This is a genomic window from Ensifer sp. Root142, from assembly GCF_001426785.1.
In the GTDB taxonomy this organism is placed as follows: domain Bacteria; phylum Pseudomonadota; class Alphaproteobacteria; order Rhizobiales; family Rhizobiaceae; genus Ensifer; species Ensifer canadensis.
The window spans coordinates 1-43,813 of the sequence record NZ_LMFK01000021.1; the positions used below are offsets into that span (position 1 = coordinate 1).

At 61.0% G+C, this 43,813-nt stretch carries 41 protein-coding genes and 5 pseudogenes; 25 read left to right on the forward strand and 21 right to left on the reverse strand.

Going from position 1 to position 43,813, the window contains the following annotated elements:
* The first annotated feature begins 244 nt into the window (after positions 1-244).
* Positions 245-1,672, forward strand: coding sequence for an ISNCY family transposase (locus tag ASD52_RS20360; RefSeq protein WP_057225343.1), 1,428 nt, complete (start codon positions 245-247; stop codon positions 1,670-1,672).
* A 6-nt stretch (positions 1,673-1,678) separates the two neighbouring features.
* Here ASD52_RS20360 and ASD52_RS20365 read toward each other — a convergent pair whose 3' ends face one another.
* Entirely contained in the window at positions 1,679-2,416 is a 738-nt protein-coding gene (locus ASD52_RS20365) for a hypothetical protein (RefSeq protein WP_057207742.1), read from the reverse strand.
* A 302-nt stretch (positions 2,417-2,718) separates the two neighbouring features.
* Between ASD52_RS20365 and ASD52_RS20370 the strand changes: the two are divergent.
* A pseudogene (locus ASD52_RS20370) lies at positions 2,719-3,105 on the forward strand (helix-turn-helix domain-containing protein); the annotation flags it as partial.
* 170 nt (positions 3,106-3,275) lie between these two features.
* Here ASD52_RS20370 and ASD52_RS20375 read toward each other — a convergent pair.
* Positions 3,276-3,578: an alkylphosphonate utilization protein gene (locus ASD52_RS20375; protein WP_057225345.1), complete on the reverse strand. Its 303-nt coding sequence runs from the start codon at positions 3,576-3,578 to the stop codon at positions 3,276-3,278.
* Between the two features lie 252 nt (positions 3,579-3,830).
* On the opposite strand from ASD52_RS20375, the gene ASD52_RS20380 reads away from it, so the two are divergent.
* Positions 3,831-4,103, forward strand: a complete 273-nt coding sequence (locus ASD52_RS20380) for a helix-turn-helix transcriptional regulator (protein ID WP_025430787.1) — start codon at positions 3,831-3,833, stop codon at positions 4,101-4,103.
* Between the two features lie 83 nt (positions 4,104-4,186).
* Positions 4,187-5,944, forward strand: a complete 1,758-nt coding sequence (locus ASD52_RS20385; protein WP_057225347.1) for a SulP family inorganic anion transporter — start codon at positions 4,187-4,189, stop codon at positions 5,942-5,944.
* Between the two features lie 200 nt (positions 5,945-6,144).
* On the opposite strand, the pseudogene ASD52_RS37605 reads toward ASD52_RS20385, so the two are convergent.
* A pseudogene (locus ASD52_RS37605) lies at positions 6,145-6,600 on the reverse strand (benzoate/H(+) symporter BenE family transporter); the annotation flags it as partial.
* A 592-nt stretch (positions 6,601-7,192) separates the two neighbouring features.
* Here ASD52_RS37605 and ASD52_RS20395 point away from each other — a divergent pair.
* On the forward strand, positions 7,193-8,959 hold the full coding sequence (locus tag ASD52_RS20395) for a hybrid sensor histidine kinase/response regulator (protein ID WP_057225349.1): 1,767 nt from the start codon (positions 7,193-7,195) through the stop codon (positions 8,957-8,959).
* 362 nt (positions 8,960-9,321) lie between these two features.
* Here the strand turns inward: ASD52_RS20395 and ASD52_RS20400 are convergent, their stop codons facing one another.
* Positions 9,322-10,830: a winged helix-turn-helix domain-containing tetratricopeptide repeat protein gene (locus ASD52_RS20400; RefSeq protein WP_057225417.1), complete on the reverse strand. Its 1,509-nt coding sequence runs from the start codon at positions 10,828-10,830 to the stop codon at positions 9,322-9,324.
* Between the two features lie 191 nt (positions 10,831-11,021).
* Here ASD52_RS20400 and ASD52_RS20405 point away from each other — a divergent pair, with 191 nt between their 5' ends.
* The 7 genes from ASD52_RS20405 (at position 11,022) to ASD52_RS20435 (ending at position 14,434) form a co-directional block, all read left to right on the forward strand.
* The gene (locus tag ASD52_RS20405; RefSeq protein ID WP_057207788.1) at positions 11,022-11,237 is read left to right on the forward strand and encodes a DUF1127 domain-containing protein; all 216 of its coding nucleotides are present in this window, start codon (positions 11,022-11,024) and stop codon (positions 11,235-11,237) included.
* A gap of 12 nt (positions 11,238-11,249) precedes the next feature.
* Complete coding sequence (locus ASD52_RS20410) at positions 11,250-12,416, forward strand: MFS transporter (RefSeq protein ID WP_057225350.1); 1,167 nt, start codon at positions 11,250-11,252, stop codon at positions 12,414-12,416.
* Positions 12,417-12,569: 153 nt separating this feature from the next.
* Positions 12,570-12,800, forward strand: a complete 231-nt coding sequence (gene vapB / locus ASD52_RS20415) for a type II toxin-antitoxin system VapB family antitoxin (protein ID WP_025431366.1) — start codon at positions 12,570-12,572, stop codon at positions 12,798-12,800.
* Positions 12,800-13,204 carry a tRNA(fMet)-specific endonuclease VapC gene (gene vapC / locus ASD52_RS20420; RefSeq protein WP_057225351.1) on the forward strand — a complete coding sequence of 135 codons (405 nt, stop codon included), beginning with the start codon at positions 12,800-12,802 and terminating at the stop codon, positions 13,202-13,204. The genes vapB and vapC overlap by 1 nt, the downstream gene beginning before the upstream one ends.
* Before the next feature lie 101 nt (positions 13,205-13,305).
* Positions 13,306-13,554 carry a DUF982 domain-containing protein gene (locus tag ASD52_RS20425; RefSeq protein WP_025431368.1) on the forward strand — a complete coding sequence of 83 codons (249 nt, stop codon included), beginning with the start codon at positions 13,306-13,308 and terminating at the stop codon, positions 13,552-13,554.
* Between the two features lie 180 nt (positions 13,555-13,734).
* The gene (locus tag ASD52_RS20430; RefSeq protein WP_244494300.1) at positions 13,735-14,100 is read left to right on the forward strand and encodes a WGR domain-containing protein; all 366 of its coding nucleotides are present in this window, start codon (positions 13,735-13,737) and stop codon (positions 14,098-14,100) included.
* Positions 14,101-14,155: 55 nt separating this feature from the next.
* Complete coding sequence (locus ASD52_RS20435) at positions 14,156-14,434, forward strand: HU family DNA-binding protein (RefSeq protein WP_025431370.1); 279 nt, start codon at positions 14,156-14,158, stop codon at positions 14,432-14,434.
* 170 nt (positions 14,435-14,604) lie between these two features.
* On the opposite strand, the gene ASD52_RS20440 is transcribed toward ASD52_RS20435, so the two are convergent.
* The 3 genes from ASD52_RS20440 to ASD52_RS40200 all read right to left on the reverse strand — a co-directional run bounded on the left by ASD52_RS20440 (position 14,605) and on the right by ASD52_RS40200 (position 17,466).
* Positions 14,605-14,823: a hypothetical protein gene (locus tag ASD52_RS20440; RefSeq protein ID WP_057225353.1), complete on the reverse strand. Its 219-nt coding sequence runs from the start codon at positions 14,821-14,823 to the stop codon at positions 14,605-14,607.
* A gap of 27 nt (positions 14,824-14,850) precedes the next feature.
* Positions 14,851-16,797, reverse strand: a complete 1,947-nt coding sequence (locus ASD52_RS20445) for a hypothetical protein (protein ID WP_244497496.1) — start codon at positions 16,795-16,797, stop codon at positions 14,851-14,853.
* Positions 16,798-17,199: 402 nt separating this feature from the next.
* Positions 17,200-17,466 carry a hypothetical protein gene (locus ASD52_RS40200; protein WP_244494303.1) on the reverse strand — a complete coding sequence of 89 codons (267 nt, stop codon included), beginning with the start codon at positions 17,464-17,466 and terminating at the stop codon, positions 17,200-17,202.
* Here ASD52_RS40200 and ASD52_RS20450 point away from each other — a divergent pair.
* Positions 17,348-18,631 (forward strand): MATE family efflux transporter, encoded by a 1,284-nt coding sequence (locus ASD52_RS20450; RefSeq protein ID WP_244497499.1) that lies wholly within the window; start codon positions 17,348-17,350, stop codon positions 18,629-18,631. The genes ASD52_RS40200 and ASD52_RS20450 overlap by 119 nt on opposite strands.
* Positions 18,632-18,767: 136 nt before the next feature.
* On the opposite strand, the gene ASD52_RS20455 is transcribed toward ASD52_RS20450, so the two are convergent.
* Entirely contained in the window at positions 18,768-19,361 is a 594-nt protein-coding gene (locus ASD52_RS20455; protein ID WP_025431374.1) for a TetR/AcrR family transcriptional regulator, read from the reverse strand.
* A 165-nt stretch (positions 19,362-19,526) separates the two neighbouring features.
* On the opposite strand from ASD52_RS20455, the gene ASD52_RS20460 reads away from it, so the two are divergent.
* Entirely contained in the window at positions 19,527-19,916 is a 390-nt protein-coding gene (locus ASD52_RS20460; RefSeq protein ID WP_057225421.1) for a RidA family protein, read from the forward strand.
* A 179-nt stretch (positions 19,917-20,095) separates the two neighbouring features.
* Here the strand turns inward: ASD52_RS20460 and ASD52_RS20465 are convergent, their stop codons facing one another.
* The 4 genes from ASD52_RS20465 to ASD52_RS20480 form a co-directional block, all read right to left on the reverse strand.
* Positions 20,096-21,166: an alcohol dehydrogenase family protein gene (locus ASD52_RS20465; protein ID WP_057225357.1), complete on the reverse strand. Its 1,071-nt coding sequence runs from the start codon at positions 21,164-21,166 to the stop codon at positions 20,096-20,098.
* Positions 21,167-21,177: 11 nt separating this feature from the next.
* Positions 21,178-22,554: an aspartate aminotransferase family protein gene (locus tag ASD52_RS20470; RefSeq protein ID WP_057217377.1), complete on the reverse strand. Its 1,377-nt coding sequence runs from the start codon at positions 22,552-22,554 to the stop codon at positions 21,178-21,180.
* Between the two features lie 48 nt (positions 22,555-22,602).
* The gene (locus tag ASD52_RS20475; protein ID WP_057225359.1) at positions 22,603-24,099 is read right to left on the reverse strand and encodes an NAD-dependent succinate-semialdehyde dehydrogenase; all 1,497 of its coding nucleotides are present in this window, start codon (positions 24,097-24,099) and stop codon (positions 22,603-22,605) included.
* A 119-nt stretch (positions 24,100-24,218) separates the two neighbouring features.
* Entirely contained in the window at positions 24,219-24,701 is a 483-nt protein-coding gene (locus ASD52_RS20480; protein WP_057225362.1) for an Lrp/AsnC family transcriptional regulator, read from the reverse strand.
* Positions 24,702-24,803: 102 nt separating this feature from the next.
* On the opposite strand from ASD52_RS20480, the gene ASD52_RS20485 reads away from it, so the two are divergent.
* The 10 genes from ASD52_RS20485 to doeB all read left to right on the forward strand — a co-directional run bounded on the left by ASD52_RS20485 (position 24,804) and on the right by doeB (position 34,426).
* A complete protein-coding gene (locus ASD52_RS20485; protein WP_057225368.1) occupies positions 24,804-26,189 on the forward strand; it encodes a PLP-dependent aminotransferase family protein in 1,386 nt (461 codons plus the stop codon).
* A gap of 123 nt (positions 26,190-26,312) precedes the next feature.
* Positions 26,313-27,098 carry an ectoine/hydroxyectoine ABC transporter ATP-binding protein EhuA gene (ehuA, locus tag ASD52_RS20490; protein ID WP_057221396.1) on the forward strand — a complete coding sequence of 262 codons (786 nt, stop codon included), beginning with the start codon at positions 26,313-26,315 and terminating at the stop codon, positions 27,096-27,098.
* A 62-nt stretch (positions 27,099-27,160) separates the two neighbouring features.
* The gene (gene ehuB / locus ASD52_RS20495) at positions 27,161-28,012 is read left to right on the forward strand and encodes an ectoine/hydroxyectoine ABC transporter substrate-binding protein EhuB (protein WP_057221397.1); all 852 of its coding nucleotides are present in this window, start codon (positions 27,161-27,163) and stop codon (positions 28,010-28,012) included.
* An 83-nt stretch (positions 28,013-28,095) separates the two neighbouring features.
* Entirely contained in the window at positions 28,096-28,755 is a 660-nt protein-coding gene (ehuC, locus tag ASD52_RS20500) for an ectoine/hydroxyectoine ABC transporter permease subunit EhuC (RefSeq protein WP_057207768.1), read from the forward strand.
* Between the two features lie 4 nt (positions 28,756-28,759).
* Positions 28,760-29,422 (forward strand): ectoine/hydroxyectoine ABC transporter permease subunit EhuD, encoded by a 663-nt coding sequence (ehuD, locus tag ASD52_RS20505; protein ID WP_057207769.1) that lies wholly within the window; start codon positions 28,760-28,762, stop codon positions 29,420-29,422.
* Complete coding sequence (eutA, locus tag ASD52_RS20510; RefSeq protein ID WP_057221398.1) at positions 29,422-30,201, forward strand: ectoine utilization protein EutA; 780 nt, start codon at positions 29,422-29,424, stop codon at positions 30,199-30,201. The genes ehuD and eutA overlap by 1 nt, the downstream gene beginning before the upstream one ends.
* 2 nt (positions 30,202-30,203) lie before the next feature.
* Positions 30,204-31,211: a hydroxyectoine utilization dehydratase EutB gene (gene eutB, locus ASD52_RS20515; RefSeq protein WP_057225370.1), complete on the forward strand. Its 1,008-nt coding sequence runs from the start codon at positions 30,204-30,206 to the stop codon at positions 31,209-31,211.
* A complete protein-coding gene (eutC, locus tag ASD52_RS20520; protein WP_057225375.1) occupies positions 31,208-32,200 on the forward strand; it encodes an ectoine utilization protein EutC in 993 nt (330 codons plus the stop codon). The genes eutB and eutC overlap by 4 nt, the downstream gene beginning before the upstream one ends.
* Before the next feature lie 31 nt (positions 32,201-32,231).
* Positions 32,232-33,413, forward strand: coding sequence for an ectoine hydrolase DoeA (gene doeA / locus ASD52_RS20525; protein ID WP_057225376.1), 1,182 nt, complete (start codon positions 32,232-32,234; stop codon positions 33,411-33,413).
* A gap of 2 nt (positions 33,414-33,415) precedes the next feature.
* The gene (doeB, locus tag ASD52_RS20530; protein WP_057225378.1) at positions 33,416-34,426 is read left to right on the forward strand and encodes a N(2)-acetyl-L-2,4-diaminobutanoate deacetylase DoeB; all 1,011 of its coding nucleotides are present in this window, start codon (positions 33,416-33,418) and stop codon (positions 34,424-34,426) included.
* A 190-nt stretch (positions 34,427-34,616) separates the two neighbouring features.
* Here the strand turns inward: doeB and ASD52_RS20535 are convergent, their stop codons facing one another.
* The 4 genes from ASD52_RS20535 to ASD52_RS20550 all read right to left on the reverse strand — a co-directional run bounded on the left by ASD52_RS20535 (position 34,617) and on the right by ASD52_RS20550 (position 38,654).
* Complete coding sequence (locus tag ASD52_RS20535; protein ID WP_057225380.1) at positions 34,617-36,227, reverse strand: DHA2 family efflux MFS transporter permease subunit; 1,611 nt, start codon at positions 36,225-36,227, stop codon at positions 34,617-34,619.
* A complete protein-coding gene (locus ASD52_RS20540; RefSeq protein ID WP_057207776.1) occupies positions 36,224-37,321 on the reverse strand; it encodes an HlyD family secretion protein in 1,098 nt (365 codons plus the stop codon). The genes ASD52_RS20535 and ASD52_RS20540 overlap by 4 nt, the downstream gene beginning before the upstream one ends.
* A gap of 90 nt (positions 37,322-37,411) precedes the next feature.
* The gene (locus tag ASD52_RS20545; protein ID WP_057221405.1) at positions 37,412-37,825 is read right to left on the reverse strand and encodes a cupin domain-containing protein; all 414 of its coding nucleotides are present in this window, start codon (positions 37,823-37,825) and stop codon (positions 37,412-37,414) included.
* A gap of 76 nt (positions 37,826-37,901) precedes the next feature.
* Positions 37,902-38,654, reverse strand: a complete 753-nt coding sequence (locus ASD52_RS20550; RefSeq protein WP_057221406.1) for an SDR family oxidoreductase — start codon at positions 38,652-38,654, stop codon at positions 37,902-37,904.
* 251 nt (positions 38,655-38,905) lie between these two features.
* Between ASD52_RS20550 and ASD52_RS20555 the strand changes: the two genes are divergently transcribed.
* Positions 38,906-40,501, forward strand: coding sequence for a winged helix-turn-helix domain-containing protein (locus ASD52_RS20555; RefSeq protein ID WP_057225423.1), 1,596 nt, complete (start codon positions 38,906-38,908; stop codon positions 40,499-40,501).
* 211 nt (positions 40,502-40,712) lie between these two features.
* On the opposite strand, the gene ASD52_RS20560 is transcribed toward ASD52_RS20555, so the two are convergent.
* From ASD52_RS20560 to ASD52_RS40210, 5 genes and pseudogenes are all read right to left on the reverse strand, one after another.
* The gene (locus ASD52_RS20560) at positions 40,713-42,035 is read right to left on the reverse strand and encodes an MATE family efflux transporter (protein WP_057225382.1); all 1,323 of its coding nucleotides are present in this window, start codon (positions 42,033-42,035) and stop codon (positions 40,713-40,715) included.
* Between the two features lie 117 nt (positions 42,036-42,152).
* A pseudogene (gene tdh, locus ASD52_RS20565) lies at positions 42,153-42,346 on the reverse strand (L-threonine 3-dehydrogenase); the annotation flags it as partial.
* Positions 42,347-42,354: 8 nt separating this feature from the next.
* A partial coding sequence (tdh, locus tag ASD52_RS20570; RefSeq protein ID WP_244497497.1) for an L-threonine 3-dehydrogenase occupies positions 42,355-43,326 on the reverse strand: 972 nt, incomplete at its 5' end.
* Between the two features lies 1 nt (position 43,327).
* Positions 43,328-43,489, reverse strand: a pseudogene (locus ASD52_RS40205) (alcohol dehydrogenase catalytic domain-containing protein); the annotation flags it as partial.
* A gap of 179 nt (positions 43,490-43,668) precedes the next feature.
* Positions 43,669-43,813, reverse strand: a pseudogene (locus ASD52_RS40210) (glycine C-acetyltransferase); the annotation flags it as partial.

Here is a 43,813-nt window from a genome sequence, read left to right on the forward strand (position 1 = left end):
GATGTCGAGTGTCGCATGTCTAAATGGCTGACGACGCGCCGCCCAAAGTGACATTTCTACTTTGCGCCAACGTGGACAGTTCAACCTTGCTGCCACATCTCGTGTAGCGGCTATTTAGTAATGCGACAGTTGGGCCAGTTAGAGATGCGACAGTCTCGCCTCTCCACGCACTGGTCAAAGCCAACGTTGGGAGCAAGGATGACGACCTTCAGCCTGGTCGAGACCATGAGCGGTCGGAGTCGTCATGTCCTGTTTGATCACCATGTCGCAGAAAGAGTTGCACCGCCTCGAAGTCATTCAGAAGATCCGTGACGAGCGCCTGAGCGTTGTCCAGGCTGCCGAACTGCTCGACCTCAGTCGAAGTCAGGTCCACAGGCTCCTGCAGGCCTATGATCAGGATGGTCCGGCCGGGCTTATTTCGAAGAAGCGATCACGGCCGAGCAATCGGCGCCACAGCGAGGATTTCCGCAATGCAGCGCTGGATCTGATCCGCGAACGCTATCTGGATTTCGGTCCGACGCTGGCGCGCGAGAAGCTGATCGAGCTGCACCGGATTTCTGTTGCCAAGGAGACGCTGCGGCAATGGATGACCGAGGTCGGCATCTGGATCTCGCGTCGGGAACGTAAGAAACGGGTTTTCCAGCCACGCGGCCGGCGCGACTGCTTTGGCGAACTGGTGCAGATCGATGGGTCGCATCACTGGTGGTTTGAGAACCGCGGCCCCAAATGCGCCCTGCTCGTCTATATTGATGACGCCACCGGCAAGCTTCTGCATCTTCGCTTTGCTGGATCGGAGAATACATTCGACTATCTGCACGCGACGAAGGCCTATCTGCAGCAATGGGGCAAGCCGCTGGCCTTCTACAGCGACAAGCACGGCGTTTTCCGCTCGCTCCATGGGTCGAAGAAAGACCGGACAAGCGGCCTGACGCAGTTCGGACGGGCGCTCTATGAACTCAATATCGACATCATCTGTGCCAACACCCCGCAGGCCAAGGGTCGGGTGGAGCGTGCCAACCAGACATTGCAGGATCGGCTGGTCAAGGAGATGCGACTTCGCGGCATCGATACGATCGAAGCTGCCAATGTCTATGCACCTGAGTTCATTGCGGATTTCAACTTTCGTTTCGGCAAGCAACCACGCAATCCAAAGGACATGCACCGGCCGCTGGCCGACCATGAGAACCTCGAGGGTGCCATGTGCCGCAAGGAAGTGCGCACGCTGTCGCAATCCCTGACGCTGCGTTACGACAAGGTGCTGTTCATTCTCGATCCGACCGAGATTTCCAGGCCATTGGCGGGCCAGAAGGTGATTGTCTGCGATTATCCGGACGGTCGGCTTGAGATCATGCACGAGAGCTTTGCCCTGCCCTACAGGACCTTCGATACGTTGCGCTCGGTGCATCGCGCCGAGGTCGTCGACAACAAGCGGCTGGACGACATGCTGTCAATTGTCGCCGAGATGCAGGCCGGACGCCAACAGCAGCGCAGCAAGAGTGGTCCGAGCCGAACGGGCCAAACGGATCATATGTTTGGCATTCGAGACGGTAGCACAGCCAACGGTTACCAGAAGCGCGGCCGCAAGCCCGGCCCGAGAACGGATTTCATGAACGATCCGGCGGTGATTGCGCGACGAGAGAAAGCGTTGATGAGGCAGCCAGCGGCGGAATAAAGAGCGTCAATGCACGCCGATGTCGCTCTGCGTATCCGATTCCAACTGCAGGCAAGCTGGCCAAAGTGGCGTCTTGTGGAAGGCTCCATTCTGGAGGAGCGTGAGTCCCTCTCGTGCCTCATAGAGCACACCGAGCCAGCACAAGCGTCGAAAGACGCCATATTGGAGGTCGGATTTCAACTTCCAGGCTTCTATAGTCATTTCGGTGTCCGACAGGGGCGCCAAGTCTGGATAGAGGATCTTCACAACGTCTATTGGCGTGCACCCTTCCCTGGCCTTGATATTGAGAAGATTGAGGAACATGCGCCACCAGCGTAACCGCGCTCGGACCTCCTCTTCCCGCTCGGTGGTATGGACATACGAATAGAGATAATCCGTGGCGACCAGATCGAAGAAGGCTTGCGGGTTCACCAGGAACTCCCGGCCGCGTCTGGTTGGCAGCAGCACATCTTTTTTCCGGCGAAGAAGCTTCAGATGACGGGTCATGTCGCGCACGACCCAAAGCGGCGGCATGTCGCTTTCATTGAGCACTTTGTTCATGCTGTAGAGGTCTTCGGCTGTGAATCCTGGCCAGAGGAAGTGCACACAGGCCCAATGCACGAACTTGCGGTTCATGGCGCCGGTCGCCGTCAATCCTATGCCGCCCTCGCCGTCAGCATAGGCAACCGAAAGAAGCATACCGCGAAGAAGTGGGGACAGTGCGGCGACATCGACGTCACCATGCAGCTTGATTTCCGGAAGCATCGTGCGGCTGTGATCCCTACCTCGCCCTATTCAGGTGCAAGCGAGTATCAACCGGCGACAAAACAATTGCTACTAAGAAAGCTAAAGCCGAAGGGGAGCGTCATCACCCGCCCCCGCTCCTTCCTTGCAACCCGGCCCAGCCGGTCGGATCGGGGGCTGACCGGCGGAGCCAGTGTCGCATTTCTAAATGGCTGAGCATGTCGCAGCCCTATTCAGCTTTGACATATCGTGTAGCCGGGTACATTCTATTTTCAAGTGCGACATGCCAATGATTTCAATGGTTTCCCCTTGGAGATTTTGGGATGTCACGAAGCTATTCGCAGCTGAATCTGGCGGATCGCCGCCGCCGCCATCACTTTGTCGAACGCAAGGTGCCGATCAATGAAATGGCGCGCCAACTCGGTCGTCACCGTTCCACCATCTATCGCGAGATCAGGCGCAATACATTCCACGATCGAGAGCGGCGGCAGCGTTTGAGGAAGCTTGTACGGCACCCGCAATTGCGTGAACTGGTGATCGAGCAGCTGAAGGCGCTTTGGTCCCCGCAACAGATCGCCGGTGGTCTGCTCGCCGATGGCGTTAGCGCCGTGCGGGTCTGCACCGAGACGATCTATCGCTTCATCTACGGCAAGGAAGATCAGGCGCGGGAGCTCTATCAGCATCTGCCGGAAGGCCGCCGCAAACGCCGCCCCCGTGGCTCAGCCACGGGTAGCTCTTGAAGAGCGTTCTGAGCTGCTTCTAGTGGGAAGTCGTCCATCTAGAAGACGGCCCATCAGCGTGCCCGCGCGACCGACGCCGGAGGCTGAGGTAATTCGGACACTGCGCAAGGACTGCAAGTGCGGCCAACTGATGTTGTCGGTCACCGCTTGCGGACGAACTCGGTGCGCAGGACCAGACCCTTGATCGCGTCGTGCCGGCAGTCGATCTCGTCCGGGTTGTCGGTGAGCCGGATCGACCTGATGACTGTGCCCTGTTTGAGGGTCTGGCCGGCACCCTTCACCTTGAGGTCTTTGATCAGGACCACAGAGTCTCCGTCGGTAAGAGGATTACCCGACGCATCGCGAACCTCCGCAGCTTGCGCGGCCTCCGCGGCGATTTCCGAAACCGGCCGCCATTCGCCGGTCGCCTCGTCATAAACGTAGTCATCGCTCTGGTCGCTCATGTTCGCTCCGCTGTAGTAGCCTGCTTGTCTTTATCGGATGGCCGCGATGCTCTCGGCATCGGCTGCTAACCCATAAGTGCCTCTATCCCTATCACCTCGCGAAATCAAATCGCGGTTTAGCGCCGGAGGCGAACCCAGCGAACGAGCAGTCGAGATCGATCTTCGGCGCATCGTCGGTGACTCAAGATTTAGGCTTGAAACATGAACTTCAATGCGTCACTAGTTTAGATTAACAGCTATGGAATAAATCTGATGATCACAGCTGCACAGATGCGTGCCGCTCGTGCCCTTGCCGGCATCGACCAGAAGATGCTTGCAGAGAAGGCCGGCGTGTCAGTACCGACGATCCAGCGCATGGAGGCCAGCGAAGGTATTGTGCGTGGCGTGGTCGAAACGTTGACGCGAGTGATCGAAGCGCTCAATGCCTGCGGCGTAGAGCTGATCGGCGACAACCAGCCGAGCGAGCGCGGTGGGCGCGGTGTCCGTCTAGTCCAGCCGGGTCCATCCGTCGATGCGAAGAGGTGAAACGCGGAGTTCTCTCCAACGGCGGCAATCGCCGACCGTGACGTCGACGTCCCGTCGCCTATAACGAAGGGCCGGAATAACAAATGGGGATATCGCGGCATACGCAGACGGTATTAACGGCCCGCAGGCCGGACTCAGCACAGTTTTCTACCCCAACGTTCTGGAATTTGTTCACACCCAAACTCGTCACCGTGCTTCGCGAGGGGTATGGCTGGTCGCAATTTCGCAGCGACGCGGTCGCCGGGCTTACGGTGGCGATCGTGGCCTTGCCGCTTTCCATGGCGATTGCCATTGCTTCGGGCGTCTCCCCCGAACGCGGCCTCTTCACCGCGATTGTCGGCGGCTTCCTGATATCCGCTCTCGGCGGCAGCCGTTTCCAAATCGGTGGACCAGCAGGCGCCTTCATCGTGCTCGTAGCGGCGACTGTGCACAGCCACGGGCTGGATGGCCTGCTTCTGGCGACGACGCTGTCGGGTGTCTTCATGCTGACCGCCGGCTATATGCGGCTCGGCACCTATATCAAATTTATCCCCTATCCGGTGACCATCGGGTTTACCGCCGGTATCGCCGTCATCATCTTCGCCAGCCAGATCAAAGAACTGTTCGGGCTGAGATTGTCGGGCGCGGAACCCGGTGAACTTTTGGCGAAGCTGGCCGCACTGACCGCCGCAGCGCCCACGTTCAATTTTTCAACGCTTGCCGTGGCAATACTGACGATCAGCACCATCCTCGCCCTGAAACGTTTACGGCCGGGCTGGCCAGGCATGCTGCTCGCCGTCGCCGCCGCTTCGCTCGTCGCGGCAGTCTTCTCCTTGCCCGTGGACACTATTGGAACTCGCTTCGGTGGCATTCCGCGCGGCCTACCGCTGCCGTCAATTCCCGCGATGAGCAACGAACTTTTACTTGCCGTTTTGCCGAATGCTGTTGCCTTCGCCTTGCTCGGTTCAATCGAGTCGCTGCTTTCGGCCGTCGTTGCCGATGGCATGACAGGACGACGTCACCGTTCCAATTGCGAACTTGTAGCGCAGGGTTTGGCCAATATAGCCTCAGCGCTGTTTGGCGGCATCTGTGCGACCGGCACAATCGCGCGCACAGCGACCAATGTCCGAGCCGGCGCACATGGCCCCATCTCTGGGATGCTACATGCCTTGTTCCTCCTCGGCTTTATGCTAATTGCCGCGCCGCTCGCGAGCTACATCCCGCTCTCTGCACTTGCCGGTTTGCTCACCGTCGTCGCCTGGAACATGATCGAGACGCAATCAGTGGTCGCGCTGATCCGCTCCTCGCGGGGTGATGCACTGGTGCTGCTCGTCACTTTCCTGCTTGTGGTCTTCCGCGACCTGACAGAGGGCATCGTCGTGGGTTTCGCGCTCGGAGCAGTACTCTTCATCGACCGTATGTCGAAGACGATCGCCGTCGAAGCTCACACTCTTCCACTGCTAGACGACACCGCCGACGAGGCAAATGGCAGGCGCGAGGCTTATCACGCGGAAGTCGCCAGCGATCCGGACACGGTTATTTACCGCATTTCCGGCGCATTCTTCTTCGCCGCTGCCACGACGGTCGGCGCAATCCTCGACCGCATCGCCGACCAGCGGCGAAACTTCATCCTCGATTGCTCGGCAGTTTCCTTTCTCGATTCTACTGCTGCCAGTGTCATTGAAGGCGCGGTGCACAAAGCTGGGCGTGCCAGAGTGCGCTTCTTCATCACGGGCGCCTCTCCGCAGGCTCGCCGCATGCTGTTTGCGCACAATGTGCGTCCCCCTCGCGTGCGGTACAAAGCCACGATTGAAGGGGCGCTAAGGCAAATCGAGAAGGAAGATAAACCCGGCGGAACATAACAACTGTACGATTGTCGGGCTCGACACGTTCATTGCCGGTGAGACGAGTTTCAGCCTCGTCGGCTATCATGCCGGCATGCGCGCCGCCCACCGGCTGGCTTGGCCAGCGGTTCAAGTTCACTGCAAATGCACCGGATTGATCTGCCTTGCCCGTTGGACGAAGGCCGCAACAACGTCTTCGTTGGCGCGGGAATCGAGATAGCCGCAATGCCCGCGATCCAGCGCTTCGACGGTCTTCATGAGCTTCCTTGCCGAGGGCGATCGCCGCGATATTGAAGGCATTGGAGCCGAACGGAGCCAAGATGAGCGAGCCGAAGCCCGTCACGGCCACAATGGGATTGGCGCTCGTCTTGAACCCATCGTTCCGCGAGACCAGCATTCCAGGCATATGTTGGCCGGTCAGCGTAATCAGGAACAGCGGCAGCGCGACCGAGATCAGCGCATTCAGCGAGAACTCCGGCAAGGTGAAGACGGGAGCGGCGAATTCCAGCTTCAGGCCGGATAGATCGACGCGACCTTGCGTGAGCAGGCAGGCAAGCCCGAGTACCCAGAATGCCGACCACCGCATAACGGGCGGAGAAGCGCTTCAATGCGACGTAGGCGACGGTCAGAAGCCCGACGAGCAGCGGATTGACGCTTGCGCCGCCGAATGCGCCGTGCCGGTGGCAGGACTGCCCTGCATGCTACGGACCTTCGACGACCATCTCAAACGACCATCGAAATCCTGACGCCTCAGGGGCGCAAACCTGGCTGGAAGATGGATTTCATGAATGATCCTGTGGTCCTTGCGCGACGAGAGAAAGCTTTGTCTCGCTCGACGCGGCGGAATGACCGGATGAATTCACACTCTCAAAGCCAAAGGAGATGGGTGCAGATCACCCGCCAGTTCCCTTCTCTTCCCTTCCCTTGCAACCCGCCCCAGCCGCTCCGGGCGGGGGCTTGCGAGCTGAAGCGTCGCATTTCTAAATGGCTGAAGACGCCGGATGGGACACTTCTACTTTGCCCAACGGCGGACAGCTGGCCGCCACATATCGTGTAGCGGCATTTTAGAGATGCGACATATAGGCCAGTTAGAGATGCGACAGTCCCGCCTCTTGGGACGTGAGCGGGTGGTTCATCTGGCCACCCTCGATGAAAGCTTCGGCGCAAATTCGTTGGCCGCCAACGTATGGGAAACAGTTTTCCGATAAATCAATCGTCCTAGGACGGGCCGCTGGATGATGTCCCTCCGGCATCTGGAGAGGACGAATGCACGAAGACAAGATCCGCCAGGCCCTCATCGAGCTTCTGTATCGCAACTCCTATGGCGTGGTGATCTCCAACATCGTCATTTCTGGCGCTGCCGTGTACGTCCTTCGCAATGCCGTATCGGGGAGTTGGCTCGCCGGATGGGTTGGCGCTCTCTATCTGCTCATTATCTTGCGTGTGCTCGCCTCCCGCCGTTTTTTCAGCCGCCCAAGGGATTCCCGGTCCATCATGCGATGGGCCTGGCTCGCTGCAGCATTTACCTGGGCGTCCGGTCTGCTGTGGGGCACGCTCGGCTGGGTCGGCTTCCTTCCGGATGCGCCCATCGTCCTTTCGTTCACGGTTATCGTTCTGACCGGCCTCGTCTGCGGCACGGTGCCGTCTCTTTCAGCCTTTCCGCCCGCGCTCATCGGCTCAATTCTTGTGACGGTCCTGCCGATCGCCGTCCGCTGCATTCTGACGGACAGCGATATTTCCGGCGCTTTCCTGTTCCTGCTCGCCTCCCTTGTGGCAATCAACTTCTACTACTGTCGCATCACCTACCGGATGTTGCGTGAAACCGTCAGCCTGCGACTGGAAAACGAAAGCCTCGTCGGTCACCTGCAAGAGGAACGTGATCGGGCACAGGCAGCAGACCGCGCCAAGACTCGATTTCTGGCAGCCGCCAGCCACGACCTGCGCCAGCCGATCCATGCGTTGAGCCTGCTTGTTTCCACACTGGCAATATTGGGGCAGCGCGGAAACGTCGCCTCAGCCGATGCTCGCGATCTGGCAACGAGGGCGAAATCCGCCGTCAGCAATCTCGGCGGACTGCTGAATGCGCTGCTCGATATCTCCCGACTTGACGCCGGCATCGTGACGATCGCAAACGAGACAGTGTCGTTGCGCGACCTCTTTCGCGATCTTCGCGACGAGTTCGCCGCAGAAGCAAACCAGCGCGGCCTTGACTGGCGGATCGTCAACAGCGACTTGCTGATCGACAGCGACCCGATGATGCTCCGACGGATCCTCAACAACCTGTTGTCGAACGCGTTCCGCTATACCAAAGCGGGCGGCGTCCTCCTTGGCTGCCGCAGGCGCGGCAATTCGGTCGAAATCCAGGTCCTGGATACGGGCTCCGGCATTCCTGCCGATCAGCAAGCGATGGTCTTCGAGGAATTCATGCAGTTGCAGAATCCGGCAAGGGACCGCACACAGGGTCTGGGCTTGGGCCTTGCCATCGTTCGGCGCACGGCCGAGCTGCTGCAACATCCCTTAAGATTGGTGTCCGTGCCCGGGCGCGGCTCGATGTTCTCGATCACAGTTCCGAGGGCTCGCTCGGTAGGATCTCCCCTGCAACCCGGCCGGCCATCTCCCGCGGCCGGCATCACGGCCGGTATCATACTGGTGGAGGACGAAAAGGAGGTGGCCGACGCCATGGTTCGGCTTCTGACCCTGGAGGGGCATCGCATCTATGCCGGCCGGTCTGCCGAGGAAGTGCTGAGAGTCCATTCCGAAGCCCTGGTGGCCGGCAGCGCGCCGGTCGATCTTATCGTTGCCGATTACCGCCTGGAGCATGGCGCCACAGGTCTGGACGCGATCCAGACCCTTTGCGACCACATCGGCCGCCGCGTTCCGGCCATCATCGTTACCGGTGATACCTCGCCATCGCGCCTCAAGGAGGTTAGCGCCAGTCGCGCGCGCATTCTGCACAAGCCCATCACCGGAGAGGAGCTGCGCGCTGCGCTCCATGCCGCCTTGGAGGACTTCGAGCCGGAACCCCGCGGATAACCAGGGTATTGAGCGCACCAGGCGTCGGCAGCAATGTTGCCAGAGTCTCGTTGGCGCGGCTGGGCCCGCTCGCCACAGCGGGTTCAAAATAGCGACGGCGGGGGACCGGGAATACTAGCGCCGGCAAGTCTTCCCGCTTGATCGAGGGGTCGGGCCAACCTCGCGGCACCCGGCACCCTCACCCACCCGGTCTGACCAGCGACCGCGCGTAATCGCCAAGAACCGCACCGCGCCGATGTTTTCGACCGTGCGGATGGAGGCTGTCTGACGGCCACAAGCAAGCGGCAAAAAGACCGGCAAGGCTCTCGCCGCTTTTTCCACGCTCAGGGTAAATGGCGGGTTTGGGAGATCACGCCCGCGTGTCACTCCGGGAGCCCCGCCTTGCGGTAGCCATCGACGAAATGCGCAAGCGTCGCAGCGTCGCGGAATGGCTCGGTCGTCGCCCAGTGGTGGATTGTGAAACTCGGATTGCCAACCAGGAAGAGTTCGACCTCTGTGCGTGCCTCGTCGAGCCGGCCCAGCTGAGCAAGGCTTGCCGCCAGGAAACGGCGCGAGCTTGTACGGTACGTCTCGTCCCTGCGCAGCGTCTCGACAGCGGCTTCGTACTCGCCGGCCGCGTATTGGGCCTGGCCGAGCGTCAGATAGTACCAACTCGCCGGAAACGGGTTCAGCCGGAACGCCTTGCGAATGTGCTCAAGACCCTCCTCCACCCGTCCGGCCAGGACCGCGACATCGGAGAGTGCCGCCCAACTGTCGGCCTCGTTCGGGTCGAGCTCGATCGCCTTGGCGAATTCCCGATCGGCTTCGTCGAAGCTGCGCTCATAGGCAAGCAGATACGCCAGAACCCAGCGGCTGCCGGCATCGTTGGGATCGAGCGCGACGGCCTTGCGCGCCAGTTCCAACGCAATGCCACGGCTAGCTTCGGTGGGTCCGCCCGAATGCACCCACCCCATCCAGTGGTTCATGGCAAGCCAGCGATAGGCCTCGGCATAATCAGGATCGAGCGAAACTGCGCGCGTGAGCATCAGATGCGCTTCCTGCGCCGACTGCGGCGTGTCATCCATCAGCTTACGCGCCCGCACGCAGAGATCGTAAGCCTCGATATTGTTGGGTCGGTTGCGCGACGGCGGTGCGCGCAGCCGGCCGAGCAAGGCTTCCACGATCTTGCCGGTGACCTCGTCCTGAACGGCAAAGATATCTTCCAGGCTGCGATCGAAGCGTTCCGCCCATAGGTGTTCGCCACTCACCGCATCGACCAGCTGGGCGTTGATGCGCACATGCTCGCCGGCGCGACGAGCGCTGCCCTCCAGCAGGTAACGCACGCCAAGATCCTCAGCGATCCCGCGCACGTCCATCGCCCTCCCCTTGTAGGCAAAGGCCGAATTGCGTGCGATGACAAAAAGGCCGGAGATCCTGGACAGGTCAGTGATCAGATCTTCGGTCAACCCTTCCGCGAAGGATTCCTGTTCGGGGTCGTTGCTGATATTCACGAAGGGCAGCACGGCTATCGATGGTTTGCCGGGCAGCGGCAAAGGTTTTCGCATCGCGCCGCTCAGCTGCTCGATGGCCCTGGTGAAGCGGTAGCCGACGCGCGGAACCGTCGAGATCCATTCACCGCCGTCGGCGGCGGGACCAAGCAGCTTGCGCAGCTGCGCGATCTGGACGGTGAGATTGCCTTCCTCGACAGCCGTGCCTGGCCACGCCGCATCCATCAACTCGGTTTTTCCAAGAATTTCGCCGGGTCGTCCGACGAGTGCTGCAAGCAGCTTTAGCCCGCGGTGGCCAACGGCAACGGGATCACCGTTCCGAAGGAGCGTTCCAGCATCCGGATCAAGCACGAATGGACCAAAGGCGAAGCGCGATCCCTGCATGCGGCGCATCTATAGTCCGTTTGGAAATTTTTGAGAACTATTTGGGAGGCCTTAATTACGACGCCGTTCGTATCCGGCAGACTCCATTCTCTTTCAGGTCGAGGGCCGCTGGCCGCTCAAACCATATGGAGGTTGCCATGAACGATATTCCCACCTCTGCGTCGACCCCGCTTCAGGCAGCGTGGCCGGCAATGCCCGTGGAACCGGCGGAAGTGTCGCGCCGACACTACAGCCTGGCGACCTTGCGAAGCATCATCGCTACCTGGGGTGAGCGGATACGCTTTCGCTGGGAACTCGAGCAAAAGTTGAAGGACGATCCTCATTTGATCGATGACATCGGTCTGACGAGACAGCAGTTCGAGGCAGAGATCGCCAAGTCCTTCTGGCAAGTATCAAATCCCTTATAAGGCGAATGCTTCATGATTACCGAATGCACGACAATATCGCGCGAGGATCGGATCCCATGGGCCGCGATGGCGGGCATCATCGCGACCGTCACGGTGTTCGCCGTGGCACAGGGGCTAACCTATCCGCTGCTCAGCTTCATCCTGGAGCGGCAGGGAATGACATCAGGCGTGATCGGCCTGTCGGCGGCGATGACGCCGCTCGGTTTCATTGTATCCGCGCCTTTCATTCCCGCGTTTGCCCGGCGGGTGGGCGCGCCGCGGCTTGCGATCCTGTGTTCGATGCTGGCCGCGCTCACCCTGATCGCGATTGGCTTGACGCAAGAAGTATGGACTTGGATGCCACTGCGCTTCCTGCTCGGCTTTTTCGCCAATCCGCTCTACGTGATCAGCGAAACCTGGCTGCTCTCGATCACGCCCGCGCCACGCAGGGGCCGCATCATGGGCCTCTATTCATCGATCGTTTCGGCTGGCTTCGCCATCGGCCCTCTGTCGCTCGGGCTGGTTGGCACGCAGGGCTGGCCGCCCTTCATGATCGGCATCGTCGCCTTCCTTCTCTGCGGTCTGATTGTGCTTGCGGTCGTGCCGCGCCTGCCGGACATGCCGCATGAGGGTGAGGCAACATCGGTCGGCGGCTTCTTCGCTCTGGCACCGCTCCTATTGTTCGCGGTTTTCACTGCCGCTGCTTTCGAGCAGACCCTGCTTTCCTTGTTTGCTGTCTACGGAGCAGCGCTCGGCAGCGCCGAACAGCGCATTGCTTCGCTCATTACCTGCTTCATCGCAGGCAATGCCGTGTTGCAGATTTTGCTCGGGCGCGTCGCAGAGCAATTTGGCTCGAGACGGACGATGCTGGTCTGTGCTGTGGTATCGCTGGCCGGCTGCCTGTTGCTGCCGTGGTTCTTCAACTCGTGGCTCATCTGGCCGCTCGTTTTCGTCTGCGGCGGGGTCTCGTTCGGGATCTACACCATGTCGCTGATCCAGCTCGGCGAGCGTTTCGCCGGTCAAGCCTTGATCGCCGGCAATGCTGCCTTCGCGATCCTATGGGGTACCGGCGGCATCGTGGGCTCGCCCGTCACAGGACTGGCGATGCAACTGATCGGACATCAGGGATTGCCATTGTCCCTTGGCCTGCTGTGCTGTGTCCTGGCTTTTCTCCTGATGGCGGAGAGACGACGGGGTTGATCCGGGCACTTGCCTCATGCCGCGTCGATAATGATAAGCCGGGTTCCACCAATAGGGAGTCAGCATGATCGCCGCCTGGCATATCCCATTGACATATCCACGGCCAACAACCTATATGGGGATATACTTAAGCCATATCCCAAGAGGTGATCGATGGACCAGGGCTCCGTATTTCAAAGCAATCGCAGCCAGGCGATCCGTCTACCGAAGGCCGTGGCGCTACCCGACGATGTCAAGAGAGTCGATGTCGTGGCGGTCGGAAGGACTCGAATAATAACCCCGGCCGGGGAAGCTTGGGACAGTTGGTTCAACGGCGAACGGGCGAGCGCCGACTTCATGGCGGATCGTGACCAGCCCGAGCAGCAAGAGCGCGAGACGTTCTGATGCTCAAATACATGCTCGATACCAACATCTGCATCTTCACGATCAAGAATCGTCCAGAGCCTGTTCGCGAGGCTTTCAACCGCCACCAGGGGCAGCTCTGCATCAGTTCGATCACTCTTATGGAACTGATTTTCGGCGCTGAAAAATCGGCAATGCCGGAGCGAAATCTCAACGTCGTTGAAGGATTTGCGGCAAGGCTCGACGTTCTGAACTTTGATCGCTTGGCGGCAGCACACACCGGCCAACTCCGAGCCGAGCTGGCCAGGGCCGGCAAGCCAATCGGACCTTACGATCAATTGATTGCTGGCCATGCCCGCTCACAGGGACTGATCCTGGTCACCAACAATGGACGGGAATTCGAAAGAGTGCCTGGCTTGCGCCTTGATGACTGGGCGACCACCTGACAATGGAAGGCATGCCCGATTGCCAGGGGCGCGAAAGCCTGGCCGGAGGAAGGAACAAACTTGCAAGATAAGCGTTCTGCGGCGAAACGGAGGCAACGCAGATGCAAGGTATCAATTGGGATCACCCCGTCAGGGTCGGCCCAGAAGGTGAGCGGTGTATCAACGGGCCAGAGGATGCGCTGCAGTATCTAAGTGAATGGCCGCAAGGCGGATGGTTCTACGAACGGGCCAGAAATCGCTGCCACGCCGCGCTGGAGCGCGGGGAGAGCCTTGGGCTGTCGCGCAAGGCCTTCATTGGCGCGGCCATCGAATGTTCATTCCCGATTGCGGAGGACGAGATTTCCTCGTGAGTTGCCGGCCAGCCATGAAATCCCTCCAGAGTGCACAAGCTCCGGCGTTCCGGGGCGGTTAGTATAGCAACTATCAAAGCCGCGGCCTGCTGCCGCAGGCGCGGCCTTGACGCTTTTCAGGTCGACATTTGCGGAACTGTCGAGGTTTGACTCGGCGACGCCAACTTTCACATCAACGACGTGAATCGGTTCGCCCCAACCGATTCAAAACTCTCATTGGACGCGGATTCTCCGACGCGCGATGCTGCGTTCATGACCCAGCAGTGCTCCAACCTCTACTTTCAACGGATAGATCCCAGCCGAAACATGGCGCGCTACTATGCGCTTTCGATACAGCCGACGCTCTTTGGCGAAATCTCCCTTATCCGCGCCTGGGGGCGCATCGGTACGCGCGGCCAGGAGATGAGCCATCACTTCGCATCCGAGGCCGATGCCATTGCGATCCTTCTCCAAATCGCCCGCAGAAAGAGGGCGAAAGGCTATGTTGCCAAGGCAATCTGTGGAAAATCACCTGAGGAGGCGGGAGTTGTTGCGCAAGACCGATGACATTGGCGCCATTCGGGCAAAGTATCCTTTCGTCAAAAACGAGGAGGAACAACCTTTGACCACCACAACTGAAATCGCAGAAAAGATCGCCGGCGAGCATGGCCTGACGAAGGCTCAAAGCAAAGCCGTCGTTGAATCCGTGCTTGCAGCCATCTCCGCCGCTTCGGTCTCCGGCAACGAAACCTCCCTGCCCGGCTTCGGCAAGTTCAAGGTTAAGGCCACGCCTGAGCGTGAAGCCCGCAATCCGGCAACCGGAGCGACCATCAAGGTAGCGGCAGCAAGGAAGGTGTCCTTCGTACCGGCAAAGGCTCTGAAGGACGCACTCAACAAGTAACGTCGCAGCTTTTGGCCCCGCCTGCTGGCGGGGCCACTGAACTCGCTTAGGCTCTGCGTCCAGGCAGCAGCAGAACCCTATGCCATGGGGCTTCTCAGCCGCACGCGTTTAAGCGCCACCGCCGCTGGGCACCATCGTCAAACGCAGTGAAGACGTCTGGCCGGACCGCCTTACCCGTCGAACCGGCCGTTCGAGATGTCCTCGGCCGACGTCACGGAAACCGCGACGCTGACGCCCTTGATCACCGTGCCTCCAGCCCTTTGGAGATCAACGACGGTCTGAAGGGCGCCTTTGACCGGCACCGTCATCGGCGCGACGGTCGCTGCCTCCAGGTCAACAATGTAAAGTCCCTCTTCGCCAGCGAAACCTAAGATCGCAAGTTTTGCCATGCACATTCCCCCCGCTCGGTTTAATCTCTAGAAGCCTGCCTTCTTGAGACCTTCACGATAGATGTCTTTGTGCCATTTTTCCTTAATCGGCACGATCGACAACCAGTTTTCGACATCAAAGTCGGGATGGGTTTCTCGGACTCTGGTAACGAATACATGTGCTTTGTCGCGGTGGCCGAGCATGGCCCAGCTCGCGGCCGCCAACCGGTCGGCGAGGCTGCCATCTGCCATTCTATCGATGTAGCCAATCGCCGCCTCGAAACGGCCGAGACCGTAGCAGGCGCCCGCCGCCGTCCACAGGTAGGAATCTGGGCTTATGGGATTGAGTTCGATGGCGCGCTCGATGGTCCGACACGCGGTATCCAGACGCGAACAGTGGGCCAAGGCGTCGGCGTGGTCGGCAATGATATCCGCGTAATGTGGGCTTAGCGTCTCGGCCAGTTGCAAAGTCTCGACACTTTCGTCGAGAGCACCCTGCAGCAGCTTTGCCACCCCAAGCTCGCGGTAGCCATCCGCCATGTCGCTGCTTGTCTCAATGGCCTGCAAGGCATAGGCCTCAGCCGACTTCAGCAAAACCGCCTCGCCTCGCGCCGTCAGAAGCCACTCCTCCGAATAGGTTCGTGCAAGCGAGCTGAGCGCCGGCGCGAAGTTGGCGCTTTCCTGCAAAACCGCTTTCATCTCCTTTCGGGCACGACGCAGGTTTGGCAGCGTCAAGCGGTCGAAAAACCGCCGTCCAAGCAGATAGCGGTGATACGCGGCCGGGTTCCGATCGAAATTGGAGCGCGTGATCCTGTGGCGCTCGATTTCGCTCGCGACCGAAAGTGCCAGGCGCCCGGATATGTCACGCCTGTTTTGCGCGAAACGCGCGCCATCAAGGCTGAGGCGCTCCGCCCAGACAATCTCGCTCGTGGGAAGAAACACGAGCTGTGTGAACAAGGAAAGCGCCTCGTCCACACCGCTCAACCGTGTCTCGAGCACATAGGTCAGGCCATGATGCTCAAGCATCGCGAGCTGGTCTTCAGTTTTGCGGCTTATCTGCAGGGCGGAGTAAGGTGCCAGCACCTGAACGCTATTCAGCACACAGAAGCCAATGGTGATGTCCTCCAGAAGCGAGGCCACAATCATCGCTGCGGCGGGTTCGCGGCTGTAGTTGTTGGGCGGGAGCAACGCCAGGCGCGGCAGGCTAGGCCTTGAATGTTCCGTCAGTTCAGCGGGATTGATGATCTCGACATTTGCCGCCCGCGCCGCGATCTTGGCTGGCGGGAACGATTGTTTCTCCTTCATCCAGGATGCGAGCATCTCGTTTCGCCGTTCAAACGTGCGCTTGAGATGCTCAACCTCTCCCTGCACTTCGTAGGCCTGCAGCAGAAATTTGGGTGCGATCTGGTCGTTTGAGCCCGTGAGAAAGACGAGAAGCGCGGCCTGTTGGACGACGGCACGCTGGTCAGCTGTGTTGGCCAGAGATGCCATCAGCCGCATGGCATGATCGAGAGCTATCAGCTGACGCTCTCGCTGCTGCGCTAGCCAGTGGTCAAACAAAGAATTTTGAAGGTCGATTTTATCCAGAAAAGCCGATCGAAGCCGATCAACAAGCACCTTGAGTTCATCGAACGAGCCTTCAGGCTCGGCCATCCCAAACAACGAAACATCGCAGGTGATCGAGGATGACTTGAGCTCGATCCCATGGTTCGAAAAAACAAGAAAATGCACATTGAGCTCGGATTGACGACCTCTGATCCGCGAGATCAACCTGCGAAGATTGGTGAAAGCGACCGATGGCGTTCCCCTGCCCCAAAGCAGCTCCGCAACCTCCATTCTCGTGGCGGTCCGACGGCCTGTGGAAAAAAGGTAGGCGAGGATCACAAGCGCCTTTGCGGGGAACGGGATGGCGTGCCCATGCTCATCGAGCAACTCCAGACCGCCAAATGTCCGCAGGCGGAAGATCGTCGACTGTGGTTCGCCGCCTGAATCCAATCGCTCGACCTCTATCAGATTTCCACACGATCCTAAGTTGAAGTAGGCGGAAAATCATGCCGAAGTCAACTTACAGTATCAGAGTGCAACGGCGAACTCTCAAAGTCTAAAAGCTTCGCACATTTGTCCCAATCAATAGTGCAGCACCACGTCACAATCAGCGCAATGGGGAGCGGGTCTGATGCGTCAACACAGCGAACAAGTTCAAAGCAGCGTGGCTGAGAAGCGCCGGACCGGCCGCCTTGATAGATCTAAGAATTTGACATGGGGACCGGCAGGCGGATAAAGCTCGGCTAAGGTATCGGGCACCTGCCGCCTGCGGACGCAAGTCACGGTGAAGCCCGACGATACTCATCTTCTCACCCTCGAAGCATTTCGTCGGTAGGCAAAGCAGGCTCCCTGTCAAATGCGAAATGCCTCATTTGAGGAGTGAGCGATGTCGTCCGGACACGCACAGCAAAATCCGTTCCTGACCGCTCCGATCGGGCGGCTCTTTATTACCAATGCTTTGCCGATGATGCTTGTCATGATGATGAGCGGACTATTGACCGTGGTTGATGCCGCCATCCTCGGGCATTTCATTGGTGCCGATGCCCTGGCTGCGGTCAGCATCGTCTTTCCAGCGGCGATGGTCACCATCGCATTGTCGACGCTTGTCAGCGGCGGCATGTCCAGCCTGCTTGCCCGGCATCTAGGCGCAGGTGCGCGAGACATGGCGGCGGCAGTATTTGCACGGGCCCACGGTCTCGCGCTCGCGATGGCGCTGGTGCTGATCTTTGCCTTCCTTGTGGGCGGGCGCACCGCCACCGGCCACATAGCAGGCACCGAAGGCAACATCGCCGAAATGTCGTATCGCTACCTCCTGATCATGATCTGCGCGACGCCTGTGCAGTTTCTGCTGGGGCTGCACGCGGATGCTTGCCGCAACGAAGGCCGCGTGGGCCTGATGGCATTGATGTCGGTCGGGGTAACCTTCGCCAATATCGCGTTAAACTACGTGTTGATCGTCGAGCTCGATCTTGGCATTGCCGGATCGGCGTTGGGCACGGCGCTGGCCCAGGCCCTTGGATTGGCACTCCTGGTCGGGATGCGGCTACACGGCGTTTGGATGATACCGCTCGCTTCGCTTGGGGCGCATAGTTGGGCCGGTGGCTGGCGGCCCATTGTGCTCCTCGGCATGCCGCTGAGCCTGAGCTTCATCGGCATCGCACTGGTTGCGGCCGCGGTGATCGCGACATTGCGGCTGACCGCCGGCGCCAGCTACGCCGACACTGCTGCTGCTTATGGCATCGTCATGCGCATTTTCAGCTTTACCTTCCTGCCACTCATGGCGATCGCGCTCTCCACGCAAAGCATCGTCGGCAACAATGTCGGAGCCGGTTTTTATCAGCGTTCGGACAGAATGTTGCGCCTCGCAGTAAGCGTTGCGTTTTTCTATTGCGTCGCGGTCGAACTCATCTTGCTGAGCGCAAGCAGCAGGATCGGCGCGGGCTTTGCGCAGGATGCGTCTGTCGTCGCAGAAGTCGGCGCAATCCTGCGGCCGATGGTTTCTCTTTATCTCTTTACCGGGCCCATTCTGGTGTTCGCGCTTTATTTCCAGGCCGCGGGCCAGCCTGGGAGAGCGGCGGTGCTGACGCTCGTCAAGCCGTTTGCGCTTAGCCCGCTGCTGATTGTCTGCTTTGGGGTCTTCGGCGACAGCACGGCGATCTGGTTTGCCTTTCCGGTCACAGACTGCCTTGTGGCCACCCTCGCGACAGCGATCCTTATCCCAATCCTGAAGACCCCCGCACCTGCAGGCGGCTTTGGGCTCAGGGTCCAAAGGATAACTGTATGACAAACCAAGCGGGACCACATGAGGCCGGCAGCGTTGCCGGTTGGTGATGACGCAAGGGAGCGATGTGGTGCGGTGCCACGCGAAGTTTCGTGGCACCAAAATCACAAATTTCGCGCCATTGAATTGGCCCGGGACCCTACGCGGGTTTCATGAGAAAGCCCGTGGCCAGTGCGTGGAAAGCGGCTACAGCCTTCGGCAATACGCCCTGCGGATCGTCGCTGGCGGCAATCCAGAGGGCGGCATTGAGCGCAGCGCCACTGAGAAGCCGGGCGGCGGCTTCCGCGTCCACCGGCTTGAGTATCCCCTGCGCGGTCAGCCGCTCAACTGTGCGCTTTGTCGCCTGAAGACAGCTGCTCTGGCTCGGCCATTGCGATGGATCGCCCAAGACAGCAGGTCCGTCGAGCAGAACAATGCGTTGCACTTCTGGGACAAGTGCCATCTCGATATAGGCGGCACCCTCGGCCAGCAAGCCTTGCCAAGGGTCTGTCGCACGGGCGCCGATCTCCTGCGCGCGCAAAGCCATGTCGGAGTCGATCTGGTTGACGACAGCGGCCAAGAGGCCGCGCTTGTCGCCAAAATTGTGGTAAAGCGCCCCTCGCGTGAGCCCGACTTCGGCTGTCAATTCGTCCATTGAAGCAGCGGAATATCCCTTTTCGGCAAAGGCTTTTCGCGCCGCCGCGATCAGCTTGACGCGGTTTTCCTCCATCGTCTCGACACGCCGTTTCGCCATCTTGCCCTCAAATTCATATACGCCTCGTATATGGACTTGACATACGAGGCGCATTTCGGCTATTTCACATACGCACCGTACATGAAACGAGTGAGCATGGAAAGCGCTTGAAGCGTCGCCTCCGCTCATTGGATGCGGTCAAATGACAACAAGGCGAGATCAAAGATGACAGAGCGCGAAGCAATCTTTCCCGCAAACCGGCACGCTCTTTATGAGGAACACGGTTATTCGGCCGCCATTCGATCCGGTGACCTATTGTTCGTCTCCGGCCAGGTTGGTAGCCGTATCGACGGAACGCCGGAACCCGACTTTGAACGCCAGGTCCAACTGGCCTTCGAAAACCTCAAGGCGACGCTGAATGCGGCCGGGTGCACATTCGACGATCTTGTCGATGTGACGACGTTCCACACGGATCCCGAGAACCAGTTCGCAACGATCATGACCGTCAAACAACAGATTTTTAGCAAGCCGCCTTACCCGAACTGGACCGCAGTCGGTGTCAATTGGCTCGCCGGCTTCGACTTCGAGATCAAGGTCATCGCCCGCATCCCCTAGGCTCCGCCGGCGCGATCGTGGGACAGATTTCTAACAGTCGGTCGCGGTACCAATGGAACATTGGCTCAACTCCGACATTGGGAAGTCCGATGGTTTCGCCGGCCTTGCTGCTCGAGACGCATACGGCGCCGGCCGCATAGCTCGTTCTCGAATTTGTCAAGCATGAAGGAATTCGGCCCTCAGTCCGGAACGACAACCAGATTGCCGACAAAAGACTTGGCCATGAAGTCCGTCTGGGCGCGATGAAACTCACGCAGCGGATAGACGCCTGCGACCAGCGGCCGGATTCTGTTTTCTTCGATATAGCGAACCAAGCGCCTGAAATCGGCCCGGGTGCCCTGGCTTGAACCGTGCAGTTCAAGCTGCTTCAGATACATCGTGCGCAAATCGAGCTGAACGACGGCGCCGCCGATCGCGCCGGCGGTGGTGTAGCGACCCTCCGGTTTCAGCACCTTCAGAAGATCGTTGAACATCGGGCCGGCAACGAGATCGGCAACGACATCGATCGGTTTGCCCTGTGATGCTTTGGTGACCGCGTCCACGAGATCGCCTTTGTCGCGCGTGACCACGGCACTGGCGCCGATATCGAGAAGGGCCTGCTCTTTACCCGCGCTGGTAATGGCTATTGGCACCGCGCCACGAACCCGCGCCAGCTGGATAATGGCGGAACCGACGCCGCCCGAGGCACCAGTCACCAGCACGATCTCGCCGGCGACCAGCCGTGCCCTTTCCAACATGCGTTCCGCCGTCAGGTAGGCACAACAGAACGTCGCCAACTCGACATCCGTCAGATCGGTATCGACGACATGGGCATTTTCCGCTGGCAGCGCCATATATTGAGCATAGCCGCCGTCGCGGCCATGGCCCATGTAATCGATGTCGGCAAGGCTGTCGTCATCGCGGTTGTAGATCGAAAAATCCACCATCACTCGTTCACCGATACGCGCTGGATCGACGCGCGATCCGGTGGCGACGATGCGACCAACGGCATCGGTGCCCTGGATGCGTGGGAAAGTGAGGGTGTTGCCCTGGCGACGCCAGGTCGAAACCGCGGCTGCGTCGTCCTCCGTGCCATAGGCGCCCTGGCGCACCCAGACATCGGTGTTGTTCATTCCGCAGGCCGTCACCCTTATCAGAACCTCGTCGGAGGCCGGCCCCGGCACGGGGACAGCGCCGTTGTAGACGAGCTTGTCGAGCCCGCCATGACCGACGAGTTGCACCGCGCTCATCGTTGTCGGTATCAAGGTCATAACGGCCTCCCTCAGCGCCCGAGAACCTGTTCGATTGCCGCCGTCGCGGCTTTCACGACGATATCGGCTTCATCCCGTGTCAGGCATAGCGGCGGGGCAAAACCGAGGATATCGCCTTGCGGCATGGCGCGGCCGATGACGCCACGCTCGGCAAGAGCGGCAGAAACCTGCGGGCCGATCTTCTGGCTCACATCGAAGAACCTACGGTCGTCCCTGTCTTCGACGAACTCGACGGCTGCCATCAGCCCATCGCCACGAACCTCACCCACATGCCTGTGGCCGCCAACCGCTTCGGCGAGTCTTTCGCGGAAATAGGCGCCGGTCGTACCGGCATTTTCGATGAGGCCGAGTTCGTCGATCAGCTCGAGATTGGCGATGCCGGCTGCAGCACAGATCGGATGGGAGGAATAGGTCCAGCCATGGCCGATGGCCCCGAGTTCGTCGGATCCCTGAACCAGAACCTGCCACACCTTGTCGGAGACGATCGTTCCCGAGAGCGGAGCATAGGCGGAGGTCAGCCCCTTGGCGATGGTGATGAGATCCGGCTTCATGCCGTAGTGATCCGAGCCAAACATCGTGCCGAGACGGCCGAAGCCGGTTACGACCTCATCGGCGATCAGCAGGATGTCGTATTTGGCAAGCACCGCCTGGATCTTCTGCCAATAGCCCTTCGGCGGCGGAACTATACCGCCGGTGCCGAGGATCGGTTCACCGATGAAGGCGGCGATGGTGTCCGGCCCTTCATTGACGATCATTTCCTCAAGCTTGTCGGCGCAATATTGCGAGAACTGCTCCTCGTCCATCGAACGGTCGGGCCGGCGGAAATAATAGGGTGCCTCCGTGTGCAGGATCGGTGCGCGTGGCAGGTCGAAGGCGTTGTGAAAGAGCGCAAGACCGGTCAGCGATCCAGTCATCACGCCGGATCCGTGATAGCCACGCCAGCGTGAAATGATCTTCTTTTTATCCGGCCGTCCGAGAATGTTGTTGTAGTACCAGATCAGCTTGATGTTGGTTTCGTTGGCGTCCGAACCCGAAAGCCCGAAATAGACGCGGGACATGCCCTCCGGTGCCCGGTCGATGATCATCTTGGACAGCGTGATCGAGGCTTCGGTGCCATGCCCGACATAGGCGTGATAGTAGGCCAGGTTCTTTGCCTGCTCGGCAATCGCGTCGGCGATCTTCTGGCGGCCATAGCCGACATTGACGCAGTAGAGCCCGGCAAAGGCATCGAGACTTGTCCGCCCGTTGACGTCGGTGATGTAGACGCCCTCGCCGCCGGCAATCACCCGGGTCGGTGTCTCGCCGCGCGCATGCATGCCCATGTGGGTCGACGGATGGAAGAAGTGGTCGCGGTCCCAGGCGGTCAGTTCGTTGTTGCGGTCGAGCATGGTGTTTTGTCCTTATGCTGTCGGTGTTCGATTGGTGATGGAGCGACTTCAGGCCGCGGTGTCGATGCAGAGATATTTGAGCTCGCTGAAGGCCTCGAGCCCGTGTCTCGATCCCTCGCGGCCGAGACCCGACTGTTTCCAGCCGCCGAAGGGAACGGGCCCGCCGGTGATCTTCACCCGGTTGATCGCCACCATGCCGTAGTCGAGTGCCCGGCCGAGCCGCATCTGTCGTGCTCCGTTCTCGGTGACGACATAGGCGACCAGGCCATAGTCCGTGTCGTTGGCACGGGCGATCACCTCCGCCTCGCTGTCGAAGGAGGTGACGGCCGCAACAGGGCCAAATGTCTCTTCCCGCATGATCAGCGCGTCATCGGGAACATCGGTCAGCAGCGTCGGCTCGTAAAATAGCGCGCCCACGTGGTGCCGCCTGCCGCCGGATACAAGGGTCGCTCCGCGTTTCAGCGCGTCGGCGACCTGTTCCTCGACCTTGGCGACAGCGCGCTCATGCATCAGCGGACCGATGTCGACACCGGCATCCAGACCGCCCCCGACGTTCAGCTTGGCGATACGTGCCGCAAACGCGGCATTGAAAGCCCTAAGGATCGGGCGTTCGACGTAGATCCGATTGGCAGCCAGACAGTCCTGGCCGGACGTCGCGAACTTGGCGTTGATAGCGATGTCGGCCGCTTTTTCGATATCCGTGTCGGCAAAGACGATGAGCGGGGCATGTCCGCCAAGCTCCATGACGAGGCGCTTCATCGTCGGCGCGCATTGGCCGGCGATCAATCGGCCGATCTCGGTCGATCCGGTAAAGCTCATGGCGCGCAGGCGTTTGTCCGCGCACATCTGCCCGACGATCTCCGCTGCATCGCCGGTGACGACGTTAAATACGCCTGCTGGAATTCCGGCCCGTTCGGCGAGTTCGGCGAGCGCCAGCGCCGAAAGCGGCGTTTCGCAGGACGGGTGGGCGACCACCGTGCACCCCGCCGCAAGTGCTGCGGCAGCCTTTCGGGTGACCATGGCCGACGGGAAGTTCCAAGGCGTGACAATACCGACGGCGCCGAGCGCCTCCCGACGCACGATCATCTCGGCGCCGGCAAGGTGACTTGTGACGCTTTCGGCATTCAAGCGTTTGCCTTCTTCGCCATACCACTCAAGGAAGGACGCGGCATAGTCGATCTCTCCGCGTGCTTCGGCAATCGGCTTGCCCTGCTCCAGCGTCATGATTAAAGCGAGATCGTCCTTGGCAGCCAGCATCAGTTCGCACCATTTGCGCAGTATGCCGGCGCGCTCCTGCGGAAGCATATCCCGCCACCCGGCGAAAGCCCTGTCTGCCGCGTCGATCGCCGCAGTCGTTTCATCGCCATCGAGCGACGCCACCCAGGCAAGGGTCCCGCCCGTGGCCGGGTCGGTCACCGCAAAGCTCTTGCCCTGGCGAGAAGAGGTCCAGCGACCGTTGACATAGGCAAGCTCGCGCAGCAGGTGACGATCTCCCAACTGGTTCAGCGTGTCGTGAAACGGTGTGCGGGCGAAAACGGCGGCCATCGGCATCTCCTCGGCATGGGCTGAGGAGATAGTGGCAGCGGACGGGCGAGAGATTGTCTGTTCAGCGAGCAGCGACGAGAGACTTTGTCTGAAATCGTGCCGGAGGAAAGAGAGATTGTCTAGGGTGCTGCCGGCAGCAATGCGGCCAGAGGGAGAACGGTTTCTTCCTTGACGGTCTTCGTCACGATGTAGGTGAAGTAGCGGTCGATCCCCAGTTCGCGATCGAGCAGGCTGTCGACCAGCCGCTGGTAGGCGTCGATATCTGCCGCGATGATCTTCAGAATATAATCGACGCCGCCGCCGACCGACCAGCAGGCGGTGATCTCGGGTATGGTTGCGACGGCGCGCTCGAAGCGCTCGAAATCAGCCTGCCGGTGATTGCCGAGCGTCACTTCCATCATCACGCTCGCCGCCGGCGCCACGCGGCGCACAGCCACCCGGGCATGGTAGCCGGTGATGATGCCGGCCTTCTCCAGTTTGCGAAGCCGCATCCAGCATGGCGTCGGCGACAGCCCGGCCTTTTCGGCGAGCGCCAGCTTGGTAATGCGACCGTCCTCCTGGACCGCCTCAAGGATGCGCAGGTCGATGGCGTCGAGTTTCATTTCATGGCTTTCGCGCGTGCTGTTTCATGTCAAATCTGGGAAAAGAGATTGGGTGTTGATTTTGCCGTTGTCAATTGACCTGATTTTCAGCAGTGTAAAATCATGACAACTTGGCGCCCCGACCCTGCCCAACTCCGCCGTCCGGCCTACCTCTCGTTGGCCGAACAGTTCGCGCGCGCGATTCAGGAGGGCAAACTATCCAACGCGCAGCGCCTTCCGACCCATCGCAACCTTGCCGACGAGCTGTCGTTGTCGGTTCAAACGGTGAGCCGGGCCTATGACGAACTGATCCGCCGAGGGCTTGTGTCCGGCGAAATCGGGCGCGGCAGCTTCGTGCAGACCCAGGCAAAGGAGCCTGAGCCCCCCTATCTGCCGGAGCGCCTGGGCGAACTGATCGACCTTTCGATCCTCAAACCGGTCTGCGAACAGCTTCATCTGCAGAAAATGCGGGGAGCGTTTGCCTGGCTTGCCGAGAACCTGCCCTCGAGTTCGGCGCTCTCCTTCCGCCCCAACATGGTGTTCCCGCGTCATCGCAACGTGGCGGCAGAATGGCTTGCCCGCTGTGGCCTGGAGATATCGCCGCTCAATGTCAGCCTGACCAACGGCGCGACATCGGCCATGACGGTGGCGCTGATGAGCGTCGCGCCTCCCGGATCGACAATTGCGACCGAGGCGGTGAGCCATCATACGCTGGTGCCGCTGTCGACCTATCTCGGCATCCACCTCGAAGGCCTGCCGATCGACCATGACGGCATGATCCCTGGGGCCCTGGACGAAGCCTGCCGAAAAGGCGTCATCCGGGCGATTTTCCTGCAGCCGTCGGTCATCAACCCGAAGGCAACGCTGATGAGCGAGGCGCGGCGCGCCGCCCTTGCCGAAGTCGCCCGTCGTCATGACATCGCGATCATCGAGAACGACATTCTCGGTCCGCTCGTCGATGCGGGACTAAAGCCGGTCGCGGCCTTTGCGCCAGAGCGGACGCTCTACATCACGAGTTTCACCAAGATCACCGTTCCGGGCCTGCGCATCGGCTATCTCGCTGCACCCGATCGCTATGTGGCTGCCGTTGCCAACCGGCATCTCGTCTCGAACTGGATGGCGACACCGGCAATCGCCGAGATCGCGACGCATTGGGTGAGCGATGGAACGGCAATCGAGCTGGTCGACTGGCAGCGGCGGGCACTGGCTGCCCGCCACGCCATTGCCGCCGAGGCGCTCGGCAATCTCGACTATCATTCCCATCCGCAGAGCCTGCATATTTGGCTGCCGCTGCCGGAGGGTCATACCGAAGAGGGCTTCGTCTCGCAGGCGCGCCTGCGTGGCGTGGCGATAGCGCCAGGATCTTCCTTCCGCACCTCGGACCTCGGCTGGCGCCCGGCCGTGCGCATATCGCTGGGCTCCACCACCGAGCAGGAATTGCGACAGGGCCTCGGCATCGTCGCCTCGCTTGCGATGGGAAATCCCGAAGCGCTTCTGCTTGCGATTTGAGGCGAAAGCCTATTTTCCGGGCGGAATTGGAATAATTGTCATGATATTATTATTCCAATTGACATGATTTAGACGGGCGATCATCGTTAAGGCATCACCGGTCCCCACCAGGGAAAGACGTGAATGCCCGAACCCATCATCCGCATCGATAACATCATCAAGCGCTACGGTCCGTTGACGGTGCTCGACGGTCTGTCGATGCAGGTCATGCCAGGAGAAAAGCTTGCGCTCATCGGTCCGTCCGGCTCCGGCAAGACGACGATCCTGCGCATCCTGATGACGTTGGAGACGATCAGCGGCGGCCATATCCATGTCGATGGTGAGCAGCTCTATCACATGCCCGGGAACGGCGGCCTCGTCGCCGCCGACGAGCGCTACCTTCACCGGATGCGCGAGAAGATCGGCATGGTCTTCCAGCACTTCAACCTGTTTCCGCACAAATGCGTTCTCGACAATGTCACGCTGGCGCCGATGCTGACCAAGGGCATGGCAAGGCCGGCCGCGGAAAAGCGGGCAATGGAGCTTCTCGACATGGTGGGCATGGCCGACAAGGCCAAAAGCATGCCCGCGCAGCTGTCGGGCGGGCAGAAACAGCGGGTGGCGATTGCCCGGGCGCTGGCGCTGTCGCCGAAGATCATGCTGTTTGACGAAGTCACATCCGCACTCGACCCCGAGCTTGTCGAGGAAGTGTTGAACGTCATGCGCAAACTCGCAGCCGAGACCGACATGACGATGCTGCTCGTCACCCATGAGATGGGCTTTGCCCACGATTTTGCCGACCGGATCCTTTTCTTCGACCGCGGCAAGATCGTCGAGGAAGGTAAACCGGACGACATCTTCCGTCATCCGAAGCAAGAGCGCACGCAAGTGTTCCTGCGCAAGATAATCGCGGCAGGGCACCGCGTCTGAGCGTTCGCGCCGGGATGTGCCCCAAACAAGAAGATGAAGAACAGCCAGAGGAGCCGATACCGATGAAAATGACGCATTTTATGACAGTGGCCGCAAGCGTTTCGACGCTGATTGCATTCGTTGCCACAACCCCGGCCGCTGCTGACGACGACAAGCTGCAGCAGCTCAAGGAGCAGGGCTTTGCCCGCATTGCGATCGCCAACGAGCCGCCGTTCACCGCAGTCGGCGCCGACGGCAAGGTGTCTGGTGCCGCACCGGACGTTGCCCGCGAAATCTTCAAGCGCCTCGGCGTTGCTGATGTCGCCGCATCCATCTCCGAATATGGCGCGATGATCCCCGGCCTTCAGGCCGGGCGGCACGATGCGATCACCGCCGGTCTCTTCATGAAGCCCGAGCGCTGTGCAGCGGTTGCCTATTCGGAACCGGTTCTTTGCGACGCGGAAGCCTTCGCGCTGAAGAAGGGCAATCCCTTGAAGCTGATGAGCTACAAGGACATTGCCGACAATCCCGATGTCAAGATCGGCGCGCCGGGCGGCGGCACCGAGGAAAAGCTGGCGCTGGAAGCCGGCGTTCCGCGCGATCGCGTCATTGTCGTGCCTGATGGTCAGAGCGGGCTGAAGATGCTGCAGGATGGGCGCATCGACGTTTACTCCCTGCCGGTCCTGTCGATCAACGACCTGATGTCGAAAGCCAACGACCCGAACCTCGAGGTTGTCGCCCCTGTCGAAGGTGCGCCGGTCTACTGCGACGGCGCCGCGTTCAAGAAGGGCGACGAAGCGCTGCGCGACGCCTTCGACGTCGAGCTGGCGAAGCTGAAGGAATCAGGTGAGTTCGCCAAGATCATCGAACCCTATGGTTTTTCCGCCAAGGCGGCGATGTCGACGACGCGCGAAAAGCTCTGCGCGGCCCAGTAAGGTTCTCCGGCTCCCTTCTTCGCGCTTGCGACAAGGGAGCCGGTCTCGATCGCTCACGACGACGACTGGAAATGTGAACAACGATGATCGACTGGTCCGGCTACATAGGGCTGATATTGCAGGGCGCGCTGGTGACGCTGCAGCTGACGGTGCTTGGCTCGGCGCTCGCCGTCGTCATGGCCTTCGTGGCAGGGCTTGCGCGCGTCAGCCGCTTCATGGCGGTGCGGGCGCTGGCGACGACCTACATCGAGTTCTTTCGCGGCACCTCGATTTTCGTGCAGCTGTTCTGGGTCTATTTCGTGCTGCCTTTCGCAGGCATCACGCTGACGCCGCTACAGGCGGGCGTCCTGGCGCTCGGCCTCAATGTCGGTGCCTATGGTGCCGAGGTGGTGCGCGGTGCGGTGAAGGCGATTGGCCGGGAGCAGCGCGAAGCCTGCATCGCGCTCAATCTGACCCGCTCTCAAGCCATGCGCCATATCATCCTGCCCCAAGCCTTGCCGCTGATGTTGCCAACCTTCTGCAACAACGCCATCGAGCTGTTGAAAGGCACGGCCGTCGTTTCGCTGATCTCGCTGACAGACATGACGTTTCAGGCACAGGTCGTGCGTGCCCAGACCGGCAACACGCTGATCCCGTTCACGGTGATCCTCGTTCTCTATTTCCTGATGTCCTGGGTCATTTCGCGCAGCATGCGGTGGCTTGAACGGCGCATGACGCGCGGCCTTGATGGCGTGAGGGCATGATCTGATGGAATGGGATTGGAATTTCGTCTGGCAGATCATGCCGACCCTGCTCGAAGGCCTGAAGATCACGATCCTGGCCACGGTTCTGGGGGCAGCAGTCGCCGCCGTCGTCGGCCTCGTCTTTGCGATCCTCAGGCTCTCGGCCCCGAAACCGATTGCCCGAGTGGTCGGCTTCATCCTCGAGTTCATTCGCGGCACGCCGCTGCTTGTCCAGCTTTACTTCATCTTCTACGTCCTGCCTGACATAGGCATCAGCCTGCCTGCGCTTGTCGCCGGCGTCATCGGGCTTGGAATCCACTACGGCACCTACACGGCTGAAGTCTACCGCGCCGGCATAGAGAACGTGCCGCGCGGGCAATGGGAGGCGGCGCGCGCCACCAATCTGACGCTGCGCCAGACCTGGCTGCACGTGATCCTGCCGCAGGCGATACCGCCCATGATCCCGGCGCTGGCGAACTATCTGATTGCCATGTTCAAGGAGACACCGTTGTTATCGGCCATCACCGTACTGGAACTGATGAACCAGGCGAAAAGCATCGCCAACAGCAACTATCGCTACATCGAACCGATGACGCTTGTCGGCGTGTTCTTCCTGGTCATGAGCCTCATCTCGGTCGTCTTCCTCAGGTGGCTGGAAGAACGCTACAGTCGCGTGGAGGAACGTTGATGGAAAAAACGCTCTCTCTTTCCCTCGCCTCTCGTGCTCCCGAACTTGACGAGCGCCCGCTCGAAAAACGCGTCGGACTGATCATCCTCGCCACCGACCACACGACCGAGCCGGATTTCCAGCGCATGGTCGCAAGCGATCGTATCGGCGTCTATGTCGCGCGCATCCATTATGCCAATCCGGTCACGCCTGAAAACCTGCGTGCGATGCGGCCGTCGCTGACGACGGCCGCCGGCCTGATCCTGCCCGACGAACAACTCGACGTTATCATGTACTCCTGCACCTCGGCCTCGGTGGTCATCGGCGACGAGCAGGTCACGGTGGCGATCCGCACAGCAAAGCCCGACGTGCCGGTCGTCACCCCGACTGCGGCGGCGGTCAAAGGTCTCCATGCCCTCGATGCCCGTCGCATTTCCGTGCTGACACCCTATACCCTCGAGACCAGCCGGCCGATGGCGGATTATTTTGCCGAAAGCGGATTTACGATCGATCGGTTTACCTGCCTTGGCCTGACGGATGATCGCGAAATGGCGCGTATCGGTGCCGACGAAATCATCGCCTTTGCCAGGGAGGCAATGGCGCCTGGCTCTGACGCGCTCTTCATTTCCTGCACGGCGGTCCGCGCCGCCTCTGTCGCTGCCCGCATCGAGGATGCGATTGGCAGGCCCGTTGTCACCAGCAATCTGGCAACCGCCTGGGCGTGCCTGCGCCTTTGCGGCGATGACGAGCACCGTCCTCAGCTCGGCCGCCTGATGACGCTGCCGATGGCGGGAGTTTGAGCATGTCCGGATCTCCCCTGCCCGTGGCCTATGGCGACATTGAAGCGGCCGCCCGCCGGATTTCGGCCCATGTGCTGAGAACGCCTTTGGTTCTCTCGCCATCCCTGTCCGAGTTGTCGGGTGTGCCTGTCGGGCTCAAGCTGGAACATCACCAGACCACCGGCAGCTTCAAATTGCGCGGCGCCTGCAACGCCTTGCTGTCCATGTCGCCTGACGAGCGCAAGCGTGGCGTCGTTGCCACCTCCACCGGCAATCACGGCCGGGCTCTCGCCCATGCCGCAAAGGCCGAAGGCACGATTGCGACGATCTGCATGTCGCACCTCGTTCCCGACAACAAAGTTGCCGAAATCCGTCGCCTCGGCGCCAAGGTCCATATCACCGGCGCATCGCAGGATGACGCCCAGCGCGAAGTCGAAAGGCTCGCCGAGCAGGACGGGCTCGTGATGGTGCCGCCGTTCGACAATCCGGCTATTGTTGCCGGCCAAGGCACGCTCGGCCTCGAAATCATCGACGGCATGGCGGACGTCGGAACAGTGCTCGTCCCCCTTTCAGGAGGCGGCCTGGCCTCGGGTGTGGCGCTGGCGGTCAAGACGCGCCGGCCAGGCGTTCGCGTGATCGGCATCACCATGGAACGGGGCGCGGCGATGAAGGCGAGCCTCGATGCGGGTCACCCCATCGAGGTTACCGAGGTGCCAAGTCTTGCGGACTCGCTCGGCGGCGGTATCGGCCTTGCCAATCGCGTCACCTTTGCCATGTGTCACGCACTGCTCGACGGCGTCGTGTTGCTCTCGGAAGCGGAGATCGCCGCCGGCATGCGCCACGCCTACGCACAGGAGCGTGAGATCGTCGAAGGCGCAGGTGCGGTCGGCATTGCGGCACTGCTTGCCGGCAAGATCGACCCGCACGGCCGCCCGCTTGCGCTGATCCTCTCCGGCCGAAACGTCGACATGGGGCTGCACCGGCGCGTGGTGAATGGCGAGACGGATCTGTTGCGGGAGAATGCGGCATGACACGCATGACCATTTTGACCGAGGCCGACCTGAGGGCGATCGTGCCGCTGGACCTTGCGGCCCTCGATTGCGTCGAGAATGCCTTTCACGCGCTCGCCACGAAAGCTGTGGTGATGCCGCCAATCCTGCGCCTCGACATCCCCGAACACCGGGGAGAAGTCGACGTCAAAACAGCGTATGTGCCAGGCTTAGACGGTTTTGCGATCAAGATCAGTCCGGGCTTTTTCGACAATCCCATGCTCGGACTGCCGAGCACCAACGGCCTGATGGTGTTGCTGTCGGCCACAACAGGTGTCGTGCAGGCGCTGCTCCTCGACAATGGCTATTTAACCGACGTGCGCACGGCGGCGGCGGGCGCGGTTGCTGCCAGGCACGTCTCGCGACCTGACGCCTCGGTCGCCGCTATTTTCGGTGCTGGCATGCAGGCAACGCTGCAGCTCGAAGCGCTTTGCCTGGTACGGCCGATCCGGGAAGCGCGGATCTGGGCCCGCGATCCCGAAAAGGCAGAGGCTGCGGCGCGGTCGCTGACATCGAAATTCGGATTTCCGGTGCGTGCTGAACGCGATGCGCAGCGCGCGGTGGATGGCGCGCATGTGATCGTCACCACGACGCCGGCGGAAACACCGATCCTCCAAGCTGCCTGGCTGCAGCCGGGCCAGCATCTGACCGCGATGGGTTCCGACGCCGAGCACAAGAACGAGATCGAACCCGCAGCGATTGCCCAAGCCTCGCTCTATGTCGCCGACAGCCTGAAGCAGACGCGGCGTCTCGGCGAGCTGCACCACGCCATAAGGGCCGGCTCCCTTGCCGCCGACGCCGACTTTGCCGAGCTCGGACAAATCATCGCCGGCCAGCGGCAGGGACGCACCGATGCGAACCAGATCACGATCGTCGACCTGACGGGCACCGGGATCCAGGACACCGCCATTGCCACGCTTGCCTTCGCCCGCGCGCAGGAGCGCGGCAAGGGCACGACATTTGAAAGTTGAGACCGGCACGGCCGGAGAATGAGGGAGAGACATGACCCAACCCAATCTCAAATTTTCCCTTGGGGAGTATGAGGCGCGACTGAAAAAGACGCGCAAGGCCATGGAGGAAAAGGGCGTCGACCTGCTCATTGTCAGCGATCCGACCAATATGGCCTGGCTCACCGGCTATGACGGATGGTCGTTCTACGTGCATCAGGCTGTGGTGGTGCCGCCGACCGGCGAGCCGATCTGGTACGGGCGCGGACAGGATGCCAATGGCGCCAAGCTGACGGCCTATCTGAGCCATGAGAACATCATCGGCTACCCCGATCACTATGTGCAGTCCACGGAGCGCCATCCGATGGATTATCTCGCTGCAAAGCTTGTCGAGCGCGGTCTCGACAAGCTTTGCATCGGTGTCGAGATGGACAATTACTGGTTTTCGGCGGCCGCCTATGCGGCCTTGCAGAAGCATCTGCCCAATGCCCGCTTCGTCGACACGACGGCGCTGGTCAACTGGCAGCGCGCGGTGAAGAGCCCAACCGAAATCGGCTATATGCGCAACGCTGCCCGTATCGTCGAAGGCATGCATCAGCGCATTTTCGACAGGATCGAGGTCGGCATGCGCAAATGCGATCTCGTCGCCGAGATCTACGATGCCGGCACGCGCGGCGTCGACGGCATCGGCGGCGACTATCCCGCGATCGTGCCTCTGCTTCCCTCAGGCGTCGAGGCATCGGCGCCGCATCTGACCTGGGACGACCGGCCGATGAAGTCGGGTGAAGGCACATTCTTCGAGATTGCCGGCTGCTACAATCGCTACCATCTGCCGCTATCGCGTACCGTATTCCTCGGCAAGCCGACGCCTGCGTTTATCGACGCAGAAAAGGCGACACTGGAAGGCATGGAGGCGGGGCTTGCCCAGGCCAAGCCGGGCAACACCTGCGAGGATATCGCCAAGGCGTTCTTCACTGTCTTGAAGAAGTACGGCATCGTCAAGGACAACCGCACGGGTTACTCGATCGGCATGTCCTATCCGCCGGATTGGGGCGAGCGCACCATGAGCCTGCGTCCCGGCGACAGGACCGAGCTGAAGCCCGGCATGACCTTCCACTTCATGACCGGCCTGTGGCTCGAGGACATGGGTTTTGAGACCACAGAAAGCATCCTGATCACCGAGACGGGGGTCGAATGCCTCGCCAATGTGCCGCGCAAGCTTTTCGTGAAGGACTGATCATGACGGCTTCAGAGCTGCGCCCGTCTGCGATTTCGCCGACCGTCGATTTCTCGATGGACGGCGTCCAGCATGGGTTCCTGCGGCTGCCCTATAGCCGCGATGATTCCGCCTGGGGCTCGGTGATGATCCCCGTCACCGTCGTAAAAAACGGAGAAGGGCCGACGACGCTTCTGACCGGTGGCAATCACGGCGACGAGTATGAGGGGCCGATCGCCCTGTTCGACCTTGCGCGCACGCTGAAGGCTGAAGATGTGGCCGGCCGGGTCATCATTCTGCCGGCCATGAACTATCCCGCCTTCGTATCGGGGACGCGCACATCGCCGATCGATAAGGGCAACATGAACCGCAGCTTTCCCGGAAGGCCCGACGGCACGGTGACGGAGAAGATCGCCGATTACTTCCAGCGCGAACTGCTGCCGCTCGCCGATATCGTCCTCGATTTTCACTCCGGCGGAAAGACGCTGGATTTCCTGCCGTTCTGCGCGGCGCACATCCTGCCAGACAAGGAACAGGAGGCACGATCGTTTGAACTCGTGGACGCATTTTGCGCGCCCTACTCGATGAAGATGCTCGAGATCGACGCGGTTGGAATGTACGACACCGCGGCGGAGGAGATGGGCAAGATCTTCATCACGACGGAACTTGGAGGCGGTGGCACGGCAACTGCAAAAAGCGCGGGCATTGCCAAACAGGGTGTCGCCAACGTCTTGCGCAGGGCCGGCATCCTGAAGGGTGGGGACAAGTCGGCTGCCGGCCGGACACAATGGCTGGATATGCCGGATGGAAATTGCTTTTCCTTTGCCGAGGACGCCGGCCTGATCGAACCTCTGGTCGACATGGGGGACAGCGTCGTTGCCGGTCAGGTCGTCGCCCGCATCCACCCGATCGGCAAAACCGGCGCCCTGCCTTCCGACGTCTGCACGAAGATGGATGGCATCCTGTGCGCCCGGCATTTCCCTGGCCTCGTCAAGGCAGGAGACTGCGTCGCGGTCGTTGCGGTTGCCGTCTAGTTCGACCCGTTCTACCGCACGCGTTGAACCGGCGTCATATGCAAGTGATCGGGCGGGTCGTCACTGCTGAAGGGATGTGTCGCAAATGCAGCCCTTCGGCGCCGCTCAGTCCGCCGAAGCAAGATGCGCCATCTGGTCCGCGTGTGCCTTTGCGAAGCATGGACGGGCCGCGGGGTTACTGGCGAAGCTCTTACAATTCGACTTCTTCGCCTTGCGATTGCTGAACGCGTGCCTTTGCATATTTTGCCAATCCGATCTTGATGGCGACCAAAATTGGGGCGGCAACCAGAAAAAGCAGTGCGACGGCGTTGAAGGCAGTGTCGAAGGCAATCACCGTCGATTGACTTGTGACCGCTCGGCTCAGAAGGCTCGTCGCTGCCCGGCTAGCGGCAGCTCCTTCCATTCCTTTCGCCATCAGCATGGCTGTCGTGATCTTCAGCCGTTCGAGCACCGCGATCTCCCCTCCGGTCACGTCGGCGGCAAGCACGGCGACATTGGCGGCAACGTTATGGTCGATCAATGTCTGCAGCCCTGCGACTCCGATCAGCCCACCGAGCTGGCGACCGGTATTGAAGAGGCCGATCCCGGAGGCAAGATTGCGGCTGTTGAGGTTACTGAACGCAATCAGGGTGATCGATAGAAACAGGAAACCGAGACCCAGACCGCGCAACAGGACCGCTGCCATCATGTCGTCCGCGCCACTCTCACTGGTCGAACCGGACAGCATCCACATGGCGACCATGATCATCAGGATGCCGAAGGGCACGGTGGCAAACGGAGGAAGGTGGCGAGCCTGCATCAGAAAGGCAGCCAGCAGGAGCGCACCGATGAAAAGTGCACCGCTCGGCAACAAGAGCTGCCCAGCGTCGGTGGGCGTGAATGCGAGAACGGACACGGCGAATGAGGGAATGAGGAAGGCGCTGCCGAAAAGTGCGGCGCCGGCAACGAAGCTGACGATGAAGGCGAAGCTGAAATCCTCCGACCGGAACAGGGTAAAATCGAGCAGACCCTGCCCCTTTGCCAGCACCTGTTGGCCAAGAAACGCCAACAGCGTGGCCATGCCAATCACCGTTAGCCACAGGATCCGAGGCTCCTCGAACCAATCCCATCGACTTCCCTGGCCGAGGACATACGTGAGCGAAAAGAGCGCGACGGACATCAGTATAAAACAGATCCAGTCAAACGGGCGATGCGCCGCTTTTGCCGGCAATGGCATGTCTGCGATCAGCAGAAGCCCGGTAGCTGCCAGCGACACCGGAACGACGCTGAAGAAGATCCACATCCAGGATTGGCTGTCCAACAACCATCCCTGAAGCGCCGGGGCGATCGTTGCGGGTGCGACAACGGCCCCCATGGCAAACAACGCCTGCAGGATTGGTTGACGAGTTCTGGGATAGGCGAAGAAGATGATCGCCTGGCCGCCAACCAAAAGCGTGCCGCCGGAAAACCCCTGGACGATGCGAAGCACGACCAGCAGATCCAAGCGGGTGGCCATGGCGGCAATGGCGCACGCCAAGCCCATGGCAAGTGTCGAGGCAATGATCAGGCGCAAGGGATGGATGCGGCTGAGCAGCCAGGGGGCCGTCATGAAGCCGATGAGCTTGAAGCTGGTATACCCGACATCCAGCCAGGCGAATTCGTCTGGCGTTGCATAGGTGTCGCCGATGATATCACCACGCCCGAGCGACAGGACAGTGCTGGCGATCGCCTCCGTCAGGGCGGCAAGCACGATGCCAGTGACTAGAAGCGCACCTGTCGTCGATCTCTCACGCTCCGGGATCGCGGTGACGGCCATTGTCATGATCCGCTCCCCAGATCGATCGCGACTCGTGCCGATAGGCCAGGAACCAGACGGCCAAGCAGCGGATTGCCGGCAAGCCGGATCTTCACCGGAACGCGTTGTACGACACGAACGAAGTTGCCTGTCGCATTGTCGGTGGGGAGCAAGCTGAAGGCAGACCCACTGCCAGGCGCAAAACTGTCAACCACACCCTCAAGGGCATCGTTCGGATAACCGTCGATGCGAATGCGCACACGCTGGCCGGACCTGATATGTTCGAGCTGGGTTTCCTTGAAGTTCGCCACCACCCACACACCGGCGACCGGTACGATATCGAGCAAAGCGTTCCCCGGCGCGACAAGTCTTCCGATACGGACTTGCCGGTTGCCGATAACGCCGGCGACAGGCGCGCGAACCACGGTGCTTTCGAGATCTATCTGAGCGAGATCGCGAGCGGCCCGTGCCTGTGCCACGGCGGCAACGGCCGCCTCGCGCTGAGCGGCAAAGACCGTTATGCGTTGCTGCTGAGCCTCGACTGTGGCGGATGCGGCCGCCACGCCCGCCTCCGCTCTTGATCGCGCCGTATCGCTTTCATCGACATGGGCCTGGCTGATCGTGTTGCTGCGGATAAGCTCCCGGCGGCGGCCATAGGCCTTGGTCGCCAGATCCATCTCGGCGACAGCCGAACGTTTCTGTGCTTCGGCCTGTCGAATGAGGGCGTGCTGAAGTTCGGTCTCCGCGTCGACATTGGTGAGGCGAGCTTCGGCGGCTTCCATATTGGCGACCGCTTGCGCAAGGCGCGCCCTGTAGTCCCGATCATCGATCCGGAACAGCACCTGCCCTGCGCTGACGGTTTCGTTGTCATCAACCTCCACCGCCGTGACGTAACCCCCGACTTTTGCGGCAAGCGAGGTCACATCGCCGCGCACATACGCATTGTCGGTCGACGCCTCGCCGCTCGGACGAGCCCAAGCCCATCCGCCGGCCACGGCGATCACGGCACCGAGGCACAGAAGCAGGCCGACGACCTTCTTCTTGTTGCCTTGTTTTGCGGCGCCACGGATCGCTGCGCCCTCGCCTACGACGCTGGCGGCTTTGTCCTCGAGCGGATCCATTTTCTCAGTTCCTGTTGGGGTTAAGTGGCCGCGAGGCAGCCCTTCGCTGGAGTTGCCAAAGGCTGCCTGAGCGGAAACGCGTTCGACGCGTTATTCGCCGATCGGCGTGGTCAGTTCCTTTTCACCAGTGTCGACGACGAACACCGCGAGCAATCGCGCCGGCTTCGTGTCGCTGGCGTTTGCACTGACGCCATGACGAGCGCCGGGATCCTCGTAGAAGTTCTCGCCGGCCGCGTAGACCCGTTCCGGCGCGCCGTTGACGCTGCTGCGGATCGAGCCTTCGAGCACTGTTGCGTAGATGAAGGCCGAGTCCGGATGCGTATGGCCGGGCGAAGCGCCGCCCGGGCCGTACTCGACGAGCACGCCCTTCATGCTCTTGCCTGGAACGTTCGGAAGGACGTGGTCGAATACGATCGTCACCTTGCCCTCGGATCGGTCGGCAGCTGAGACCGGGGTGATCGAGAGTGTTGCCAGGGCAAAGGCATGGAGAAACCGTGTCAGCATTGTCGTTCTCCTAATGGGTGTTTCGTGGGACGCCGCGCCGGGTCCCGGACGAGCGTTTCTGGCGTCTGCGCCAGCCTCAATGTGCGGCTTGCTGACCAAGCCAATCCTCGAAATGGATGGTGCCGAGGCGCGGTTTGTCGCCTGGTGTCAGCGACTGATCGTTAAGCACCGCACCAAAGTAGCGTGCGTGAACGTCCGGCACGACCTTGCGCGTGTCATGCTTTGCCTTGAGGAAGCGCCTCACCAGTTCATCGAGCGGAACGGCCTCGGGGCCGGCGACTTCGACCGTGCCGTTGATCGGCGGTGCGAGTGCGACATCGGTGAGCGCCGCCGCCACATCGTCGGACGCAATCGGCTGGAACAGCGCCGGCGACAGGCGGATCTCGCCGTCGACGTCGGCCGATTGCGCGATGCCGCCGACAAACTCGAAGAACTGCGTGGCGCGCAGGATGGTGTAGGGAATGCCGGACGCCTTGATCAGGTTTTCCTGCGCGATCTTGGCCCGGAAATAACCGTTGTCCGGAAGGCGTTCGCTGCCGACGATCGACAGGGCAACATGATGGCGAACGCCGGCAGCGGCTTCGGCCGCCAATAGATTACGACCCGAGGTCTCGAAAAACTCGAGAACGGCCTTGTCTTCCCAGACCGGCGCATTCGCCACGTCGACGACGATCTCGGCGCCATCCATCGCTCCCGCGAGCCCCTCGCGGGTGATAGTGTTCACGCCGGTATTGGGAGAGGCAGGCAGCACGTCATGACCGCGCTCGCGCAGGTTCTTCACAAGTTTCGATCCAATGAGGCCGGTGCCTCCGATGACGACGATCTTCATGGGTTTTCTCCGCTTTTCCGACCGCAACCATTGCCGTCTGTACGAATGGAGAGTACCTGCGGGTATGTGGGAAGTCCTTGAGGCAGGCTTGAATTGCCTTTGAAGGATGCTTGAATATATGTCCAAGACGCCTGCCTGACCGAAGCCCTTACGGGGCGGGTGGCGGGCCAGACGTCTGCTACCGATGTCAGACATCAATTCGTCAGTTGCCTCGGCCGCGAGCCGGTGGCGCGCGTTCAGGGATGCCGGCCTTGCAGTTCATGTTTGCAGACTACGTGCTTGATCGGGAGCGCAGGGAACTGACCCTGCGCGGGCAAGTCGTGTCCGTCGGACCGCAGGTGTTCGATCTTCTGCTCCACCTGGTGGTGAACCGCAACCGCGTCGTCAGCAAGGACGACTTGCTGGAGGCGGTGTGGAGCGGTCGGATTGTCTCGGAATCGACGATCACCAGCCACATCAATGCGGTTCGCAAGGCCATCGGCGACAGTGGCGAGGAGCAGTGCCTGGTTCGCACGATCGCGCGCAAGGGTTTCCGCTTCGTCGGCGAAATCACCGTCGATGAGACCGGTAAGACGCGACAACCCGGCGTGCACGGCGCCACCGAGCAGGCCCCGGGAAAATTGCAGGAGCAGCCGTCCGCGCTTGTCCTTCCCGACAAGCCCTCCATTACCGTCCTGCCGTTCCAGCACCTGAGCGGCGATCCGGAGCAGGAGTATTTCGCCGACGGCGTGGTCGAGGACATCATCACGGCACTGTCGCGCATCCGCTGGCTGTTCGTCATCGCGCGCAATTCCAGCTTTACCTACAAGGGCCGGGCGGTGGACGTGAAGGAAGTCGGCCGGGAACTGGGCGTGCGCTACGTGCTGGAAGGCAGCCTGCGCAAGGCGGGCAACCAGGTGCGCATCACCGGCCAGTTGATCGACGCCACGACCGGGGCGCATCTCTGGGCAGAGCGCTTTGAGGGCGCGCTCGACAACATTTTCGACCTTCAGGATCAGATTTCGGCCAGTGTCGTCGGCGCGATCTCACCGCAACTCGAGCGCGTGGAAATCGAGCGCGCCAAACGCAAGCCGACGGAAAGCCTTGACGCCTACGACTATTACCTGCGCGGCATGGCGAAACTGCACATCGGAACCCGCGAAGCGATCGAGGCAGCGTTGGCCCTTTTCTACAAGGCGATCGAGCTCGACCCCGACTTTTCATCGGCCTATGGGGGGGCGGCCTGGTGCCATTTCTGGCGCAAGCTGAACGGCTGGATGGTTGACCGGAACCACGAGATCGCCGAAGGCGTGCGGCTGGCGCGGCTGGCGGTGGAGCTGGGTCGCGATGATGCGGTGGCGCTGACGAGAGCTGGCCACGCGCTCGGGCATCTCACCGGCGACGTCGACGGCGGCATTGCGCTCATCGACAGGGCACGGCTACTCAATCCGAACTTCGCCCCCGCCTGGTTCCTCGGCGGGGCTCTGCGTGTCTTCCGTGGCGAAACGGAAAACGCCATCGAGGATCTCGCGCATGCCGTTCGTTTGAGCCCATTAGATCCGGAAATGTTTCGAATGGAGGCCGCCGCTTCGCTCGCGCATTTCTTCGACGGGCGCTTTGATTCCGCCTCGTCTTGGGCGGAAAAGGCGCTGGGAAACCTGCCCAGCCTCCTCGTCGCGGTCGCCCTTCTGGCGTCGAGCCACGCGCTCGCGGGGCGGCTCGTAGAAGCGCGACAGGCCATGCGGCGCCTGCGCGCGCTTGATCCATCCTTGCGCATCGCCAATCTCAAGGACTGGCTTCCGATCCATCGCCCGGAAGATTATGCGCGGTTTGCCGATGGTCTGCGCCTGTCTGGGTTGCCGGAATGAGCCCACCAGCTTGAACTGGATGACGACGTCACCGCCTTCGCCGGGACAGACTGGCCGCCGTCAACGAGCCAGTCCTCTTTTCCCTGCTCAACCGAGCACTCTAAAGGCTGCTCGATAGGGTTAAACCAGAAGACAGCCCGCTATCGCCCAGTGGCAACGCGAAGCAGGCGATGACGAAGGCCCGAAGGCGCCTTTCGTCAACGCGCCCAGATCACAGCTGCGCAAAAATACGCTTCAGTTTGAGGCCCAATGTCGCCGCGCGCGCCAGCATCAACACCATCATCCCGAGCCAGAGCCCGTGATTGCCCCAGACTTGCTGGAGAATGTATGCCGTCGCGAGGAAGACCGTCGTCGAGATAAACATGCTGTTGCGCAGTTCCCGGGTGCGTATTGCGCCAATGAACACACCATCGAGCATGTAACTCGTCACCGAGATCAGCGGCAAGACGACGACGTAGGGAAGAAACTGGACTGCCGCGGCGCGAACTTCCTCCTGGTTGGTCAACAGGGAAATGATCGTCGGACCAGCCAGCGCATAACATAGTGAAAACAGCAGCGCCACCAGGCCGGACCACAGGAAGGCCGCCTTGATCACACGTCGAAGGGCTTGCTTGCGGCGTGCGCCGATGACGGATCCGACAAGGGTCTCGGTTGCATGGGCAAAACCATCGAGGCCATACGAGGTGATGCCATGGAGGTTCAAGAGCACCGCATTGGCCGCCAGGATCGCGTCGCCTTCTGCAGCGCCGCTTCGCGCAAACCAGCCGAAGCACACCAGCAGGAAGAGGCTGCGCAAGAATATGTCGCGGTTGACTGCAATCAAGCTTCGAAAGGCAGCGCCATCCAGGAGTTCGCGCAACGCTAGCGGCGGCCCCGCACTGAAGGGTCGCACGATCAACAAACCGGCAATGAAGGCAGCCCATTCGGCCATGGCGGTGCCAGCGCCGATGCCTGCGACCCCCCAGTCGAACACGAAGACCAATGTCACGGTCGCAACAAGATTGAGCACATTGAGCGCGATCTGCAACGCGAGCGAAATCATCACGCGCTGGCGACCCAGCAGATAACCGAGCAGAACGAAATTCCCGAGAGCAGCGGGGGCGGACCAGATTCGCGCCGACGCGTAAGCCACGGCGCTCTCGTAGACCGCTTCACTGCCACCAAGGAGCGCAAGTCCGATTTCGATGATCGGCTTCTGCAGCAATATGATGATCGCGCCACCGGCAGCGGCAATGAGAAGCGCCCTGAGTAGATGCTTGCGCATGAGTGCGCTGTCGTCGGCCCCCGAAGCCTGAGCGACCAGCCCTGTTGTCGCCATCCGCAGAAAGCTGAAGCTCCAGAACAGGAAATTGAACAGAACGCCGCTGAGCGCCACCCCGCCGAGATACCAGGGACCGGGAAGATGCCCGGCCACCATCGTGTCGACCAGCGACAACACCGGCTGCGCGAGATTGGTCAGGATGATCGGAAACGCCAGCGTGACCATCCGGCGGTTCCAGTTTTCCTGCAGCTCCACAGGTGGCGAAATGTTCATCGCGCATTCGACCTTGGCTCAAAGATCCACACGGCCGCACCAGTTTGCCTAAACATCTCTATCACCCCGGCCGGTTGGCCTGTTTACGTCGATACTGTCTGCAAAACGTTGTCCCGCTTACCAGTCCATGACGACCTTGCCGGAGTTGCCGGAGCGCATGGCCTCGAAGCCGTCGCGGAACTCGTCGATGCCGATGCGGTGGGTGATGACCGGCGACAGGTCGAGCCCGCCCTGGACGAAGGCGATCATCTTGTACCAGGTCTCGAACATCTCGCGGCCGTAGATGCCCTTGAGGTTGAGCATCTTGAAGANGTCCCGCTTACCAGTCCATGACGACCTTGCCGGAGTTGCCGGAGCGCATGGCCTCGAAGCCGTCGCGGAACTCGTCGATGCCGATGCGGTGGGTGATGACCGGTGACAGGTCGAGCCCGCCCTGGACGAAGGCGATCATCTTGTACCAGGTCTCGAACATCTCGCGGCCGTAGATGCCCTTGAGGTTGAGCATCTTGAAGATCACCTTGTTCCAGTCGATCTCGAAGCCGGCCGGCGCGATGCCGAGAATGGCGATCTTGCCACCATTGTTCATCTTGTCGATCATGTCGCGGAAGGCGGGTGCTGCCCCCGACATTTCCAGCCCGACGTCGAAGCCCTCGGTCATGCCGATCGCCTTCATCACGTCGGCGAGGTTTTCCTTGGAGGCGTCGACGACGTAGTCGATGCCGACCTTGCGGGCAAGCTCCAGCCGCGTCGGGTTGATGTCGGTGATCACCACCTTGCGCGCGCCCGAGCGCTTGGCAACCAGCGCCCCCATGATGCCGATCGGCCCGGCGCCGGTCACCAGCACATCCTCGCCGACCAGATCGAACGACAGTGCGGTGTGCACCGCATTGCCGAAGGGATCGAAGATCGCGGCGATCTCGTCGGGAACGTCTTCCGGGATCGGCACGACATTGTATTCCGGCAGGCAGACGAATTCGCCGAACGAGCCCGGCCGGTTGACRCCGACGCCGAGCGTGTTGCGGCAAAGATGGCCACGGCCGGCGCGGCAATTGCGGCACTTGCCGCAGACGATATGGCCCTCGCCCGAGACCCGCTCGCCGACATGGTATTTGGTGACGGCCGARCCGACCGCGGCGATCTCGCCCATGAACTCATGGCCGACGACCATCGGCACCGGAATGGTYTTCTGGGCCCATTGGTCCCAGTTCCAGATATGCACGTCGGTGCCGCAGATCGCCGACTTCTTCACCTTGATCAGCACGTCGTTCGGTCCGACCTCCGGCACCGGCACNCCATTGGTCCCAGTTCCAGATATGCACGTCGGTGCCGCAGATCGCCGACTTCTTCACCTTGATCAGCACGTCGTTCGGTCCGACCTCCGGCACCGGCACRCGTTCCATCCAGAGCCCGACCTCCGGCTTCGTCTTGACCAGCGCCTTCATCATCTTCGTCATTTGGTTGTCTCCAAAATCAACTGCCCGTTACGGCGGCGCGCATCCCGTCAGACGCGCAAGGGTTGCCTTAGCACCTAGAATTGCAATGGCCGCCCCTCATCCGGCTGCCGCCACCTTCTCCCCGCGAGACGGGGAGAAGGAACATGCCGAGGGCTAGGGTGAGGGGCAGAGCTCTACACTCACTTGATCACACCGAGCTCGCGGCCGACCTCTTCGAATGCGGCRATCGCCCGGCGCACGTCGTTTTCGCTGTGGGCGGCCGACATCTGCGTGCGGATGCGCGCCTGGCCCTTTGGCACCACCGGGAAGGAGAAGCCGATGACG

Coding starts and splice junctions, on each gene's coding strand:
- ASD52_RS20360 (WP_057225343.1), top strand. CDS start 245: ATGTCCTGTTTGATCACCATGTCGCAGAAAGAGTTGCACCGCCTCGAA.
- ASD52_RS20405 (WP_057207788.1), top strand. CDS start 11,022: ATGCCCGTGGAACCGGCGGAAGTGTCGCGCCGACACTACAGCCTGGCG.
- ASD52_RS20375 (WP_057225345.1), bottom strand. CDS start 3,578: ATGAGCGACCAGAGCGATGACTACGTTTATGACGAGGCGACCGGCGAA.
- ASD52_RS20460 (WP_057225421.1), top strand. CDS start 19,527: ATGACAGAGCGCGAAGCAATCTTTCCCGCAAACCGGCACGCTCTTTAT.
- ASD52_RS20465 (WP_057225357.1), bottom strand. CDS start 21,166: ATGACCTTGATACCGACAACGATGAGCGCGGTGCAACTCGTCGGTCAT.
- ASD52_RS20535 (WP_057225380.1), bottom strand. CDS start 36,227: ATGACAATGGCCGTCACCGCGATCCCGGAGCGTGAGAGATCGACGACA.
- ASD52_RS40200 (WP_244494303.1), bottom strand. CDS start 17,466: ATGCCGCCGCTGACAAGCGTCGACAATGCGATGGTGACCATCGCCGCT.
- eutC (WP_057225375.1), top strand. CDS start 31,208: ATGACACGCATGACCATTTTGACCGAGGCCGACCTGAGGGCGATCGTG.
- vapC (WP_057225351.1), top strand. CDS start 12,800: ATGCTCAAATACATGCTCGATACCAACATCTGCATCTTCACGATCAAG.
- doeA (WP_057225376.1), top strand. CDS start 32,232: ATGACCCAACCCAATCTCAAATTTTCCCTTGGGGAGTATGAGGCGCGA.
- ehuB (WP_057221397.1), top strand. CDS start 27,161: ATGAAAATGACGCATTTTATGACAGTGGCCGCAAGCGTTTCGACGCTG.
- eutA (WP_057221398.1), top strand. CDS start 29,422: ATGGAAAAAACGCTCTCTCTTTCCCTCGCCTCTCGTGCTCCCGAACTT.
- ehuD (WP_057207769.1), top strand. CDS start 28,760: ATGGAATGGGATTGGAATTTCGTCTGGCAGATCATGCCGACCCTGCTC.
- ASD52_RS20410 (WP_057225350.1), top strand. CDS start 11,250: ATGATTACCGAATGCACGACAATATCGCGCGAGGATCGGATCCCATGG.
- ASD52_RS20485 (WP_057225368.1), top strand. CDS start 24,804: ATGACAACTTGGCGCCCCGACCCTGCCCAACTCCGCCGTCCGGCCTAC.
- ASD52_RS20365 (WP_057207742.1), bottom strand. CDS start 2,416: ATGCTTCCGGAAATCAAGCTGCATGGTGACGTCGATGTCGCCGCACTG.
- ASD52_RS20475 (WP_057225359.1), bottom strand. CDS start 24,099: ATGGCCGCCGTTTTCGCCCGCACACCGTTTCACGACACGCTGAACCAG.
- ASD52_RS20440 (WP_057225353.1), bottom strand. CDS start 14,823: ATGGCAAAACTTGCGATCTTAGGTTTCGCTGGCGAAGAGGGACTTTAC.
- ASD52_RS20550 (WP_057221406.1), bottom strand. CDS start 38,654: ATGAAGATCGTCGTCATCGGAGGCACCGGCCTCATTGGATCGAAACTT.
- ASD52_RS20470 (WP_057217377.1), bottom strand. CDS start 22,554: ATGCTCGACCGCAACAACGAACTGACCGCCTGGGACCGCGACCACTTC.
- doeB (WP_057225378.1), top strand. CDS start 33,416: ATGACGGCTTCAGAGCTGCGCCCGTCTGCGATTTCGCCGACCGTCGAT.
- ASD52_RS20455 (WP_025431374.1), bottom strand. CDS start 19,361: ATGGCGAAACGGCGTGTCGAGACGATGGAGGAAAACCGCGTCAAGCTG.
- ASD52_RS20400 (WP_057225417.1), bottom strand. CDS start 10,830: ATGCAGGGATCGCGCTTCGCCTTTGGTCCATTCGTGCTTGATCCGGAT.
- ASD52_RS20385 (WP_057225347.1), top strand. CDS start 4,187: ATGGGGATATCGCGGCATACGCAGACGGTATTAACGGCCCGCAGGCCG.
- ASD52_RS20395 (WP_057225349.1), top strand. CDS start 7,193: ATGCACGAAGACAAGATCCGCCAGGCCCTCATCGAGCTTCTGTATCGC.
- vapB (WP_025431366.1), top strand. CDS start 12,570: ATGGACCAGGGCTCCGTATTTCAAAGCAATCGCAGCCAGGCGATCCGT.
- ASD52_RS20560 (WP_057225382.1), bottom strand. CDS start 42,035: ATGAACATTTCGCCACCTGTGGAGCTGCAGGAAAACTGGAACCGCCGG.
- ASD52_RS20380 (WP_025430787.1), top strand. CDS start 3,831: ATGATCACAGCTGCACAGATGCGTGCCGCTCGTGCCCTTGCCGGCATC.
- eutB (WP_057225370.1), top strand. CDS start 30,204: ATGTCCGGATCTCCCCTGCCCGTGGCCTATGGCGACATTGAAGCGGCC.
- ASD52_RS20540 (WP_057207776.1), bottom strand. CDS start 37,321: ATGGATCCGCTCGAGGACAAAGCCGCCAGCGTCGTAGGCGAGGGCGCA.
- ASD52_RS20425 (WP_025431368.1), top strand. CDS start 13,306: ATGCAAGGTATCAATTGGGATCACCCCGTCAGGGTCGGCCCAGAAGGT.
- ASD52_RS20480 (WP_057225362.1), bottom strand. CDS start 24,701: ATGAAACTCGACGCCATCGACCTGCGCATCCTTGAGGCGGTCCAGGAG.
- ASD52_RS20545 (WP_057221405.1), bottom strand. CDS start 37,825: ATGCTGACACGGTTTCTCCATGCCTTTGCCCTGGCAACACTCTCGATC.
- ehuA (WP_057221396.1), top strand. CDS start 26,313: ATGCCCGAACCCATCATCCGCATCGATAACATCATCAAGCGCTACGGT.
- ehuC (WP_057207768.1), top strand. CDS start 28,096: ATGATCGACTGGTCCGGCTACATAGGGCTGATATTGCAGGGCGCGCTG.